The 57671-nt window shown below is 60.7% G+C and carries 53 protein-coding genes (2 of these 53 running past the window's edge); 13 read left to right on the top strand and 40 right to left on the bottom strand.

Annotated features, from left to right (window positions below):
- The 6 genes from nuoF to lrhA all read right to left on the bottom strand — a co-directional run.
- A protein-coding gene (gene nuoF / locus JK232_RS15285) for an NADH-quinone oxidoreductase subunit NuoF (RefSeq protein ID WP_072930536.1) crosses the window boundary here: on the bottom strand, window positions 1-20 show its 5' end (the start). 1351 nt of this gene lie to the left of the window's left edge; 20 of the gene's 1371 nt are visible here — the first part of the coding sequence; the start codon lies at window positions 18-20; its stop codon lies beyond the left edge, outside the window.
- Window positions 17-553 (bottom strand): NADH-quinone oxidoreductase subunit NuoE, encoded by a 537-nt coding sequence (gene nuoE, locus JK232_RS15290; protein ID WP_072930539.1) that lies wholly within the window; start codon window positions 551-553, stop codon window positions 17-19. The genes nuoF and nuoE overlap by 4 nt, the downstream gene beginning before the upstream one ends.
- Window positions 554-555: 2 nt before the next feature.
- Window positions 556-2355: an NADH-quinone oxidoreductase subunit C/D gene (nuoC, locus tag JK232_RS15295; protein ID WP_072930541.1), complete on the bottom strand. Its 1800-nt coding sequence runs from the start codon at window positions 2353-2355 to the stop codon at window positions 556-558.
- Window positions 2356-2506: 151 nt separating this feature from the next.
- Window positions 2507-3181, bottom strand: a complete 675-nt coding sequence (locus JK232_RS15300) for a NuoB/complex I 20 kDa subunit family protein (RefSeq protein ID WP_072930543.1) — start codon at window positions 3179-3181, stop codon at window positions 2507-2509.
- Between the two features lie 15 nt (window positions 3182-3196).
- Window positions 3197-3634: an NADH-quinone oxidoreductase subunit A gene (locus tag JK232_RS15305; protein ID WP_212589368.1), complete on the bottom strand. Its 438-nt coding sequence runs from the start codon at window positions 3632-3634 to the stop codon at window positions 3197-3199.
- A gap of 679 nt (window positions 3635-4313) precedes the next feature.
- Window positions 4314-5246: a transcriptional regulator LrhA gene (gene lrhA, locus JK232_RS15310; RefSeq protein WP_072930547.1), complete on the bottom strand. Its 933-nt coding sequence runs from the start codon at window positions 5244-5246 to the stop codon at window positions 4314-4316.
- 818 nt (window positions 5247-6064) lie between these two features.
- Here lrhA and JK232_RS15315 point away from each other — a divergent pair.
- From JK232_RS15315 to yfbR, 3 genes are all read left to right on the top strand, one after another.
- Entirely contained in the window at window positions 6065-7624 is a 1560-nt protein-coding gene (locus JK232_RS15315) for an MFS transporter (protein ID WP_072930549.1), read from the top strand.
- Window positions 7625-7906: 282 nt separating this feature from the next.
- Window positions 7907-9121: a pyridoxal phosphate-dependent aminotransferase gene (locus JK232_RS15320; RefSeq protein WP_072930551.1), complete on the top strand. Its 1215-nt coding sequence runs from the start codon at window positions 7907-7909 to the stop codon at window positions 9119-9121.
- Between the two features lie 117 nt (window positions 9122-9238).
- Window positions 9239-9838, top strand: a complete 600-nt coding sequence (gene yfbR / locus JK232_RS15325) for a 5'-deoxynucleotidase (RefSeq protein WP_072930554.1) — start codon at window positions 9239-9241, stop codon at window positions 9836-9838.
- 6 nt (window positions 9839-9844) lie between these two features.
- On the opposite strand, the gene JK232_RS15330 is transcribed toward yfbR, so the two are convergent.
- The 4 genes from JK232_RS15330 to yfbV all read right to left on the bottom strand — a co-directional run bounded on the left by JK232_RS15330 (window position 9845) and on the right by yfbV (window position 13531).
- Complete coding sequence (locus JK232_RS15330) at window positions 9845-11674, bottom strand: SLC13 family permease (RefSeq protein WP_101857520.1); 1830 nt, start codon at window positions 11672-11674, stop codon at window positions 9845-9847.
- 98 nt (window positions 11675-11772) lie between these two features.
- Window positions 11773-12429, bottom strand: coding sequence for a sugar phosphatase (locus JK232_RS15335; RefSeq protein ID WP_072930688.1), 657 nt, complete (start codon window positions 12427-12429; stop codon window positions 11773-11775).
- Between the two features lie 22 nt (window positions 12430-12451).
- The gene (locus JK232_RS15340; RefSeq protein ID WP_072930691.1) at window positions 12452-12946 is read right to left on the bottom strand and encodes a YfbU family protein; all 495 of its coding nucleotides are present in this window, start codon (window positions 12944-12946) and stop codon (window positions 12452-12454) included.
- Window positions 12947-13075: 129 nt separating this feature from the next.
- A complete protein-coding gene (gene yfbV, locus JK232_RS15345; protein WP_072930558.1) occupies window positions 13076-13531 on the bottom strand; it encodes a terminus macrodomain insulation protein YfbV in 456 nt (151 codons plus the stop codon).
- A 395-nt stretch (window positions 13532-13926) separates the two neighbouring features.
- On the opposite strand from yfbV, the gene ackA reads away from it, so the two are divergent.
- Window positions 13927-15129 (top strand): acetate kinase, encoded by a 1203-nt coding sequence (ackA, locus tag JK232_RS15350; protein ID WP_072930560.1) that lies wholly within the window; start codon window positions 13927-13929, stop codon window positions 15127-15129.
- Between the two features lie 85 nt (window positions 15130-15214).
- Window positions 15215-17371 carry a phosphate acetyltransferase gene (gene pta / locus JK232_RS15355; protein ID WP_175558170.1) on the top strand — a complete coding sequence of 719 codons (2157 nt, stop codon included), beginning with the start codon at window positions 15215-15217 and terminating at the stop codon, window positions 17369-17371.
- 101 nt (window positions 17372-17472) lie between these two features.
- Here pta and yfcD read toward each other — a convergent pair whose 3' ends face one another.
- The gene (yfcD, locus tag JK232_RS15360; protein WP_241522408.1) at window positions 17473-18117 is read right to left on the bottom strand and encodes an NUDIX hydrolase YfcD; all 645 of its coding nucleotides are present in this window, start codon (window positions 18115-18117) and stop codon (window positions 17473-17475) included.
- A 472-nt stretch (window positions 18118-18589) separates the two neighbouring features.
- Between yfcD and yfcG the strand changes: the two genes are divergently transcribed.
- Entirely contained in the window at window positions 18590-19213 is a 624-nt protein-coding gene (yfcG, locus tag JK232_RS15365) for a GSH-dependent disulfide bond oxidoreductase (RefSeq protein WP_072930564.1), read from the top strand.
- A 151-nt stretch (window positions 19214-19364) separates the two neighbouring features.
- The gene (locus JK232_RS15370) at window positions 19365-20264 is read left to right on the top strand and encodes a TIGR01777 family oxidoreductase (protein ID WP_212589369.1); all 900 of its coding nucleotides are present in this window, start codon (window positions 19365-19367) and stop codon (window positions 20262-20264) included.
- 3 nt (window positions 20265-20267) lie between these two features.
- Here the strand turns inward: JK232_RS15370 and JK232_RS15375 are convergent, their stop codons facing one another.
- On the bottom strand, window positions 20268-21830 hold the full coding sequence (locus tag JK232_RS15375) for an ABC transporter substrate-binding protein (RefSeq protein ID WP_394853993.1): 1563 nt from the start codon (window positions 21828-21830) through the stop codon (window positions 20268-20270).
- Between the two features lie 166 nt (window positions 21831-21996).
- On the opposite strand from JK232_RS15375, the gene pepT reads away from it, so the two are divergent.
- Window positions 21997-23229: a peptidase T gene (pepT, locus tag JK232_RS15380; protein ID WP_212589370.1), complete on the top strand. Its 1233-nt coding sequence runs from the start codon at window positions 21997-21999 to the stop codon at window positions 23227-23229.
- 27 nt (window positions 23230-23256) lie between these two features.
- Here the strand turns inward: pepT and hisP are convergent, their stop codons facing one another.
- The 15 genes from hisP to JK232_RS15455 form a co-directional block, all read right to left on the bottom strand.
- Window positions 23257-24030 (bottom strand): histidine ABC transporter ATP-binding protein HisP, encoded by a 774-nt coding sequence (hisP, locus tag JK232_RS15385; protein ID WP_072930570.1) that lies wholly within the window; start codon window positions 24028-24030, stop codon window positions 23257-23259.
- 28 nt (window positions 24031-24058) lie between these two features.
- Window positions 24059-24775: an ABC transporter permease gene (locus JK232_RS15390; RefSeq protein WP_072930572.1), complete on the bottom strand. Its 717-nt coding sequence runs from the start codon at window positions 24773-24775 to the stop codon at window positions 24059-24061.
- A complete protein-coding gene (locus tag JK232_RS15395; protein ID WP_101828563.1) occupies window positions 24772-25458 on the bottom strand; it encodes a histidine ABC transporter permease HisQ in 687 nt (228 codons plus the stop codon). Before JK232_RS15395 ends, JK232_RS15390 begins: the two co-directional genes overlap by 4 nt.
- A 64-nt stretch (window positions 25459-25522) precedes the next feature.
- The gene (gene hisJ, locus JK232_RS15400) at window positions 25523-26302 is read right to left on the bottom strand and encodes a histidine ABC transporter substrate-binding protein HisJ (protein ID WP_072930576.1); all 780 of its coding nucleotides are present in this window, start codon (window positions 26300-26302) and stop codon (window positions 25523-25525) included.
- A 292-nt stretch (window positions 26303-26594) separates the two neighbouring features.
- Complete coding sequence (locus JK232_RS15405; RefSeq protein ID WP_072930579.1) at window positions 26595-27167, bottom strand: UbiX family flavin prenyltransferase; 573 nt, start codon at window positions 27165-27167, stop codon at window positions 26595-26597.
- A 111-nt stretch (window positions 27168-27278) separates the two neighbouring features.
- Window positions 27279-28796: an amidophosphoribosyltransferase gene (gene purF / locus JK232_RS15410; protein WP_072930580.1), complete on the bottom strand. Its 1518-nt coding sequence runs from the start codon at window positions 28794-28796 to the stop codon at window positions 27279-27281.
- A 30-nt stretch (window positions 28797-28826) separates the two neighbouring features.
- Window positions 28827-29318, bottom strand: a complete 492-nt coding sequence (cvpA, locus tag JK232_RS15415; protein WP_072930581.1) for a colicin V production protein — start codon at window positions 29316-29318, stop codon at window positions 28827-28829.
- 217 nt (window positions 29319-29535) lie between these two features.
- Window positions 29536-30252, bottom strand: coding sequence for a cell division protein DedD (gene dedD, locus JK232_RS15420; protein ID WP_101828562.1), 717 nt, complete (start codon window positions 30250-30252; stop codon window positions 29536-29538).
- Complete coding sequence (folC, locus tag JK232_RS15425) at window positions 30242-31537, bottom strand: bifunctional tetrahydrofolate synthase/dihydrofolate synthase (RefSeq protein WP_212589371.1); 1296 nt, start codon at window positions 31535-31537, stop codon at window positions 30242-30244. The genes dedD and folC overlap by 11 nt, the downstream gene beginning before the upstream one ends.
- Window positions 31538-31681: 144 nt before the next feature.
- Window positions 31682-32599: an acetyl-CoA carboxylase, carboxyltransferase subunit beta gene (gene accD / locus JK232_RS15430; RefSeq protein ID WP_072930584.1), complete on the bottom strand. Its 918-nt coding sequence runs from the start codon at window positions 32597-32599 to the stop codon at window positions 31682-31684.
- Window positions 32600-32853: 254 nt separating this feature from the next.
- Complete coding sequence (locus JK232_RS15435; protein WP_072930585.1) at window positions 32854-33516, bottom strand: DedA family protein; 663 nt, start codon at window positions 33514-33516, stop codon at window positions 32854-32856.
- An 80-nt stretch (window positions 33517-33596) separates the two neighbouring features.
- Window positions 33597-34445 carry a tRNA pseudouridine(38-40) synthase TruA gene (truA, locus tag JK232_RS15440; RefSeq protein ID WP_072930586.1) on the bottom strand — a complete coding sequence of 283 codons (849 nt, stop codon included), beginning with the start codon at window positions 34443-34445 and terminating at the stop codon, window positions 33597-33599.
- On the bottom strand, window positions 34445-35455 hold the full coding sequence (locus JK232_RS15445) for an aspartate-semialdehyde dehydrogenase (RefSeq protein WP_072930595.1): 1011 nt from the start codon (window positions 35453-35455) through the stop codon (window positions 34445-34447). The genes truA and JK232_RS15445 overlap by 1 nt, the downstream gene beginning before the upstream one ends.
- Before the next feature lie 69 nt (window positions 35456-35524).
- Window positions 35525-36664, bottom strand: a complete 1140-nt coding sequence (pdxB, locus tag JK232_RS15450) for a 4-phosphoerythronate dehydrogenase PdxB (RefSeq protein ID WP_212589372.1) — start codon at window positions 36662-36664, stop codon at window positions 35525-35527.
- 88 nt (window positions 36665-36752) lie between these two features.
- Window positions 36753-37571: an AraC family transcriptional regulator gene (locus tag JK232_RS15455; protein ID WP_212589373.1), complete on the bottom strand. Its 819-nt coding sequence runs from the start codon at window positions 37569-37571 to the stop codon at window positions 36753-36755.
- Between the two features lie 99 nt (window positions 37572-37670).
- Here JK232_RS15455 and JK232_RS15460 point away from each other — a divergent pair, with 99 nt between their 5' ends.
- On the top strand, window positions 37671-38564 hold the full coding sequence (locus tag JK232_RS15460) for a DMT family transporter (protein WP_072930698.1): 894 nt from the start codon (window positions 37671-37673) through the stop codon (window positions 38562-38564).
- Here JK232_RS15460 and JK232_RS15465 read toward each other — a convergent pair.
- Complete coding sequence (locus JK232_RS15465; RefSeq protein WP_101857517.1) at window positions 38488-39567, bottom strand: DMT family transporter; 1080 nt, start codon at window positions 39565-39567, stop codon at window positions 38488-38490. The two genes, JK232_RS15460 and JK232_RS15465, sit on opposite strands and share 77 nt — an antisense overlap.
- Window positions 39568-39756: 189 nt before the next feature.
- On the opposite strand from JK232_RS15465, the gene pdxR reads away from it, so the two are divergent.
- Both pdxR and flk read left to right on the top strand, forming a co-directional pair.
- Entirely contained in the window at window positions 39757-41244 is a 1488-nt protein-coding gene (pdxR, locus tag JK232_RS15470; protein WP_072930599.1) for a MocR-like pyridoxine biosynthesis transcription factor PdxR, read from the top strand.
- 227 nt (window positions 41245-41471) lie between these two features.
- Window positions 41472-42506, top strand: a complete 1035-nt coding sequence (flk, locus tag JK232_RS15475) for a flagella biosynthesis regulator Flk (RefSeq protein WP_072930602.1) — start codon at window positions 41472-41474, stop codon at window positions 42504-42506.
- A gap of 2 nt (window positions 42507-42508) precedes the next feature.
- On the opposite strand, the gene JK232_RS15480 is transcribed toward flk, so the two are convergent.
- The 5 genes from JK232_RS15480 to fabB form a co-directional block, all read right to left on the bottom strand.
- Window positions 42509-43633, bottom strand: coding sequence for an SLC13 family permease (locus tag JK232_RS15480; protein WP_212589374.1), 1125 nt, complete (start codon window positions 43631-43633; stop codon window positions 42509-42511).
- Window positions 43634-43763: 130 nt separating this feature from the next.
- On the bottom strand, window positions 43764-45161 hold the full coding sequence (locus JK232_RS15485; RefSeq protein ID WP_072930613.1) for a glycoside hydrolase family 1 protein: 1398 nt from the start codon (window positions 45159-45161) through the stop codon (window positions 43764-43766).
- A gap of 17 nt (window positions 45162-45178) precedes the next feature.
- Window positions 45179-47065, bottom strand: a complete 1887-nt coding sequence (gene bglF / locus JK232_RS15490) for a PTS beta-glucoside transporter subunit IIABC (protein ID WP_212589375.1) — start codon at window positions 47063-47065, stop codon at window positions 45179-45181.
- Between the two features lie 147 nt (window positions 47066-47212).
- A complete protein-coding gene (gene licT / locus JK232_RS15495) occupies window positions 47213-48058 on the bottom strand; it encodes a BglG family transcription antiterminator LicT (protein ID WP_212589376.1) in 846 nt (281 codons plus the stop codon).
- A gap of 209 nt (window positions 48059-48267) precedes the next feature.
- Entirely contained in the window at window positions 48268-49482 is a 1215-nt protein-coding gene (gene fabB / locus JK232_RS15500; protein ID WP_072930619.1) for a beta-ketoacyl-ACP synthase I, read from the bottom strand.
- 166 nt (window positions 49483-49648) lie between these two features.
- On the opposite strand from fabB, the gene mnmC reads away from it, so the two are divergent.
- Window positions 49649-51667 (top strand): bifunctional tRNA (5-methylaminomethyl-2-thiouridine)(34)-methyltransferase MnmC2/FAD-dependent 5-carboxymethylaminomethyl-2-thiouridine(34) oxidoreductase MnmC1, encoded by a 2019-nt coding sequence (gene mnmC / locus JK232_RS15505; protein ID WP_101828554.1) that lies wholly within the window; start codon window positions 49649-49651, stop codon window positions 51665-51667.
- 77 nt (window positions 51668-51744) lie between these two features.
- On the opposite strand, the gene JK232_RS15510 is transcribed toward mnmC, so the two are convergent.
- The 6 genes from JK232_RS15510 to prmB form a co-directional block, all read right to left on the bottom strand.
- Window positions 51745-52026: a YfcL family protein gene (locus tag JK232_RS15510; protein WP_072930623.1), complete on the bottom strand. Its 282-nt coding sequence runs from the start codon at window positions 52024-52026 to the stop codon at window positions 51745-51747.
- Window positions 52027-52064: 38 nt separating this feature from the next.
- The gene (locus JK232_RS15515) at window positions 52065-52634 is read right to left on the bottom strand and encodes an elongation factor P hydroxylase (RefSeq protein WP_101828553.1); all 570 of its coding nucleotides are present in this window, start codon (window positions 52632-52634) and stop codon (window positions 52065-52067) included.
- Between the two features lie 113 nt (window positions 52635-52747).
- The gene (locus JK232_RS15520; protein ID WP_072930627.1) at window positions 52748-53551 is read right to left on the bottom strand and encodes a sulfite exporter TauE/SafE family protein; all 804 of its coding nucleotides are present in this window, start codon (window positions 53549-53551) and stop codon (window positions 52748-52750) included.
- Between the two features lie 2 nt (window positions 53552-53553).
- A complete protein-coding gene (mepA, locus tag JK232_RS15525; RefSeq protein WP_072930630.1) occupies window positions 53554-54393 on the bottom strand; it encodes a penicillin-insensitive murein endopeptidase in 840 nt (279 codons plus the stop codon).
- Window positions 54394-54397: 4 nt separating this feature from the next.
- Window positions 54398-55483, bottom strand: a complete 1086-nt coding sequence (gene aroC / locus JK232_RS15530) for a chorismate synthase (RefSeq protein ID WP_101854281.1) — start codon at window positions 55481-55483, stop codon at window positions 54398-54400.
- An 85-nt stretch (window positions 55484-55568) separates the two neighbouring features.
- Complete coding sequence (gene prmB, locus JK232_RS15535) at window positions 55569-56501, bottom strand: 50S ribosomal protein L3 N(5)-glutamine methyltransferase (protein WP_101828551.1); 933 nt, start codon at window positions 56499-56501, stop codon at window positions 55569-55571.
- Window positions 56502-56695: 194 nt separating this feature from the next.
- On the opposite strand from prmB, the gene smrB reads away from it, so the two are divergent.
- Window positions 56696-57226, top strand: a complete 531-nt coding sequence (gene smrB / locus JK232_RS15540) for an endonuclease SmrB (protein WP_072930647.1) — start codon at window positions 56696-56698, stop codon at window positions 57224-57226.
- Window positions 57227-57253: 27 nt separating this feature from the next.
- Here smrB and sixA read toward each other — a convergent pair whose 3' ends face one another.
- Window positions 57254-57671 carry the 3' portion of a phosphohistidine phosphatase SixA gene (gene sixA / locus JK232_RS15545; RefSeq protein WP_072930649.1) on the bottom strand. It continues 65 nt past the right edge of the window, so only the last 418 of its 483 coding nucleotides appear in the window; its start codon lies off the right edge, out of view; its stop codon occupies window positions 57254-57256.

Below are 57671 nucleotides of genomic sequence, written 5' to 3' on the forward strand. Positions count from 1 at the left end.
GTAAAGCCCGTGGTTGTCATTGATATTGCTCCAGTAGCCCGTCAATATCGTCCGGCTTCAGATGGCTGTGGGTATCTTCATCAATCATCATGGTCGGCCCTTTGTCACAGTTGCCCAGACAGCAGGTCGGCAGCAGGGTAAAACGCCCGTCAAAGGTGGTTTGCCCTGGTTTGATGTTCAATTTTTTCTCGATAGCCGCCTGAATGCCCTGATAACCGGTGATATGGCATACCACGCTGTCGCAGTAGCGGATCACGTGGCGGCCAACCGGCTGCCGGAAAATCTGGCTGTAGAAGGTCGCGACGCCTTCTACGTCACTGGCCGGAATGCCCAGCACCTCGGCAATGGCGTGGATAGCGCCGTCCGGCACCCAGCCACGCTGTTTCTGCACAATCTTCAGCGCTTCAATGGAGGCGGCGCGGGCATCTTCGTAATGGTGCTTTTCATGCTCAATCGCATCGCGTTCAGCCGCAGAGAGCACAAACGGCTCTGCAGCGGCCGGTGCGGCAGCGTTTACCGCCAGCGGTTGGGAGTCTTTATTGAAATCTGTCATCGTTAGCGGTCCACATCTGACATTACAAAATCGATACTGCCGAGGTACACGATCAAATCGGATACCAGGCTGCCACGGATCACCGACGGAATATGCTGCAAGTGCGGGAAGCTCGGCGTCCTGATGCGGGTGCGGTAGCTCATGGTGCTGCCGTCACTGGTCAGGTAGTAGCTGTTGATCCCTTTGGTCGCTTCAATCATTTGCGACGCCTCGTTGGCAGGCATAACCGGGCCCCACGACACTTGCAGGAAGTGCGTAATCAGGGTTTCGATATGTTGCAGCGTGCGCTCTTTCGGCGGCGGCGTGGTCAGCGGGTGATCGGCCTTGAACGGGCCTTCCGGCATGTTGTTCAGGCACTGCTCCAGGATGCGCAGGCTCTGGCGGATCTCTTCCACTTTCAGCATTACGCGGGTGTAGCAGTCACTGTTGCCGTCGCCCAGCGGCACCTCGAAATCGAAGTGTTCATAGCCGGAGTAAGGGCGGGCTTTACGCACGTCGAAGTCGATGCCGGTAGCGCGCAGGCCGGCCCCGGTCACGCCCCACTCCAGCGCCTCTTTGGCGTTATATGACGCCACGCCCTGAGAGCGGCCTTTCAGGATGGAGTTTTTCAGCGCCGCTTTCACATAGCTGTCAAGGCGGGCCGGCATCCAGTTCAGGAACTCGCGCAGCAGGCGGTCCCAGCCGCGCGGCAGGTCATGCGCGACGCCGCCGATGCGGAACCAGGCCGGGTGCATACGGAAGCCGGTAATCGCTTCAACCAGGTCGTAAATTTTCTGGCGGTCGGTAAAGGCAAAGAACACCGGGGTCATCGCCCCGACGTCCTGAATAAAGGTACTGACATACAACAGGTGGCTGTTGATGCGGAACAGCTCAGAGAGCATCACACGGATAACGTTGACGCGATCCGGCACCACAATCCCGGCCAGCTTTTCGACTGCCAGCACATACGGCATCTCATTGACGCAGCCGCCGAGGTATTCAACGCGGTCGGTGTAGGGAATGTAGCTGTGCCAGGACTGGCGCTCGCCCATCTTTTCCGCGCCGCGGTGGTGGTAGCCGATGTCCGGCACGCAGTCGACGATCTCTTCACCGTCCAGTTGCAGGATGATGCGGAACGCCCCGTGTGCGGAGGGGTGGTTCGGGCCGAGGTTGAGGAACATGAAGTCCTCATTTTCGGTGCCGCGTTTCATGCCCCACTCTTCCGGCTTGAAGGTCAGCGCTTCCATCTCCAGCGCTTCTTTCTGCTTGGTCAGCGTAAAGGGATCAAATTCGGTGGCGCGGGCCGGGTAGTCTTTGCGCAGCGGGTGCCCTTCCCAGGTCGGCGGCATCATGATGCGCGTCAGGTGCGGGTGGCCGTCAAAGGTGATGCCGAACATCTCCCAGGTTTCACGCTCATACCAGTTGGCATTCGGGAAGACCTTGGTGGCGGTCGGCACATGCAGATCGCTTTCAGACAGCGCGACCTTGAGCATGATGTCGGTGTTGCGCTCAATGGAAAGCAGGTGGTAGAACACCGAAAAGTCCGCCGCCGGCAGGCCGTGGCGATGGGTACGCAGCCGCTCATCCATGCCATGCAGGTCATACAGCATGACATAAGGCTTCGGCAGCTTACGTAAAAAGGTCATGATTTCCAGCAACTGCTCACGCTTGACCCACAATACCGGGATCCCGGTACGGGTTGCCTGCAAAGTAAAGGCATCCGGCCCAAAACGGTTACGCAGTTCGCCCACGACCGGATCATCCTGGTGATCGCGGGAGTGCCAGGCCGGCTGGGCGAGGTCGTGCGTCGTCAAATCTGTCATATTTTTTCACCACACAAAATGGTCAGGGCGTGCCGGGCGTCGCTGCGCTTATTGTCTTTCTGCTCTGTGCCCTGCACGGCGGCATCGTGTTGCCGGGCGCGCAGAGTGCGGGGTGCAGCAGCCAACGTAACGGACGAATCTGACCGTAGCGTTAAATCTCGTCAGGAGTACGCAGGTTTTTCACTGCAATACGCTCACCATGCTTACGCTCTCTTTCGGATTGCATGTTGGCGCGGTACACCCCCTGGTCACCCACCACCCACGAGAGCGGGCGGCGCTCTTTGCCGATCGACTCCTGCAACAGCATCAACGCCTGCATATAGGCTTCAGGGCGCGGCGGGCAGCCGGGAATATAGACGTCAACCGGCAGGAATTTGTCTACACCCTGCACCACGGAATAGATGTCATACATGCCGCCGGAGTTGGCACAGGCCCCCATAGAGATGACCCATTTCGGTTCCAGCATCTGGTCATAGAGGCGCTGGATAACCGGGGCCATTTTGGTGAACGGCGTACCGGCCACCACCATGAAGTCAGCCTGGCGCGGCGAGGCACGCAGTACTTCCGCCCCGAAACGGGCCACGTCATGCACGGCGGTAAATGACGACACCATTTCCACATAACAGCACGACAGGCCGAAGTTATACGGCCAAAGAGAGTTTTTGCGCCCCCAGTTCACCATGTCATGCAAGGCATGCTCGAGTTTGCCCATGTAGACGCTGCGGTGAACATGTTGCTCCAGGGGATCGGTGACAATCTCCTGTTTTTGGAGGGGGTAACGGTCGTTCTCACCGTCAGGTTCTACGCGGGTCAGCGTATAGTCCATCTTAATGCCTCGCTGTTACTGCGGATGACGTGGGGTGTTTTGAGTTATTGCCTCCGGCCGGCGCCCTTTCGAACGCACCGGTGCCCAGTCCAGCGCGCCGATACGCACCAGATACACCAGGCCTGCCAGCAACACTACAATGAAAATGGTGGCTTCGATGAAACCCGTCCAGCCGCTTTCACGGATGGAGGTTGACCATGCATAGAGATACAGGGCTTCCACATCGAAAATGACGAAAAACATGGCTACCAGATAGAATTTGGCCGAAAGCCGCATTCTTGCCGATCCTACCGGGTCTATGCCTGACTCAAACGGGATATTTTTTCCACGCGCCCGGGCTCTCCCACCCAAAAAATACGCGCCGAGAAGCATGAGCCCGCAAAGCCCGATAGCAACGATAAGGAATATGGCGAACGCCCAGTTATGAGCGATGACTTCAGTGGTTGTTGACATACTCTTAGCTTACTCATCAAAAGCGGCGACGTTTGTTCTGCTCTTTTAACCGGCAGCTGCTGCACCACATCGATTCAAGGGAAGGATTAATAACCACACCAAAACAGGGCCTGAAACACGCTTAAGGCGGTGTTTTACTGTGGGCTTTTTACCCCTTTCTATAACCTTTTGTCAACTTTAACAAAAGTAACTCTATATTATTTTACATGAGTATCATTTTATTAACATCACGTGCGTGTGTCTGTGCTAAATCGTGTCAGTTAAAAAATGAGCATTAACAGAAGGATGTCAAAAGGAGTAAGGAGTCGCGAACAACTATAGCACTCTGTTAAAAAGTTTCTGGGCTTCCTTGTAATAACTGGGGTTATTTTTTTGATCCAGAACACACTTTTAGCATGTTTGGTAAAAAAACAGACAAAATCAGTAATGGATTTACGCTTTTCATAAAAATAAAAACGCTATTTTAAATAATACGATGAGTGCATGAAGCTTTTTGGGTGAGAATGAAAACCATTCTTATTATTTGCAATAAACAGCAGGCTTTGGGCGAGGGAATCCAGCAAAAAAGTGCTAAAAGAAGGGAGTAGCAAAGCGGAGAGTAAAAAAACCGATAAAAAAACCAGTTAATGAAGATAACCCGTTCATCCTGAACAGGTTACCTGAATAGCGTTATGCGGTATCAATCATCATCGTCAAGCAGATATTCATTATCCGCACTGGTAGGTGCCTGCGTCGCGACATAAGGCTCATTGCCGTTCTCTACGGCACTGAAAATTGCCATCGCCAGTTCGCTTTCACACTCTGCATTTTTGTACAGACCGTATTGCGTGTCCGGCAGTTTCGGCAAGCCTTCAGCATCGCCCAGCACCCGCAGTTCCGGGCTCATCATTTCAATCGGCCGCGCTGTCACACCTAATCCGGCGCGAACGGCTGCGCGTATTGCGGATAATGTCGAGGCGACATAGGCAATACGCCAGGGAATTCCTGCCTGGTTAAGTAAGTTAATCGCCATACTGCGGTACGGGCTGGGTTCATCCAGCAGCACCAGCGGAACGGCATCGCCGGTCGGGAACTTATAGTCGGCGGCGCAGTACCACAAGGTTGGCGAAGTACGCAGGATGACGTGTGGGTGGTCGTTATCAACTACCGTGGTGACGGCCAGATCGATCTCGTTCTTCTCCAGCATCTCCATCATGAACGGGCTGCGTTTCACCCGTACATCAATCGCGAGTTTCGGATAGACCGATGTGACCCGGTTTAACAGGAAGGGCAAAATAGTGTCTGCCGTGTCATCGGACGCACCGATGGTCATAACGCCCTGGACATCGCTGTACATCAGCGAGGTACAGGCTTCATCATTGAACCGCAGAATCTTTCTCGCGTAACCAAGGAGTTGAATACCGTGTTCAGTCAGCAGCTTATTACGGCCGTGGCGGGCAAAAAGCTCTTTACCCACCAACTGCTCTAAACGCTGCATCTGCTGGCTGACCGCAGACTGTGTACGGCAAACCGCAGCAGCGGCTGCGGCAAAAGTATTCAAATCAGCAACAGCGACAAAGGTCCTGAGCAGATCAAGATCCAGATTAAGTATCGGACGAGTTGCATTTGTCATAGTGTTTTCTTCACTTTTTAGAATCTAATAACAAACTACCCTGGCATTGCGTGTGTAGTATTCACAGAATGCAGAATACCAGATAAGACACTCCCCCACTCAATTCTTAGGGGTAAAAAATCGTTATAATCCGCCAGAATTTTCCGATTCATTAGATTCAAAATAATCCTCCGACCTAAGAATGCGGATTTATTAGAATGAAAAAAACTCCCCTCGTCTGACGTGAGCCTGTCTTCCTTTTACAAGATGACCGGATCCTGTGCCGCCTTCCGCCACCTGCTGCTCTTTACAGTAAAGAGGTTACGAAAAATTGTTATAAACATGCAACAGCCCATTATCACGTAAATTATAAAAACCCTGTTCCAAATAGGCTGGACAAAGAAAATCGCCAGGGCGCTAATACAGGCGGTAACTGACTACAGCATTGATTAAGCACCTTCATTAACTTTATTAGTCATCGGATTAATCGCAACAGGATTTATGATAATTTCATCACATTAAAATGAAAATTTCACGATTTCACCTGATACTTCACTCAAATTTATAACAATAATTTTCAATTGTTTTACGCCAAACTAATTCATTGCCTGCGGGTTATCGTTTTATCCGGTAAGCAGACCTTTTTCTGTTGTTTATCTTTCCTGCAATAAATAACACCGGAACTGTGAAGCCGCACAGCCGGCCCTTTTGTCATTTGCCATCCGGAAAAAGTGTTTGGCAACGATAAAAAGGTTTCTTGTTGCACCTCATCTTAGCCTATTGACCACTGAATGTTCCCTGCAATGCCGGTTAATGCAGCCGGCTCCGAGGTGTCAATAATGAATACAAAACGGAAAATAGGATTACACCATTATCTTTCATATGGATCCGGTGATTTCCTGGGCGCCGGAACCACGGCGCTGACGGCTGCCTGGCTGCTCTATTTTTACACCACTTTTTGCGGCCTGACACCCATTGAAGCCACGTTTATTTTTGCGATGGCGCGGGTGCTGGATGCGGTGGTCAGCCCGCTGATGGGCTTTTTAACCGATAATTTCGGTGCCACCTGGCTGGGCAAACGCTTTGGCCGCCGTAAGTTCTTTATTCTGCTCGGCATCCCGATGGTGTTCAGTTACAGCCTGATGTGGGTAGGTGACATGGGCTACTGGTACTATCTGCTGACTTACCTGTTCTTTGATGTGGTGTACACCATGATCCTGGTGCCGTATGAAACGCTGGTGCCGGAAATGACCGATGACTTTAAACAGAAAACGAAGTTCTCCGGCGCGCGTATTGCCATGGCCCAGCTCTCCGCCATTCTGGCGGCGTTTTTGCCCGGCATCCTGCTCGGCATTTTCGGTAAAGACAATGCCATCTCCTTCTTCTATGCCAGCCTGGTCTTCTCCGTGATTTGCGCCATCGTCCTGACGCTGGTGTATTGCTTTACCTGGGAGCGCCCGCGTGAGGAGATGTCTGAGGCGCAGTTGCAGGCTGAACGTGCCAACCAGCAGCTGAGCCTGGGGCAGAGCTTGCGCCGCCTGCTTATCGAACTCTCTTCGACGTTCCGTATCCGGATTTTCCGCCAGCATCTCGGCATGTACCTGGGCGGCTATATCGCACAGGACGTCTTTAATGCCGTGTTCACTTATTATGTGGTGTTTGTGCTGATGCAGAGCGCCACCGTGGCGTCTAACCTGATGGGCACAATGGCCATTCTGCAATTCCTGGCCGTTATCGCCATGATCCCGCTCTGTATCCGCCTCGGGCCGGCGCCGTCTTACCGGATGGTCGTCACCCTGTTCGGGATGAGCGCGTTGTCTTATGCCGTGCTCTACTTCAGCAATATGCACGACAGCATGACCGCACTGCTGTTTATCTCCGCGGTGGCGGGCCTGGGCCGTGGCGGCATCAACTATGTGCCGTGGAACATCTACACCTATATTGCAGACGTCGATGAAGTGGTTACCGGGCAGCGCCGCGAAGGGATTTTTGCCGGTATCATGACCTTGACGCGCAAAGCCTCACAGGCCGGGGCTATCATGCTGGTTGGTGTGGCGATGCAGCTCGGCGGCTTTGTTTCCGGCCAGAGCGAGCAGGTGCCGGAAGTGCGCAATACCATCCTGCTGATCCTGAGCGTCGGCACCGTTCTGGTGCTGGCCTGCGGCTTCCTCATCTCGCTGCGCTTCAAACTCAATCTGCAGACCCACAACACCCTGCGGGAAGAGACGCTGAGAATAAAAGAGGCCGGTGGCCCGGTACCGGATCAGATTTCGCCGCAGGCGCGTGCCACGGTGGAGCTGCTGGCGGGTATGCCGTATGAAAAACTGTGGGGCAATAATGACATCGGTTACCAGAGCCGCCAGCGCGCCCGGCAAAACCTGAACCAACGCCCGGTCTGATCCTCTGCCCCCGCTGTAAAAAGGCGGGGGCGTGTTGGCGAGTTATCTTTACGCCGGAGGCAGATACGCGTTATTTAATTTTACCAACAGCACCTCTTTCCAAATAATCCTCTGGCCGAACCCGCTTTCAGGTTCGGCTTTGATTATCTGCACCCTTCCCGGCAACCAATTGCACCAAAGCGGAGCGCTACCCTTCAAAAGGCCCGGCGGTCGGAGTACATTGTGCAGATTGCAGTGTTCCACGGTAGGGACACGCTATTCCGGCAAAAGGCTCACTTGTTTATGTCCCCCATCGAAAAATCCAGCAAACTGGACAATGTCTGTTATGACATCCGCGGTCCGGTCCTCAAAGAAGCAAAACGTCTCGAAGAAGAAGGCAACAAAGTCCTGAAACTGAACATCGGCAACCCTGCCCCGTTCGGCTTTGAGGCCCCCGATGAGATCCTGGTGGATGTCATCCGCAATCTGCCGACAGCGCAGGGTTACTGTGATTCCAAGGGGCTGTTCTCGGCGCGTAAAGCGATCATGCAGCACTACCAGGCGCGCAATATGCGCGACATTACCGTGGAAGATATTTACATCGGTAATGGGGTATCAGAGCTTATTGTGCAATCGATGCAGGCGTTGCTGAACCTGGGTGATGAGATGCTGGTGCCCGCGCCGGATTACCCGCTCTGGACGGCGGCGGTGTCGCTCTCCAGCGGCAAGGCGGTGCACTACCTGTGTGACGAAAGCGCGGACTGGTTCCCGGATCTGGACGACATCCGCAGCAAAATTACCCCGCGCACCCGCGGCATTGTGATAATCAACCCGAACAACCCGACCGGGGCGGTCTACAGCAAAGAATTGCTGATGGAAATCGTTGAGCTGGCCCGCCAGCACAACCTGATCATTTTCGCCGACGAAATCTACGACAAGATTCTGTACGATGACGCCGAACACATCTCTATCGCCTCGCTGGCGCCGGACCTGTTAACCGTGACCTTTAACGGCCTCTCCAAAACCTACCGCGTGGCGGGCTTCCGCCAGGGCTGGATGGTGCTGAACGGGCCGAAAAAACACGCCAAAGGCTATATCGAAGGGCTGGAGATGCTGGCGTCGATGCGCCTGTGCGCCAACGTGCCGATGCAACATGCCATCCAGACCGCGCTGGGCGGTTACCAGAGCATCAGCGAGTTTATCCAGCCGGGTGGCCGCCTGGTGGAGCAGCGCAACCGGGCATGGGAACTGATTAATGACATCCCCGGCGTCTCCTGCGTGAAACCGCGCGGCGCGCTGTATATGTTCCCGCGCATTGATGCCAAACGCTTTAATATCCATGACGACCAGAAAATGGTGCTGGATCTGCTGTTGCAGGAAAAAGTGCTGCTGGTACAGGGAACGGCGTTTAACTGGCCGCATCCTGACCACGTGCGTATCGTGACCCTGCCGCGGGTGGATGACCTGGAGATGGCCGTCAACAAACTCGGCCGCTTCCTGGAGCATTACCGCCAGTAACCGCGCCTTTCCGCTTTCTCCTATCAGGGGCCGCCTGTTGCGGCCCCTGCGTATTTGCATCTTCCCCGGTGAATGCGCACAATGAGGCCCTCCCTAGCCGTTGTTGAGAGCGCCCCCATGAGCCAAAGCCATTTCTTTGCCCACCTTTCCCGCCTGAAACTGATCAACCGCTGGCCGCTGATGCGCAATGTGCGGACTGAAAACGTCTCTGAGCACAGCCTGCAGGTGGCGTTTGTGGCCCACGCCTTAGCGGTGATCAAGAACCGGAAATTCAACGGTAACCTCAGTGCGGAGCGCGTGGCCCTGCTGGCGATGTACCACGATGCCAGTGAGGTGATCACCGGTGACCTGCCGACGCCGGTCAAGTATTACAACCCACAGATTGCCCACGAATATAAAAAGATTGAGAAGATCGCTCAGCAAAAACTGCTGGAGATGCTGCCTGAGGAGTTGCAGAACGACTTCCGCCCGCTGCTGGATGAACAGTGCTACAGCGAAGAGGAGAAGCATGTGGTCAAACAGGCAGACGCGCTCTGCGCCTACCTGAAGTGCCTGGAGGAGCTGTCCGCCGGGAACAATGAGTTTACCCTGGCCAAGGCGCGGCTGGAGAAAACCCTGGCACTGCGCCACAGCCCGGAGATGGCCTATTTCATGAGCATTTTTGTGCCGAGCTTCAGCTTGTCGCTGGATGAAATCAGCCTGGATAATGCCCTGTAACGGGGTTTAAAACGGGAACAGCCAGGGGATTAAAAACAGGCTGACGCCCATCACCAGCAGGGTGAACGGCACGCCCACCCGCACAAAGTCGCCAAAGCGGTAGTTGCCCGGCACCATCACCAGCGTGTTCACCGGTGAGGAGACCGGCGTCATAAAGGCGGCAGAGGCGGCGATAGCAATCGCCAGGGTGAACGGATAAGGCGACACGCCCATCTCCCTGGCGGCCGCGATGGCAATCGGTGCCATCAGCACTGCCGTAGCAGTATTCGAGATAAACAACCCAATCAGCGCACACAGCACAAACAAACTGAGCAGCATCATCTGCGGCCCGGCGTCCCCGGTGAGCTCCATCAGCCCGCGCACGATCAGGTCAATGCCGCCGGTTTTTTGCAGCGCGACGGCAAAGGGCATCATCCCGACAATCAGGATCAGGCTCGGCCAGTGAATCGCCCGGTAGGCGCTTTCCATATCGATGCAGCGAAATTTGCCCATCAACAAGCAGGCCACCAGCGCCGCCACGGCATTCGGCACCTCATCCGTGACCATCAGGGCCACCATCAGCGCCAGGCAAAACAGCGCATGGGGTGCCTGGCTGACGGCCGGGGCCACCTCATCCACCTCTGCCGGCAGATTCAGCACGATGAAATCGCGGGTCTGTTGCTGAAGCTGGCGGATCAGTTTCCAGTCACCAATCACCAGCAGCACATCGCCCAGCATCAGCTCCTCATCCACCAGCACACCCGGCAGCGCCTCGCCCTGGCGGCGCAGGCCCACCACATTCAGGCCGTAGCGGCTGCGGAACGCGACGTCGCGCAGGCTCTTCCCCAGCAGTTCCGAATCCGGGATCAGCGACACCTCAGCCATGCCCACCGCGCGCGACTGCTCTGAAAAATAGTCACCGCGCAGAATCATCGGTTCAAGTTGCTGCTCACTGCAAAACGTCCGCACATCAATGTCCGGGTCAGCCATGTCCACCAGCAGCACATCCCGCGCCCGCAGTTCAGTGCTGCCGGTCGCGCTGACCATCACCCGGCGGAACTTCCGCCAGCGCTCAATCCCGACAATATTGGCGTGGTACGTTGCCCGCAGGTTGAGGTCATCCAGCGGCCGGCCAATCAGCGGGGAGCCTTCCCGCACCGCCAGACGCCGCGCCCGCCCGGCCAGCCGGTAATCCCGGATCAGGTCACGGAACGTGCGGCGCGCCCACGTCTCCTGCGGTGCCTGCGTGCCCCGCCCGAGCCAACGGCGTGCCACCAGCATGTAAAGGATCCCCAACACCAGCACCACGATCCCGACCGGGGTGACGTCAAAAAACCCAAACCCTTTTACCCCTTCCCGCAACAGCTCGCTGTTGACCACCATATTGGGCGGCGTGGCCACCAGCGTCATCATGCCGCTGATAAGCCCGGCAAAGCTCAGCGGCATCATCAGCCGCGCCGGGTCAGACTTCATACGCGCCGCCACGCTCAGCACCACCGGGATAAAAATGGCCACCACGCCGGTCGAGCTCATAAACGCCCCCAGCCCGGCCACGGTGACCATCAGCAGCACCATCATGCGGATTTCACTGCTGCCCGCCACCCGCACCAGCCAGTCGCCGAGCTGATAGGCCACGCCGGTGCGCACCAGCCCCTGCCCTATCACAAACAACGCGGCGATCAGGATGACGTTGGGATCGCTGAAGCCCGCCAGCGCCTCATTGACGGTCAGGGTGCCGCCCAGCACAAAGGCCACGATCACCAGTAAGGCGACCACATCCATCCGTAATTTATTGGTGGCAAACAGACAAACGGCAGTCAGCAGCAGGCAGGCTACCCAGAAAAGTTGGCCGGTCACGCGATATCTCCCTGGTCAGAAAAAGAGGGCCAGAGCATCGCATAAAAAAACCCCGCGGGTGCGGGGCTTAATCATGTTTACAGCAGATAACCGGGCACTCAGCGGGCAGTGCTGACGGTGATGCGTTCACCCTGTTTCTGCACCTGTAACGCTTCCAGCGTGGTCAGGATAATGTCGACCTGATCCAGTTTCGGTGTGTCAGACGGGGCGTTCACCGCCACCACCCGGCAACCGGCGGCCAGGCCGGAGTGCAACCCGGCCGGGGCATCCTCAACCACCACGCAGTCCTGCGGCGGCAACCCCAGCTTCTCTGCACCCAACAGGTAGGCGTCAGGCTCGGGCTTGCCGTGTTTGACCTGCTCCGCGGTGATAAAGACCTTCGGCGACGGCAGCCCGGCCGCGGCATGGCGCGCATGGGCCACCGGCACCGACCCGGAGGTCACAATCGCCCACGGAATGCCCAGCTCATCGAGCTGGCGCAGCAGGTGTACCGCACCGGGCAGCGCACGCACGCCCTCGGTATCAGAGGCTTCTGTCTGTTCCAGCGCCAGAAACTCCTGCTGGATCGCGGCTTCACTCTCTCCCGGCATAAAATGGCGCAGCGAGGTGATCGCCTGCTTGCCGTGGATAAACGCCAGCACCTCCTCCGGCGACACGCCGCGGCGGTTGGCCCAGTTCGTCCAGGCGCGCTCCACGGCCGGCAGCGAATCCACTAATGTTCCATCCAGATCAAACAAAAACCCTTTGCACTCCAAAGGCATACTCTCTCCCTATCGGTCAGGCATTAATAATTTGCGCGATCTCCACCGCACTCAGATGGTATTGACGCGGGCAGGCGCTCCAGGCGGCCAGCATACGTTGGTATTTGTCCCACATTTTGGTCTGGGCGTTAAAGCCGTGCGTGCCGGCATCGAACTGCACGTAGCGCCCTTCGGTGTGCACCAGAAAACGCACATAGCCGAGGTAACGCGCCTCGGTGGCGGCATCAAAGCCCAGGAAGGCCAGCCGCCGCGGGTCGACATCGCCTTTCTCTTTGAGCAATTCCCAGGAGACCTGGAGCGCGTGGTGCATCTCCATGATGGTGATGATGGTGCGGCATACCTCTTCCGGCAGTGCGCCGAACTCGTGGTCCAGCTCGCGCATCTGCAGGCCGTAGCCGCGCTCAATAATGGTTTGTAAACGGCGGTACCGTTCAGCCTGCTCAGGGTTGAGCATGGCCATCATCTGGTATTGGTTGGAGAGGATAAGGCGCTGGGCGTTGGTCATTTCCATCATGGACTCCTGGGTCGTGGCATCATAATGGCAGCAGCATGGCACACTGGCGCGGCCGGCGGCGAAATAGCCGGCGTTTGTTTGATGCAGGCAGGGTTTTTTCGCCCCTGCCCCGCCTCCTGCCGATCTTTACAGGTCGTCCAGGAAGGTTTTATCCAGTTGTTTAAAGGCGCGCTTGAGCACATCCGCCAGTGTCTGGTAGGTCGGCGTGCCTTCAACCGGTGCCAGCGCCTGGCCGGCTTCCGTCAGGCGCTGACGCACTTCATGGAACCAGTGCAACAGCGTTGGCGGCAGCGGTGTCACCGAGCGACGGCCCAACCACCACAGCCCCTGCATCGGCAGGCTGCAGGCAAACAGGGCGGTGGCAATCGCCGGCCCCAGCTGGCCGCCGAGGGCAATTTGCCAGGTCAGGGTAAACACAGCCAGCGGCGGCATAAACGTAATAGAGAAGCGGGTGGCACGGGCAACGCGGTTTTCAGGAAATACCGGCGCCAGCCGCTTGTCGGCGGGCCAGGTTTTCATATAGTGCTGCCCACGCTGGAAAATCTGAAACCAGCTGACAGAACCGGACGGCTTACTTGTCATACAGCACCTCAACTTCTTTAATAAAGATTAAAAAAAACTTGTAATGCACAAAATAAAATTTAGCACATTCAAATTTATTTTGTCTTTCCCTGGCCTGAACGTTATCCTACCCCGGCCTGTCGGCTGGGCGGCGCACGGGGGCAGTTTTTAGCTGCTTACCGGCGTGTCCTGCGGAGGCGGTTCACCGGGATTGAGTAATTGTTGTACGTTTCTGAACACATTTCGAGCAACATCAGCGATTTTTATTCATTGCGGCGAGAAACGACGGCTGCATGATGTTAATCATAATTGTCAGCGTCATTATGCGCTACGCTTGATGGCAGACTGATGATTTATTAACCACGTGTTTTGTTTCCGCCCCGTGGCGGACAACACGAACTAAAATAGGTACTTCCATGTCGAGTAAGCTAGTACTGGTTCTTAATTGTGGCAGCTCTTCGTTAAAATTTGCCATCATTGATGCGGCAAACGGTGAAGAACATATCTCTGGTTTGGCCGAATGTTTCCACCTGCCTGAAGCACGCATCAAATGGAAAATGGACGGCGGCAAACAAGAAGCGGCACTGGGTGCCGGCGCCGCACACAGCGAAGCCCTGACTTTCATCGTCAATACCATCCTTTCCCAGAAACCGGAACTCTCTGCAGAGCTTATTGCCATCGGTCACCGCATCGTGCACGGGGGTGAAAAATTCACCTCGTCGGCCGTTATCGATGACGCCGTGCTTCAGGGTATCAAAGATGCGGCCTCCTTTGCACCTTTGCATAACCCGGCGCACTTAATCGGCATTGAAGAAGCCCTGAAATCCTTCCCACAGCTGGCAGACAAAAACGTCGCCGTGTTTGATACCGCCTTCCACCAGACGATGCCGGAAGAGTCCTACCTCTATGCCCTGCCGTACCATCTGTACAAAGAGCACGGCATCCGCCGTTACGGCGCGCACGGCACCAGCCACTTCTATGTCACGCAGGAAGCGGCCAAAATGCTGAACAAACCGGTGGAAGAACTTAACGTCATTACCTGCCATCTGGGTAACGGCGGCTCCGTGACCGCCGTGCGCAACGGCCAGTGCATTGACACCTCCATGGGCCTGACCCCGCTGGAAGGCCTGGTGATGGGCACCCGCAGCGGTGACATCGACCCGGCGATCATCTTCCACCTGCATGACCGCCTCGGCATGAGCGTGGATGAAATCAACAAAATGCTGACCAAAGAGTCCGGCCTGCTGGGGCTGACCGAAGTCACCAGCGACTGCCGCTATGTTGAAGATAACTACGCCGAGAAAGCGGACGCCAAACGCGCGATGGATGTGTTCTGCCACCGCCTGGCCAAATACATCGGTGCTTATGCGGCGCTGATGGAAGGCCGTCTGGATGCCGTGGTCTTCACCGGCGGCATTGGCGAAAACGCCGCGATGGTGCGCGAGTTTGCAATGGCGAAACTCGGCCTGCTGGGCCTGGAAGTCGACCACGAACGCAACCTGGCCGCCCGGTTCGGCAAAGCGGGCTTTATCAACAAAGAGGGCACCCGCCCGGCCCTGGTGATCCCGACCAACGAAGAACTGGTCATTGCGCGGGATGCTGCGCGCCTCACCGCCTGATTGTTATCCACCGCCAGCCCATGCTGGCGGTGTTGTTTCCACTCTTGCATCATAAAAAAGAGGGTAAGCCGTGTCCCGTACAATTATGTTGATCCCCACCGGCACCAGCGTCGGCCTGACCAGCGTCAGTTTGGGTGTCATTCGCGCCATGGAACAGAAAGGCGTCAGCCTGAGCATCTTCAAACCGATTGCCCAGCCGCGCGCCGGGGGCGACGCACCAGACCAGACCACCACCATCATCCGTGCCAACTCCAGCGTGACTGCGGCAGAGCCGCTGCGCATGAGCCACGTCGAAGCGCTGCTCAGCTCCAATCAGCAGGATGTGCTGATGGAAGAGATCGTGGCCCGCTACCACGAAAACACCAAAGACGCTGACGTCGTGCTGGTGGAAGGGCTGGTGCCGACCCGCAAACACCAGTTTGCCAACGCCCTGAACTATGAAATTGCCAAAACCCTGAATGCCGAGATTGTGTTTGTGCTGGCCCTGGGCAATGACTCCCCGGCCCAGTTGAAAGAGCGCATTGAACTGGCGCGCTCCAGCTTCGGCGGCAGCAAAAACAAAAACATCACCGGCGTTATCATCAACAAACTCAACGCCCCGGTGGACGAACAGGGCCGCACCCGCCCGGATCTCTCCGAGATCTTTGATGACTCCACCAAAGCCAACGTGGCGAATATCGATCCGAAACTGCTGTTTGCCAACAGCCCGCTGCCGGTGCTCGGCTGCATCCCGTGGAGTTTCGACCTGATCGCCACCCGCGCCATCGACATGGCCAAGCACCTGAACGCCCGCATTATCAATGAAGGCGACATCAACACCCGCCGCGTGAAATCCGTGACGTTCTGCGCGCGCAGCATCCCGCACATGCTGGAGCACTTCCGCCCCGGCTCACTGCTGGTCACGTCAGCTGATCGCCCGGACGTGCTGGTGTCGGCCTGCCTGGCGGCGATGAACGGCGTGGAAATCGGCGCCCTGCTGCTGACCGGCGGCTATGAAATTGATGAACGCATCAACCGCCTGTGTGAGCGCGCCTTCCAGACCGGCCTGCCGGTGTTTATGGTGAATACCAACACCTGGCAGACCTCGCTGAGCCTGCAAAGCTTCAACCTGGAAGTGCCGGCCGATGACCACCAGCGGGTGGAAAAACTGCAAAACTATGTCGCCGGCCATATCAACAGCGACTGGATCGAATCCTTGACGGCGGCGTCCGAACGTTCGCGCCGCCTGTCACCTCCGGCCTTCCGCTATGAGCTGACTGAGCTGGCCCGCAAAGCCGGCAAACGCATCGTGCTGCCGGAAGGCGACGAACCGCGCACCGTCAAAGCGGCCGCCATCTGTGCGGAACGCGGCATCGCGGAATGTGTGCTGCTCGGCAACCCGGATGAGATCCAGCGTGTCGCGGCGGTTCAGGGCGTGGAGCTCGGCAAGGGCGTCACCATCGTCAACCCGGAAGAGGTGCGTGAAAACTACGTGCCGCGCCTGGTGGAATTGCGTAAAAGCAAAGGCATGACCGAAGTGGTGGCGCGCGAGCAACTGGAAGACAACGTGGTGCTCGGCACGCTGATGCTGGAACAGGGCGAAGTCGATGGCCTGGTCTCCGGTGCGGTGCACACCACCGCCAACACCATCCGCCCGCCGTTGCAGCTGATCAAAACCGCGCCGGGCAGCTCGCTGGTGTCGTCAGTGTTCTTCATGCTGCTGCCGGATCAGGTGCTGGTGTATGGCGACTGCGCCATCAACCCGGACCCGACCGCAGAACAGCTCTCTGAGATCGCCATCCAGTCAGCGGATTCTGCGGCGGCCTTCGGCATTGAGCCGCGCGTCGCGATGATCTCCTACTCCACCGGCACCTCCGGTGCAGGCAGTGACGTGGAAAAAGTGCGTGAAGCCACCCGGCTGGCGCAGGAGAAACGCCCGGATCTGATCATCGACGGCCCGCTGCAATATGATGCCGCGATCATGGCGGATGTGGCGCTCTCCAAAGCCCCGAACTCCCCGGTCGCCGGGAAAGCCACGGTCTTTATCTTCCCGGATCTGAACACCGGTAACACCACCTATAAAGCGGTACAGCGTTCTGCGGATCTGGTGTCGATTGGGCCGATGTTGCAGGGGATGCGCAAGCCGGTGAATGACCTTTCACGTGGCGCGCTGGTGGATGACATTGTCTACACCGTGGCGCTGACGGCGATTCAGTCCGCACAGGCTGAAACCCAGACGGCCGCGCTGGCGGAAAAAGAGTAACCGCCCGCCATAACAAAAACGCCGGCAACGATGCCGGCGTTTTTTTGCCTGTTATCACGCGCTGTCTCGCAGAGGCGGAACGCGCGGTCAGACGATAATGGTCAGGCAGCGGGCGTGCCGTTGCCGCCTTCAGGTTGCGGTTCGCCCTGCTCCGGCGTCGCCCCCAACATTCCTTTCTCTGCGGCGACCGGCTGCGGCTTCTGTTCGCGCACCAGCGGCTTGCCGTAATCCTGCTGGTTATTGCGGCTCAGCCAGAGCGACAGGGCTTTCAGCGAATCCGGGGTAAACTCATCACAGCGGGCAGTGATCTCTTCCGGCAGCATCCAGCTCACTTCCGCCACTTCCTCTTCCTGCAAAGCAAACGGCCCGTGGGAGACGCAGCTGAACAACCCGCCCCAGACCCGGCAATGCTCCTCTTCGAAATAGAACAGCCCATGCTCGGCAAACGGCACTCCGGCAATGCCCAGTTCTTCCTCGGCTTCACGGCGGGCAGATTCCAGCACATTTTCGCCGCTCTGCACCACGCCCCCGGCAGTGGCATCCAGCCAGCCCGGATAGTAATCCTTGCTGTCGGTGCGGCGCTGAACCAGGATTTTACCCATGCCGTCATGTACCACGATATAGGTGGCGCGGTGGCGCAGCCGTTGTGCACGCATCTGCTGACGACTGGACTGAGCAATCACTTCGTTCTGCTCGTCAACAATGTCCACCCACTCTTCAGTGTACGCAGTCTGACCTTGATCCATCCTCTGAAACCTTCTTTCTGGGCGCGGGACCCCGCGCGATTAGGGTTGTAACGGCTGATAATCTGTTGTTATCGCAATGGCTGTATTTTTCGCAATGATTGCCGCCATCGCTGTTTTATAGCAATCGCGGTGTGATAGCAAAAGCATCGCGTGCGGGCGGCGTCCGCGCGCCGTAGCAGGAAGGGAGTCATGACCATAAATCAACAGCGCCTCCCCATGCAAGCGGGCCATGCAGCAGGATGATAAAGGTGACCGGGGGGCAAAAACAATGGCGGCGGTGCAGTCCGTGCCGGTAGCGGCCCCCACCGTGACGCACGCCGCGTTTTGTGTCCCAAACCGGACAGTGTCAGCATCAGACTATTCCCGCATTGCCTGCTATTCTTAGCTGTTATCCTAGCCAGGTTGTTTTGGATGACGGGCCAGCACGCCCGCCCGTGTAATGACTTACAGATCACCTAACGCAGGAGGCATTATGATTGACCTGTATTACGCACCGACCCCGAACGGACATAAAATCACCCTTTTCCTTGAGGAATCGGGCTTGCCTTACCGCCTTCACCCGATCGACATCAGCGCCGGTGACCAATTTAAACCGGAGTTCCTGGCCATTTCACCGAATAATAAAATCCCGGCGATTGTGGATACCCAGCCGATTGACGGCGGCGCGCCGGTCAGCATTTTTGAATCGGGGGCCATCTTGCTCTACCTGGCGGAAAAAACCGGCAAACTGCTGAGCCAGGAGCTGCGTGAGCGGGCGTCGACCCTGCAATGGCTGTTCTGGCAGGTGGGCGGGTTCGGGCCGATGCTCGGCCAAAACCACTACTTCACCCACTCTGCGCCGCAGCCGGTGCCTTACGCGATTGAACGTTACCAGACTGAAACCAAACGCCTGTATGGCGTGCTGAACACCCAGCTGGAGAAGAAACCCTACCTGGCCGGGGATCAGTACAGCATTGCGGACATTGCCACCTACCCCTGGGTGGTGTCCCATGAGCGCCAGCGCATCGATCTGGCGGAGTTCCCGGCCGTCCGCAACTGGTTCGAACGCATCCGGGTGCGCCCGGCGACAGTAAAAGCCTACCAACTGGCCGGCTGACGCCGTACGCCCGCCGCCTCCCGGTGTCGGGAAGCGGCCCTTCCTGGCCCCACTTCGTTGATTCAGGTGAAAATAACGCTGCCGTCGCATGACGGCGGCAACGTATCGCCTATGCTAAGAAGAGTCTCTGTTGCCTTAACGGGAAACCATTATGCAAGTGCTGATAACCGGCGCAACCGGCCTGATTGGCCGCCACCTGGTGGCGCAACTTCAGGCCCATCATCAGGTCACGGTGCTGACGCGCAATGCCGCGCGGGCACGGGCCATTCTGGGGGAGGATGTCACCTGCTGGACGTCGCTCAGCGGGCAGAGCACGCTGGACGGCATCCATGCGGTTATCAACCTGGCCGGAGAGCCGATTGCCGACCGCCGCTGGAGCCGTGAGCAGAAGCGCCGGTTGTGCGACAGCCGCTGGCAACTCACCGGGCAACTGGCCGCGCTGATCCGGGCCAGCACCGTGCCGCCTGCCGTGTTTATCTCCGGGTCGGCCACCGGCTATTACGGCGATCAGGGCGAGGCGGTGGTCACCGAAGAAGAGGTGCCGCACGACGAATTTACCCACCAGCTCTGCGCCCGCTGGGAAGAACTGGCGCTGACGGCAGAAAGCCCGCACACCCGCGTCTGCCTGTTGCGTACCGGCATGGTGCTGGCCCCGCATGGCGGTGCGCTGGCGAAAATGGTGCCGCCGTTCCGGCTGGGGCTGGGCGGGCCGTTTGGTGACGGCCGCCAGTACCTGCCGTGGATCCATCTCGATGATATGGTGGCGGCGATCCTCTACCTGCTGGATCATGCTGAGCTGCGCGGCGCCTTCAACATGGTCGCGCCCTACCCGGTTCACAACGACAAATTTGCCGCCACGCTGGCAGAGGTATTGAACCGCCCGGCCTTTTTGCGCGTCCCGGCCTTCGCGGTGCGGCTGCTGATGGGCGAGGCGGCGGTGCTGGTGCTCACCGGCCAGCGCGCCATCCCGAAACGGCTGGAGGCGGCCGGTTTCCATTTCCGCTTTTCTGAACTGGAAGAGGCGCTCAGCAACGTGCTGGCGCGCCGCTAAGCCCTACTCCTTCAGCGAGACATAACGGAAAATGTGCTTGCCGAACGGATCGATCTGGTAATTCACCACCTCCTTGCGCACCGGCTCGAAAATGGTCGAGTGCGCAATCATCAATGCCGGCACCTGTTCATGCATCATCACCTGCGCCTGCTGGTACATCGCCGTGCGCTGGTTCTGGTCAAGGGTGGCGCGTGCCGCGGTAATTAACTTGTCAAACGGCGGGTAGCACCACTGGGAGGAGTTAGAGCCGCCGTTGGCCGACGCGCAACTGTAGAGCGGGCCGAAGAAGTTGTCCGGGTCACCGTTGGCCGTCGTCCAGCCCATCAGCGCCGTCTGGTGCTCCCCACGTTTCACCCGTTGCAGGTATTCGCCCCACTCATAGGTGACAATCGTCGCTTTTACGCCGATTTTTGCCCAGTCCGCCTGAATCATCTCCGCCATCCGCCGGGCGTTCGGGTTATAGGGGCGCTGCACCGGCATGGCCCACAGGTCAATCGCGAAGCCCTGCCCCAGCCCGGCGTCCGCCAGCAGTTTTTTCGCCTGGGCCGGATCGTAAGGGTAATCCTGCACCGCCGTATTGGCGCTCCAGACGCCGGGCGGCAGCAGATTTTTCGCCTGCTGGCCGGTGCCGTTGAACACGGCCTCCATAATCGCCGGTTTATTCACCGCCAGCGCCAGTGCCTGCCGCACTTTCAGGTTATCCAGCGGCGGTTTTTTCACGTTAAACGCCAGGAAACCAATGTTCAGCCCCGGTTTCTGCATCAGCGTGAGATCCGGGTTGTTGCGCATCCGCGGCAGGTCAGCCGGGTTGGGGAACGGCATCACCTGGCACTCATTCTTCTCCAGTTTGGCATAGCGCACCGCCGCATCCGGGGTGATGGTAAACACCAGCCGGTCGAGCTTCGGCTTGCCTTCCCAATAGTGGTCAAACGCCTTGTAGAGGATGCGCGAATCTTTCTGGTACTGCACCAGCTGGAACGGCCCGGTACCGACCGGCTGGGTATCGACGCGCTCCGGCGTGCCCGCCTTCAGCATCTGGTCAGCATACTCTTTGGACAGAATCGACGCGAAATACATGCCGAGATCCGCCAGGAACGGCGCCTCCGCGTGCGCCAGCGTGAACCGCACCGTCGCGTCATCCAGCTTGTCGATGGCGGTAATCAGCGTGCCCAGCGCCATGCTGTCAAAATTGGCATAAACCCCGCCGGAAACGTTATGGTAAGGGTTGGCCGGATCTTTTTGCCGCATAAATGAAAAGATCACATCGTCAGCATTGAAATTGCGGGTAGGCGTGAAGGTTTTGGTGGTATGGAATTTCACATCTTTACGCAAATGGAAGGTGTACACTTTGCCGTCAGGGCTGATCTCCCACCGCTCGGCGAGGCTTGGCTCCAGGGTAGTGGTGCCGACACTGAACTCCACCAGGCGGTTATAGAGCGTCACGGAGGTGGCATCGACCGTGGTGCCGGAGGTGGTGAGTTGCGGGTTAAAGCTTTCCGGCGCGCCTTCTGAGCAGAACACCAGCGTCTGTGCCGGGGCGTTAGCCACCAGCCCGGCTGTCAGCATCGCGGCCACTAACCCTATTCTGTTTTTCTTCATTGGTTTTCCTTGCCTGAGGTAAAGGAGACATGAGATAGAACGCAGAACCAACACAGATTACCATTCCTGCGATGTTTGGTAACAAATTGTTATATATGAAAAACGTATGAACGTGGACACCCGGGGAATCACCATGCATAACGCGCTTGCCGACCAGCTTACAGAACGTTTTTTCCGCTATCTGGCCATTACTACCCAGAGTGACGCGGCTGCCACCACCTTACCCAGCACGCCCGGCCAGCATGACCTGGCGGCGCTGCTGGCAGACGAATTGCGCCGGCTTGGCCTGCAACAGGTGGTGGTGGATGAACACGCCACCGTCACCGCCGTGAAACCGGGTAACCAGCCGGGCGCGCCGCGCATCGGCTTTATCACCCATCTCGACACCGTGGATGTCGGCTTGTCGCCGGACATTCACCCGCAAATCCTGACGTTTGAGGGTGACGACCTCTGCCTGAACGCGGAAAAAGATATCTGGCTGCGGGTCAACGATCACCCGGAAATCACCGCCTATCAGGGCCAGCCGATCATTTTCAGTGACGGCACCAGCGTGCTGGGCGCGGACAACAAAGCGGCCGTCACGGTGGTGATGACGTTGCTGGCCAACCTGACGCCGGACACGCCGCACGGTGACATCGTGGTGGCGTTTGTGCCGGACGAGGAGATCGGCCTGCGCGGGGCGAAAGCGCTGGATCTGGCGCGCTTTGATGTCGATTTCGCCTACACCATCGACTGCTGCGAACAGGGCGAAGTGGTGTATGAAAACTTCAATGCTGCCGGCGTCGAGCTGAGTTTCACCGGCATCCCGGCACACCCGATGTCCGCCAAGGATGTGCTGATCAACCCACTGCTGATGGCCCATGATTTCATCAGCCATTTCGACCGCAACGAAACCCCGGAGCACACCGAGGGGCGCGAAGGCTACACCTGGTTCCAGGAGATGAGCGCCAACGTCAACGTTGCGCACCTGAAAGCGGCGATCCGTGATTTTGATGCCGACAGCTTCCTGCGGCGCAAACAGCGGATTGGTGACGTGGCCGAGATCATCGCCCGCCGCTACCCGCGCGCCAAAGTAGAGTTCAAAATCAGCGACGTCTACAGCAACATTGCCAACGCGATCGGCGAGGATCGCCGGGCGATCGACCTGATCTTCGCCGCGATGGACCAGATCGGTATTGAGCCGAAAGTGATCCCGATGCGCGGCGGCACTGACGGCGCGGCGCTGTCAGCCAAAGGCCTGCTGACGCCGAACTACTTCACCGGGGCACACAATTTCCATTCGCGCTTTGAGTTCCTGCCGGTAAGCGCGTTTGTGAAATCGTATGAGATGACGCTGGCGCTCTGCCAACTGGCCGCCCGGCAGTAACGGTTGCCCTGCCGCAGCGGCGGCAGGCTATTTCAGCGCGCCTGACAGGAACTGCCGCAGGCGCGTGCTTTTCGGGTTGCCGAATACCTCGGTCGGTGGCCCCTGCTCCTCAATCACCCCCTGGTGCAAAAAGATCACCTGGCTTGAGACATGGCGGGCGAACTCCATCTCATGCGTCACCACCACCATGGTTTTCCCCTCCTCCGCCAGTTTCTGCATAATGCGCAGCACTTCGCCCACCAGCTCCGGGTCCAGCGCGGAGGTCGGTTCGTCAAACAGCAGCACTTCCGGCTCCATCGCCAGTGCCCGCGCAATGGACACCCGCTGCTGCTGGCCGCCGGAGAGGTTCACCGGGTATTTGGCGCGCGCCCGCTCATCAATCCCGACTTTGTCGAGGTAACGGATCGCCCGCTCGCGTGCCTCCGTTTTGCTTAAGCCCAGCACCTGGATCGGCGCTTCCATCACGTTCTCCAGCACCGTCATATGGCTCCAGAGGTTAAAGTGCTGGAACACCATGGTGAGTTTGGTGCGCAGTAACTGAAGCTGTTTCTTATCAAACACTTTCAGCTGGCCGTCTTTATCCCGCACCATACGGATGTCCTGATTGTTGACGCTGATCGACCCTTCACTCGGTTTTTCCAGGAAGTTGATGCAGCGCAGGAAGGTACTCTTGCCGGAGCCGGAGGAGCCGATGATGGTGATGACGTCACCGGCATCGGCATACAGCGAGACCCCTTTCAGCACCTCATGGTCGCCGTAGCGCTTGTGCAGTTCGGTTACCGCCAGTTTGTTGTCAGCCATAGTCAGAATTCCGCAAAAAAGTTGTCGGTCAGTGCGCGCGTTGCGGCCGGACATGGGCCAGCCAGCGCCGCTCCGCCTGCCGGAACAGGCCGATCAGCACAAAAGAGATCGCCAGGTAGAGCACCGCCGCAATACCGAAGGCGTAAAACGGCTGGTAGGTGGCGGAGTTGATGTCTCGGGCAATCTTCAGGATATCCGGCACGGTGGCGGTAAAAGCCAGTGCCGTGGAGTGCAGCATCAGAATCACCTCATTGCTGTAGGCGGGCAGCGCAGTACGCAGCGCCGACGGCAGAATGATGCAGCGGTAGAGTTTGAACCGGGAAAAGCCGTAGGCGTTGGCGGCTTCAATCTCACCGTGCGGCACGGCGCGGATCGCCCCGGCAAAAATTTCCGTGGTATAGGCGCAGGTGTTGAGCGTCAGCGCCAGGATGGTGCAGTTCAGCCCGCTGCGGAAAAAGGTGTTGAGAAACTCGGTACCGCGCACGATGTCGAGGCTGTACATCCCGGAGTAAAACACCAGCAGTTGCACATACAGCGGCGTACCGCGAAACACATAGGTATAAAACCAAATCGGCAGGCTGACCCAGCGCAGCGGTGACACCCGCCCCACCGCCATCGGGATGGCCAGCAGGCCGCCCACCACCACCGATGAAATCAGCAGCCACAGGGTCACGGCCAGCCCGGTAAGGCGGTAGCCGTCGCTCCAGAGCAGCGCCATGCCGTACTGTTGCAGAATCTCGATCATAGCTCGCCCCTCTTCACGCCCAGCGAGTAACGCCGTGCCAGCCACCACAGCACCCCGTTGGAGAGCGTGGTGAAAATCAAATATACCGCCCCGGCCACCATGGCGAAAAAGAACGGCTGGTAGGTGCCTTTCCCCGCCAGTTGCGTCGCTTTGACGACGTCATTCAGCCCCAGCAGCGACACCAGCGCGGTGGCTTTCAGGATCACCTGCCAGTTATTGCCGATACCCGGCAGCGCAAAGCGCATCATCGCCGGGAACAGGATGCGGCGGAAAATCTGCGCGCCGCTGAAACCATACGCCGTGGCCGCCTCAATCTGCCCGCGCGGCACCGCCATAAACGCGCCGCGGAAGGTTTCCGTGAAGTACGCGCCGTAAATAAAGCCCAGGGTAATGACGCCCGCCGTCAGCGGGTCGATGTTGATCTGCGCCATCCCGGCCAGTTCCGTCAGGCTGTTCAGGGCGATTTGCAGGCCGTAGAAAATCAGCAGCATCAGCACCAGGTCAGGCACGCCGCGAATCAGCGTGGTGTAGGCGTTAAAAAAACCGCGCAGCAACCGGTGGTGGGAAAGTTTGCCGCCCGCGCCCGCCAGCCCAATCACCACAGCCAGCAGCACGGACGAGAGCGCCAGTTCAAGCGTGACCAGCGCACCCTGTAAAATCAGTTGGGAATACCCGTCAAGCATGGCGGTTTCTCTGTATTACGGAAGCAACGCAGGGGCGGGCGCCCCTGCGGAAACGGTGCGGGCATCAGCCGCCGTAGACGTCAAAATCAAAATACTGTTTGGCGAACTTGTCGTAGGTGCCGTCCTGACGCATCTCAGCAAAGGCTTTGTTCAGCGCCTCTCTCAGTTCAGTGTCATCTTTGCGCAGCCCCATGCCGGTGCCGACGCCGAAGAAGGCGTCATCTTTCACTGACTCGCCGGCGAACGCGTAATTTTTGCCGACCGGCTGTTTCAGGAAGCCTTCGCTGCCCGCCACTTCATCCTGGAAGGCGGCATCGATGCGCCCTGAGTCGAGGTCAGCATAAATTAAGTCCTGGTTCTGGTAGGCCACCACGTCGATGCCTTTCGGCTGCCACATCGCATTGGCATAGGCTTCCTGGGTGGAGCCTTGCAGCACACCGACCCGTTTGCCGCGCAGGGCGTCCAGCGTCGGCAGGATTGGCGAGCCTTTTTTGGCGATCAGGCGCGCATTGGCGGCGTAGAGTTTGTCGGTGAAGGCGATCTCTTTCTGACGTTTCTCCGTGATAGACAGCGACGAGATAATGGCGTCAATTTTCTTGGCTTTCAGGGAGGGGATCAGCGCGTCGAAGTCGCTTTCCACAAAGGTGCATTTCGCCTCAATGCGTTTGCACAGCTCCTTGGCCAGATCGATATCAAACCCCACCACCTGACCACTGGCATTTTTTGACTCAAACGGGGCATAGGTAGGATCAGTGCCGATACGGATATCTTTCGGCACGGCGGCAAAACTGTGTGCTGCCGCGAACGCCAATACCAGGGGAAGGACTTTGACCAGCTTATTCATAGCGTACCCTCAAATTATTTTCCGATGCCAAACCCAGCATTTCCTCTCGGTTTATGCAGTTTCCATGCCGTTTATGCAGGCGCGGCCGGTGTGCAGGAAAAGCGCCGCCGCGTGTGCCGGAACTGCGGCCGCACGCACGCCTTAAGCGCAATTTGCAGGACAAACAGGGTGAGGTTATCGCCTCCCCCGGCAGGACGCCGGCGGAGGTGCACCTTAATTGACCATGCCGGGATCAATTATGGTGCACTGGGGAAATCGTGATCAGTTATGGGGCAATCTATGTCACAAATCTTTAACGTGAACCCTGCCAGCGGGTAAACAGATCGTCAGGCAATTCAATGCCGAACTGATCCAGCACGCGGTTTACCGTCTGGTCAACGATCTCCTGCACGGTTTCAGGTCGGTGATAGAAGGCGGGCACCGGCGGCATGATCACCGCGCCGAGTTCTGCTGCCTGGGTCATCAGGCGCAGGTGGCCCAGGTGCAGCGGTGTTTCACGCACGCAGAGCACCAGCGGGCGGCGCTCTTTCAGCACCACATCGGCCGCGCGGGTCACCAGGCTGTCGGTGAAGCTGTTCACAATGCCGGACAGGGTTTTGATCGAGCACGGTAAAATCACCATCCCGGCGGTTTTGAACGAGCCGGAAGAGATGCTGGCCGCGATATCACGCGCATCGTGTACCACGTCAGCCAGCGCCTGCACGTCGCGCAGGGCGTAATCGGTCTCGAGGGCCAGCGTCTGGCGGGCAGCATTGCTCATCACCAGATGGGTTTCAATCCCTTCAACCTCACGCAGAACCTGTAACAGGCGCACGCCATAAATCGCGCCGCTGGCACCAGAGATGCCAATGATGAGACGTTTCATGTTCTTACCTCGGAAGTGATCGCGCCGGGCAACCGTCCGCCGCACAAAAAAACAGGGCCAGGCAAGCCTGGCCCTCTCAGCAGGGTATGGTAACGAAAGCGGCGGGAATTATCAGCCCTCGTTATGCATTTCCAGGTTTTCCACTTCCTGCTGGCCGCGCAGTGCTTTGGCATCGTCATTGCGCAGCGCTTCCAGATGCTCCAGGTAGCCCTGATCCACATCTTTGGTGACATAGATGCCGTCAAACACCGAGCACTCAAACTGCTCAATGTCCGGGTTATCTTCACGCACCGCGTCGATAAGATCCTGCAAATCCTGGAAGATCAGCGCATCTGCGCCGATAAGCTGGTTGATTTCACTCACTTCGCGGCCGTGGGCAATCAGCTCATTCACGCTCGGCATGTCGATGCCGTAGACGTTCGGGAAGCGGATTTCCGGGGCGGCGGAGGCCAGGTAAACCCGTTTGGCCCCGGCGTCACGCGCCATCTCGACGATCTGCTCCGAGGTGGTGCCGCGCACGATGGAGTCATCCACCAGCAGCACGTTCTTGTCACGGAACTCGGCGCGGTTGGCGTTCAGCTTGCGGCGTACCGACTGGCGGCGCGCCTGCTGGCCCGGCATGATGAACGTGCGGCCAACATAACGGTTCTTCACAAAGCCCTGGCGGTAAGGCTTGTTCAGGATGCGGGCAATCTCCAGCGCGATGTCGTTGGAGGTTTCCGGAATGGGGATAACCACATCGATATCGAGGTCTTCCCACTCACGGGCGATCTTGTTGCCCAGCTTCTCACCCATGCGCACCCGGGCGCTGTAGACGGAAATCTTGTCGATAAACGAGTCCGGGCGCGCAAAGTAGACGTATTCGAACAGGCACGGGTTATAGGACGGGTTGTCTGCACACTGGCGGGTAAAGAGCTGCCCTTTGGTGGTGATGTAGACGGCTTCACCCGGTGCCACGTCACGCAGGAACTCAAAGCCCAGCGTGTCCAGCGCCACGCTTTCAGAGGCAACCATGTACTCGTTGCGGCCATCGGGCAGCGTACGCTTGCCGATGACCAGCGGGCGGATACCGTTCGGGTCACGGAACGCCACCAGCCCGTGGCCGATGATCATCGCCACGCAGGCGTAAGCGCCGCGGATCTGCCGGTTCATCGCCGCAATCGCAGAGAAGATGTTTTCGGCTTCCAGCGGGTAGTGCTGGAAACGGTCCAGTTCGCTGGCAAAGATATTCAGCAGAATTTCGGAGTCAGAGGTGGTGTTCACGTGGCGACGCGCCCCTTCGAACAGCTTGCTGCGCAGTTCGTGGGCGTTGGTCAGGTTACCGTTGTGCGCCAGGGTAATGCCGAACGGGGAGTTGACGTAAAAAGGCTGCGCTTCAGACGCACTGGAACTGCCGGCAGTGGGGTAGCGGACATGGCCGATGCCCATGTTACCCTGCAGGCGTTGCATATGCCGGGCTTCAAATACATCTTTCACCAGGCCGTTTGCCTTACGCAGACGGAAGCCGTTGTTGGCATCAATGGTGATGATGCCTGCGGCATCCTGCCCACGGTGCTGGAGCACCGTTAACGCGTCATAAATCGACTGGTTGACCGGCATAAAACCGGCGATCCCGACAATACCGCACATGTTGTCTTTTCCTCATCAGCGCTGCCGCAGTTAGAGATGCTGCGGCAAGAAACTCGACGTGCTCTGCAGGTAGCTGAAAAACCACCTGATGATATAGCTGAACTGCGGAATCAGCTGAGACTGTTGCCAGTCAGCACTCTGTGAAAAGCCGGTGAAGGTATCCAGAAAAAACAGGATAGCGGCAACAATCAGTACACCGCGCAGCGCGCCGAAACACACGCCCAGCACCCGGTCTGTTCCTGACAGCCCGGTGCGCTCCACCAGCGAGCCAATCACATAGTTAACAACGGCACCTACGAGCAACGTCGCGATAAATAAGATGCCGATTGCGATTCCGTTCCGGACCAGTTCCTCTTGAAAACGGGTGAAATAGATAGCGAGGTAGGGATAGTAATGACTGGCCACAAAGAACGCGCATCCCCAGGTAACCAGTGACAACGCTTCGCGGACAAATCCCCGGATCAGGCTGACCAGAGCCGAAAATCCAATAACTGCAATGATGACGAAATCGATCCAGACCATGGTTATTCCAATGATGATCCGCCCCGCATCCAATTCGCGGCGAATTCTAACAGAAAAAGAAAACGTTTGCGTAGGGGAAATCCGGCCCTGTCGCAAATAATTAACACTGTTTATAAAAACATCAATACAGGCAGAAACATAGCGTGCTGTGCCGGTCTTCCCCCTCCCTGAAAGTGGAAACGGGGCACCTGGCGGCACCCCGTTTCACCGGCCGGGCTTAGCGCCCGGCGCTGTACGCGCGGACTTGCCCGCTCAACCCGCTTATCTGGTTCATCTCCGGCAAGGCGGACTGAAGCTTCTGCTTCGAGGCATCCGGCCCGACAAAGATGCGGGTGATCTGACCCTGTACCGGCGTGGACGGCACGGTATAGGCGCGATAGCCCGACAGGCGCAGGCTGGCCACAATCTCATTCACCTTGGCGGCGTTTTTCAGTGCGCCAAGCTGGACGATATACGCCTGACCGGCCGGGGCCGCCTCACCCGGTTGTGGTTTGATTTCCGGTTTCGGCTGCGGCTTCGGCTCAGGTTTTGGCTCAGGCTTCGGCTTCTCCACCGGTTTCACCGGCTGCGGCTTCGGCTCCACCGGCTTCGGCGCGACCTTTTCCGGCTCTGGGTGGGTCACCGTCACCGGCGGTGCCGTGACCGGGGCGTGCTGCTCTGCGGCCTCCGGCGCACTGCCCTGCGCGGCCGGTGGCTGGCTGGCGGCCCCGACGGCCTGCCCGGCCCCTTCCGGCGGCTGGGCAGGCAGTGACTGGGTCACCGGCGGTACCGCGTCATTCTCCTGGCTGTCACCGGCTTTCGGTACCAGCGGAATGGCCGCGAACTCATCCTCATAATGCTTCTTTTTGCCGTCAAGCAGGCCCGGCAACACAATCACCCCCACGGCCACCAGGATGATGGTGCCGACCAGGCGGTTCTGAAACTTACTTGCCACTGCTGCTCCCTACCTCTAATGCCGCCATGACATGCGCCACGGTATGAAATGACCCGCAGACAATCACAATGTCATGATCATCAGCATCCTGCATCGCCTGTCGCCAGGCGGTTTCGACATCCGCAAACTGCCGGGGTTCCGTCAGGTGTTCCGCCAGCTGTGCGGCGGTGGCCCCGCGCGGCCCTTCCAGCGGCGCGCAGTACCAGTCATCCACCTGCGGCACCAGGCAGGCCAGCGTCCCGCCGATGTCCTTGTCCGACAGCATCCCCACCACCGCCCGCACCCGGCCGCCCTGGGCCGGCAACGCGGCCAGCCGCTCTGCCAGGTAGGCGGCGGCGTGCGGGTTGTGTGCCACGTCCAGAATCAGCCGCGGCGATTCACTGACGGTCTGGAAGCGCCCCGGCAGCATCGCCTGTTGCAGCCCCAGGCGAATGGCCTGTTCATCGACGGTGCGCGCCGGCACCGCTGCGGCCAGCGCAGAGTGTGCATAGTGCAGCGCAGCCAGCGCGGTGGCGGCGTTGTCGAGCGGCACCTGCGGCAGCGGCAGATCGGCCAGTACCCGGCCGGCCGCCTGCCACTGCCAGCTGGTGGCCTGCACGCTGAAGTGCCAGTCCGTGCCGCGCGCATGGAGCGACGCGCCGAGGTCGCGCGCCACCTCAGCAATGGTGTGCGGCATTGCCGGCTCCCCGACCACTGCCGGGCGGCCCGGCCGGAAGATGCCCGCCTTCTCGCGGCCGATGCTTTCGCGGTCCGGCCCCAGCCAGTCAGTGTGGTCCAGCGCGATGCTGGTGATCACCGCGGTATCGGCATCCACCATGTTGGTGGCGTCCAGCCGCCCGCCCAGCCCGACTTCCAGGATCACCACATCCAGCGCCGCCTGCTGAAACAGTTGCAGCGCGGACAGGGTACCGTACTCGAAATAGGTCAGGGAGATGTCGCCGCGCCCGGCCTCAAGCCGGGCAAACGAGGCGCAGTGCGCCGCTTCCGGCAGCTCCTGCCCCTGAATGCGCACCCGCTCGGTGTAACGCACCAGATGCGGCGAACTGTACACGCCCACCCGGTAACCGGCAGCCATCAGGATCGCTTCCAGCGTGCGGCAGGTGGTGCCTTTGCCGTTCGTCCCGGCGACGGTAAACACAAAGGGGGCGGGTTTGAGCAGGGAGAGGCGTTCCGCGACGCGTTTGACGCGGTCCAGGCCAAGGTCAATCGCCTGGGAGTGGAGGTGTTCGAGGTAATGAAGCCACGCGGCCAGGGGCGACGTGGCGTGGGGAATCTGAGTTTGCATGTGTCCCGTTCGCTTGCTTACGCTGCGTGTGGCGCAACGGTATTGGACAATGCACCACCCACGACGTCGGCGCAGGTGGTGCCCCTTGTCAGGTGGCGGGTGACTGCCGCAGCAGCCACCCGTTGCCGGTTGTCACCGGGCTGGTCAGGCGTCCTGCTGGTTGTCGCTGACGACGTCGTCGCTGTCAACCACGTGAACCACCACGTTCGGTTCCGGGTGGTGGGTCAGCTTGGAGAGGATGCTGGCCAGTTTGCCGCGCATCTCCGGGCGGCGGATGATCATGTCAATCGCGCCTTTCTGGATCAGGAACTCACTGGTCTGGAAGTCCGGCGGCAGTTTCTCACGCACGGTCTGCTCGATCACGCGGCGACCGGCAAAGCCGATACGCGCTTTCGGTTCCGCCACGTTCAGATCACCCAGCATCGCCAGGCTGGCAGACACGCCGCCCATGGTCGGGTCAGTGAGCACGGAGATGTACGGCAGGCCGCGCTCCTGCAGTTTGGCCAGCGCCGCACTGGTTTTCGCCATCTGCATCAGCGACATCAGCGCTTCCTGCATACGGGCGCCGCCGCTGGAGGAGAAGCAGACCAGCGGGCAGTTGTCTTCCAGTGCCTGCTCAACCGCACGCACAAAGCGCGCACCCACCACGGACGCCATTGACCCGCCCATAAAGGCGAACTCAAAGGAGGCGACCACAACCGGCATCCCGTGCAGCGTCCCTTTCATGACGATCAACGCATCTTTCTCGTTGGTCTCTTTCTGGGCCGCGCTCAGGCGATCTTTATACTTTTTGGAATCCTTAAACTTCAGCACATCTTTCGGCTCAAGCTCACTGCCCAGCTCAACATCGCTGCCTTCATCCAGGAAGGTATGCAGGCGCATACGCGCGGCAATCGGCATGTGATGGTCGCACTTAGGGCACACCATCAGGTTGCGCTCCAGCTCAGCGCGGTAGAGAACCTGACCGCAGCTGTCACATTTGGTCCAGACCCCTTCAGGAATGTTCGCCTTACGGGTTTGGGTGATTGTGCTCTTATTTAGAATTCGTTCAATCCAGCTCATTGATGACCTTTCTGTTTGAACCCGGCCATTGCCGGTCCACTGTTCTTGTCCGCCGTAAACCGACCCATAAAAAAATGCCCGAGATACGCGCCGCAACGGCGCCACTAAGGCACTGACATCAGGGTGTCCGCAGGGACAGACCATAAATGCCGCTCATTAAACCATAACGGTTCGACACTGTGGATAAAAAACTGGTCGAACCGTTAGGTTTATGTCGTCAAAACTTAACAATAATGTGACGGCGCCACGCTGTTTTACTGTTTTTGCGCCCGCGCAGCGGCGCGGCGGTGACGCCAGACTTCAATAACGCCCGGCAGAATTGAAACAAGGATAATGCCGACAATCAAGAGCTTCAGGTTCTCCTGCACCACCGGCAGATCACCAAACAGGTAACCGGCATAGGTGAACAGCAGCACCCACAGCAGCGCGCCAATCACGTTATAGGCGGCGAAATGGCGGTAGGACATATGCCCCATCCCGGCCACAAACGGCGCAAATGTCCGCACAATCGGCACAAAACGCGCCAGGATAATGGTTTTACCGCCGTGCTTGTCATAAAACTGGTGTGTTTTGGTCAGGTAGCTCTGGCGGAAAATTTTGGAGTCCGGGTTACTGAACAGCCGGTTACCAAACAGGCGGCCGATGGTGTAGTTCACCGCGTCACCCAGAATCGCCGCACAGACCATCAAAAACGCCATCAGGTGCACATCCAGGCTGTTGGACGGCAACGCCGCCAGCGCCCCCGCCACAAACAGCAGCGAATCGCCCGGCAGGAACGGGGTGACCACCAGCCCGGTTTCACAAAACAGGATAAGGAAGAGAATGCCGTAAATCCACACGCCATACTGCGCGACCAGTTCTGCCAGATGAACATCAATATGCAGAATAAAATCAATAACGAAATGGATAAAGTCCATAGGGCCCATCTTCTGTGATGCAGGTAACAACCCCGCAGGTTTAAACGTATACCCGGCGGACCGGGTCCCTGTGTTGCCTGTCAGTGTGCCGGGACAAGATCGTCCGGCAGGAACAACGGCCCCAGCGGCGGTGCCGGCAAATCAAAGCGCGCCGGGTAATCCACGGCCACCAGATAAAGCCCTTCCGCGCGGGCGGTGGCCGCGGCCTGCGTGCGATCTTTCAGCGCCAGCAGCTCGGCCATCCACGTCTCCGGCTGGTTGCCGCAACCAATCTCCATCAGGCTGCCGACAATGTTGCGAACCATATGGTGAACGAAGGCGTTGGCCTTGATATCTACCACAATATAGTGACCCAGGCGTGTAATATTTACATGCTTTACATTGCGCATCGGGGTGCGCGACTGGCACTGCACCGCCCGGAAGGAAGTGAAATCATTCTCCCCCAGCAGGCTCTGCGCCGCGCGCTGCATCCGGTGCTCATCCAGCGGCTGGTGATAGTGCGTCACCCCCTGCTGGAGGATCGCCGGGCGGTAGCGGTGGTTGTAAATCACATACCGGTAGCGGCGGGCAGTGGCGCTGAAACGGGCATGGAAATCCTCGTCCACGGTTTTTACCCAGCGCACGGCGATGTCACGCGGCAGATGGGTATTCACCCCCATCGTCCACGCCGCATCTTTGCGCACCGCATCAGTGGTGAAGTGCACCACCTGCCCGGTGGCATGCACCCCGGCGTCGGTGCGCCCGGCGCAGAACACGCTGACCGGGTGGGCGGCCACTTTGCTGAGCGCCTCCTCAAGGCAGCCCTGCACACTGGCGACTTCCTGCTGCCGCTGCCAGCCGAAATAGCGGCTGCCGTCATACTCAATACCCAGCGCGATTTTTAACTGGCCTGCCGCCGGCTCCGGCGGCAGGGTCACAACGTCAGACATCAGTACATGTACTCCTGCACCAGCTTCTCAGCAGTTTCCACGGCCATGCGCGCGCCGCCGAAGCGGATATTGTCCGCCACCGACCAGAATTGCAGGATCTCCGGGATGCCGTAATCATTGCGTACGCAGCCGATGCTCAGTGCATCGTTGCCGGAGGCATCCGTCACCTGTGTCGGGAAGTCCTGCTCATCACTGAGCTGGATCTCTTCCACGCTCAGGAACGCCTCGCGCGCCTCGTCAGCCGCCATCGGGCGCAGGGCTTCCAGGTTCACCACCTGTGCCTGGCCATAAAATACCGGCGACTGGATGCAGCTCACTGACACCGGCAACCCTTCATCCTGCAACACTTTGCGCACCTGATCCACCAGGCGGCGCTCCTGGCGCACACTGCCCTCTTCATCGGCCAGCAGCGGCAACAGGTTGAACGCCAGTTGTTTGCTGAACAGGCTCTGCTCTACCGGCAGGCCGTTGAGCAGGCGGGCGCTCTGCCCGGCCAGATCGTCCACCGCCGCCTTGCCGTGCGCCGACGCAGAGATAAGGCTGGTGACGTGCAGGCGGGACAGCCCGGCCTGTTCGGTCAGCGGTTTGATGGCGGTCAGCAGCTGGCTGGTCAGGCTGTCGGCCAGCGCCACGATATTGCGGTTACGGTAATCCGCCAGCACCTGCGGGTTCACGCCCGGCACCACCAGCGGCACATCCGGCTCCAGCGCGAACAGGCCGCTGCTGTCAATCACCAGGCAGCCGGCGTTGGCGGCTTCGTCCGCGTAGCGTGCGGTGGCGTCAGTGCCGGCGACAAAAAACGCCAGCTGCGCCTGCGACCAGTCAAACTGGGCGGCGTCTTGTACCATCACCGATTTCCCGTTGAAACGCAGGGTCTCACCGGCGCTGCGATCGCTGGCCAGCGGGAAAAGCTCGCCCACCGGGAACTGACGTTCCTCCAGCAATTCCAGCAAGGCGTTGCCTACCGCGCCTGTGGCCCCCAACAGGGCAATGTTCCAGCCGTCAGACATAGTGGTTTCTCCAGAAAAACAAAAACAAAGGGCGGTCACTGCCGCCCATGAAAAGAGGGGGTGACGCGCTTAGCGCAGCCGGGCGGTAAAGCCGAGCCGGGTCAGCAACGTGGCCGTGGCCTCGTCGTCACACTGTATGCAGAGCGACGACCATTCGCGCCGCTCCTGATAAAACTTCCGCAATTTGTCGAATTCACCGGGCGTCCCCGCCACCCGGCGCAGCGGGGCATCATCGCGGCGCACATCATACACCAGGTGCATCAGGCGCAGCAGGGTTCCCTCATCAGGGTGTGCCGCCAGATTGCCGTTCAGCGTCACCTCACTGACATCCGGCACCGGCAGCAGGCTCTCCAGCGGCACCGCCTGCGGCTGCCCCAGGAAGCGGCTGTACGCCTCAAACACCTGCGTGGTGCCGCGCGCCTTGCCTTCCAGACTGTAACCGGCGATGTGCGCGGTGCCGATATCCACCGCATTCAGCAGCGGCAGGGAGAGTTCCGGTTCCGGCTCCCACACATCCAGCACCGTGCTGAGCGCCTTGCCGCCGTTGAGCGCCGCCAGCAGCGCGGCGTTATCCACCACTTCACCGCGGCAGGCGTTGATCAGCACGCGGTTATCCGGCAAGGCGGCCAGCATCTCTGCATCCACCAGATGCTGGGTGCGGTAAGGGCCGTCTTTATACAACGGCGTGTGGAAGGTGAGGATATCCGCCTCGGCCACCAGCTTCTCCAGCGGCCAGAACGGGCCGGCGTCACCGCGTGCGGCGCGCGGCGGATCGCACAGCAGGGTTTTAACGCCCAGCGCCTCAAGGCGCGCCTGAAGGCGCGAGCCGACGTTACCGACGCCCACGATCCCCACGGTTTTCTCCCGCAGCTGCCAGCCGTCGCGCTGGGCAAGGATCATCAGCGCGGAGAAGACATACTCCACCACCGCAATGGCATTGCAGCCCGGTGCGGCGGAAAAGCCGATGCCCTGCGCTGCCAGCCAGGCGTCATCCACATGGTCGGTGCCCGCGGTGGCGGTGCCGACAAATTTCACCCCGGTGCCGGTCAGCAGGTCGGTATTGACTTTCGTGACGGAGCGCACCATCAGCGCGTCGGCACCCAGCAACGCCTCACGCGGGATCGGGCGGCCGGGCACCGCCTGAACGTCACCCAGGCGGCTGAACAGGGTCTGGGCATACGGCATATTTTCATCAACCAGGATTTTCACGTCACACTCCGGCAGCTTAGCGGTAAAGAAGGGCAAATATTTTGCCACCGAATGGCGCAGAATCCCATTACTTCAGGCGAAACCCAGACTATTGCGCACGGCGGAAGCGTTCCGGCGTGGTGCCGGCTATCTGCCGGAACATGGCGATAAAGGCGCTGGACGCGCTGTACCCCAGCTCCAGCGCCACCTGCTGGACGCTTTTTCCCTGCTCAAGCAGTGAAATCGCATGCAGGAACCGCAGGCGCTGCCGCCACTCGCTGAACGCCATGCCCAGATCCTGGCGGCAGCGGCGCGACAGGGTGCGCTCGGTGGTGTAGACCCGCTGCGCCCAGACGGCGAGCGGCGTGTTATCAGCCGGGTTGCGCTCCAGTTCACGCAGCACCGGCGCGAGCAGCTTGTCCTGCGAGGTCGGCAGATAGGTACGCTGGAGCGACGAGCGCCGCAGCTGGTCGATCAGCACCCGGCAGAGCCGCAGGTCACTGCGCGTGGCCGGTTCCGCCAGGTGGCGGGCGAAGCAGTCATCCACAATCGCGGTAAAAATCGCGCTGACGCCGAGCAGACAGGGGGATTCCGGCAAACCGTGGCAGAGCGACGGCGCAATATTGATGGAGCGGAACCGGGTGGCGCGGCGGCTGGAGCTGCTGTGCTCATGGTGCGGCGGCAACCAGACGGCGAACTCCGGCGGGGCCAGAAAGCGCTGGCCGCCCACATTCAGCGCCACCACCCCGCTTTTCACATAGATCACCTGGCCCCAGGGGTGCGTATGGGGCAGGAAATCGGTGTAGGGGTCATGGTGCTCTTCGCGGAAAAAGAGATGCCGCGGCAGCGCCGCGCGGTTGCCGGGGGCGTTCGCCGGCAGCGGGCCGTACTGGGCCGGTGGCGCAAAGGTGGTGTGAGGGCGTGGCATGTTGTCCTGTTATGCGCATGGGATGTCTGGTTATCGCTATCTCTATGAAACCAGACAATCGTACACTAGCGCCTTTTAGAGAATAAAACGGGTTTCATGATGAATGCGCTTTTTCCGCTGCTGGCGGTACTGATTTGGTCGCTGAATGCGGTGGTCAGCAAAATCGCCGCCGGGGCCATTGACCCGGCAGCCATCTCTTTTTACCGCTGGCTGCTGGCCCTGCTGGTGCTGACGCCCTTTGTGCTGCCCGGCCTGTGGCGCCACCGGCAGACGCTGCGCCCGCACCTGGGAAAACTGCTGGTGCTCGGGCTGCTCGGCATGGTGCTCTACCAGAGCCTGGCCTATTACGCCGCACACAGCGTCAGCGCGCTGTTTATGGGCATTCTCAGCTCGCTTATCCCGCTGCTGACCATCCTGTTCAGCATCGTGCTGCTCGGCATCGCGCCGACGCGCGGCATGGCGCTCGGCGGTGTGCTCTCCTTCGGCGGCCTGCTGTGGCTGGTCAGCGCCGGCCACCCGGAACAACTGCTGACACACGGCATCGGCAGCGGCGAGCTGATGATGTTTGCCGCGTCGGCCTCGTACGCCTGTTACGGCGTGCTGACCCGGCGCTGGGCGATCCCGCTGCCGAACTGGCAAGCGCTGTATGTGCAGATCCTGTTCGGGGTACTGCTGTTGCTGCCCAATTTCCTGCTGGCGCCGGATGTCACCCTGACGCCGCAGAATATCCCGCTGGTGCTGTTCGCCGGCATCCCGGCCTCACTGATTGCGCCGTTCCTGTGGATTCAGGGCGTCATGCGGCTGGGGGCCAACACGACGTCGATCTTTATGAACCTGACGCCGCTGTTTACGGCGGTGATCGCGGTGCTGTTCCTGCATGAGCAACTGCACAGCTATCACCTGATTGGCGGCGGCATCACGTTGTTGGGGGTGTTCCTGGCACAGCGGATGCGCACGCCGTTGCTGCGTCCGGTGAAGCGCGCGGATCCCTGACGCCCTCCCCTTTCGCCTTCCGGGTGCGGCGGCGCATCAACCCGACGCCGGCCAGCATCAGGGCGCTGCCCAGCAGTTGCCACGGCGTCAGGGTTTCGCCCAGTAACACAAAGGCGATGGCGGCGGTAAACACCAGTTCCAGCGACAGGATCAGGTTCGCCACCGCCAGCGGCAGGGTTTTCAGGCTGAGGTTATACAGGCCGAAGCCCAGCAGGGTCGGCCCTGCCGCCAGCAACAGCAACAGCCCCCAGCCGTGCCATTGGATGCCCGCATCACCCTGTGACAAGAACCAGACGCTGCCGGTGAGGCTGCCATCCGGCACCGGCAGGTGCCCGGCCAGCGCATTGAACAGCAACTGGTAGAGCGCGGCGAAGGCGAACACATACAGAATGGTATTCCACTCCGGGTAGCCGCGGCGGCTCGCCAGCCGCCCGCACAGCGCATACAGCGTGGAACCGACGCCGGTCAGCACGCCAATCAGCAGGCCGAACAGGCCGGTGTGCGCCGTCTCTGTGTCGCCGCCCAGGCTGACCAGCGCGCAGCCTACCAGGCTGATGCCGATCACCGCCAGTTGCCGGGCGTCCAGGCGCTCACCAAAACAGACCCAGCCGAGAAACACCGTAAAGCCCACCGAGAAATAGCTGAGGATGGTCGCCACTGACGCGCCGTTCAGCATGATGGAGAACGTCCAGAGCGCGTTGAACAGCGCCAGCACCAGCCCGAACAGCGCATAGAAGCGCAGCCGCGCCCAGCCCAGCCGCAGCCACTGCGGCCGCACACAGAGCAGCACCGGAAACAGCACCGCCGCCACCAGCGCCGCCCGCCAGAACGCCAGCACCAGTGCCGGCAGCCGGTACTGTTCCGTCAGCACACGGATGATGATGGCGGTAAATGCCAGCAGAAAGGCGCTCAGCACCGCCAGGGAAAACCCGTGCCCGGTACGGGCAGGCAGGCCACCCGCTGAGGCAGCCGCGGTGGCCGCCGCTCCGGTAGAGATCGGCATAACATCCTCTCAGATAACAGAAAAAAACCTTATCCTGAATTTTACGCCGCTGCCCCTTTCCGGCCAGAGCCACTTACTATTAATCTTAAGCAGGCCACTTTCAGTTTATCCAGGCCACGTTATGCTTATCCAGGCCACGTTACGCGTAAGCCGGCCATGTTGCCTTTTTCTCTGCCGCCCAGGAGTGCTATGCATATCCCTCTCGATCGCCACAGTGTCATCCCGCTCTACCTGCAAATCGAAGAGACGCTGCGCTGCGCCATTCTGGACGGCAGCCTGAAAGAGGGGGACAAACTGCCCTCTACCCGGATGCTGGCGGCTGAACTGGCCGTCAGCCGCCTGACGGTGGAAAACGCCTATGGCGAACTGGCGGCCAAAGGTTTTTTACAGGCGCGGCGCGGCAGCGGTGCCTATGTATGCCACCCGTATGCGCCACCCGCCCCGCCTGCCGCAGAGCAGACGGCCCTCTTCCCGGTTGACCCTTTTACCACCGGTGCCTCGCGGCTGGATGGCCAGGCCGACAGCCCATTGCCGCCGGACGTGATCAATTTCGCCGCCGGGGTCGGCAACCCGCGCATCTTCCCGCAGGAGGCGTTCCGCAAAGTGATGCACTCGGTGCTGCGCCGCCATGCGGAAGAGGCGTTCCACTATGGCGACTACTGCGGCTACTATCCGCTGCGCGATACGCTGGCGCGCATCCTCTCGTTGCAGGGTATCCCGGCGCGGCCGGAACAGATTCTGATCACCAACGGTTCGCAACAGGCGCTGAGCCTGGTCAGCCACACCCTGCTGCGCCCCGGCGATACAGTGCTGGTGGAGGAGCCGACCTACGCCGAGGCCCTGACGCTGTTTGAGCTTCAGGGCGTCCGTACCGTGCCGATCCCCTGTGATGCCGACGGCCTGTGCGTGGACGCCCTGCCCGCCCTGCTGGCCGCGCACCGCCCGGCGCTGATCTACACCATCCCCAATTTCCATAACCCTACCGGGCGCTGCCTGAGTGAACCCCGGCGGCGGCAACTGGTGAAGCTGGCTGAAGCCGCCGGGGTGACACTGCTGGAGGATGATTTCGTCGGTGACCTGCGCTACCAGGGCGCGGCGCTGCCCTCGCTGCGTTCCCTGGCGGCCGGCGGCGGCGTGATCTACGTCGGCACCTTCTCCAAGATGCTGATGCCGAGCATCCGTATCGGGTACCTGGTGGCCGACGCCGCCCTTTACCCCCGGCTGGCGCAGCGTAAACATCTCGACAGCTTCACCACGTCCAGCCTGTTGCAGCGCTCGCTGGACGCCTTTGTGACCGTGGGCAGTTACCAGCGCCAGTTGCAGCGCGCCTGCCGCCTTTACCGCCAGTTGCGGGATGTCGCCGCCGATGCGCTGGCCCGCCACCTGCCGCCGGGGTGCCGCGTGGAGCTGCCGGAGGGCGGCCTGTTCCTCTGGGTGCAACTGCCGCCGGATATCCCGGTGTCACGGCTGATGCCGCTGGCGTGGCAACAGAACGTCACCTTTGCGCGCGGCGCGTGTTTCTACCGGAACAACCCACAGGCCGAGTTCACCCTGCGCCTCAATTTCAGCGCCCAGACGCCCGAGCGCACCGTGATCGGTATCGAACGCCTGGCGCGGGCCATGACGTTATGCCGGGCGCAAACCGCAGGACGGGCGACGCTCATCAATCCGGAGTAACCAGCCGGGCCGCCGCCCGCACGCAGGCACACCCGCGGGGTGCCCTCATGCCGAAAATGCAGACAGAGTGACCAAACAGCCCCCGCCGATGATTTAAGCGACATTCATCACTATCCGTGATGGGTACAGGTTGGTATCATTTACCCACACTGCCGCCCCCGGCGATTCCTCTGCGCGGCATCCGGCTGATACCTGTTACCACCCTGTACATTAAGGATTCCAACGTTATGCAACCATTGAGCGGCCCCGGCACTCCCCCGGTCAGTGACCGGCCTTTGCCGTCAGCCAAAACCGGGCCGACCCCGCCCGGCGAGAACCAGCCGCTCACCCCTGCCCAGCGCACCACGTTGGAGAAACTGGTGGTGAAAATCATGGCGCTGACGCCGATGAAAGCCGCCGAACTGTGGGCCAGCCTGCGCCACGACCTGCACGTGCCGAACGAGGGGGAGATCAGCGCCGGGCAGTTCCCGCAGGCTGAGCAGAATTTGCAGAACCGCCTGAGCAGCGCGCAGGAGAGCCACGCCACCCGCCAGTTGCTGCAACAGCTCACCGAATTGCTGCCGCTCGGCAATAACCGGCAGGCGGTCAGCGATTTCATCCGGCAGAATTTCGGCCACACGGTACTCAGCCAGCTGAGCCATGAGCAGCTGCATCAGGTGCTGGCGCTGATCCAGACCGGCGGGCTGACCATTCCCCCGCCGCAGCAGACCCCGGTGATGGACCGCCCGGTGCTGCCCGCCGAACAGCGCAGCCTGCAACAGCAGGTGGCGCGGCTCAGCGCCGCCACCGGCGAGAAGCCGGCCAAGCTGTGGCAGGAGCTGTTCAATCTGGTCGGGGTTTCCACCAACGACCCGATGCCGGCGCGGCATTTCCAGGTGATCACCCAATACCTGCAGGCGCGCCATACCCTGAGCCAGCAGACCAGCCCGACGCTGCACAGCCTGCACGGCGCGCTGAAGCACCCGGCCAGCCCGGAGGAGCAGCAACAGCTGACGGAGTATGCCCAGACGCAGTTCAACGCCGGGCCGCTCACGCCGCTGACCGCCGCGCAACTGCATGACCTGCTGGGGATGCTGTTCAGCCGCCGCGTCGATCGCAGCGTGACCTCCGCGTCAATGGTGCAGTCGGCTGCCGCCGCGCCGCAGCCGCTGGTGAACCCGCTGATCGCCCTGCTGCCGCCGCAACTGCAAGGGTTGGGCGGCGCGCCGCTGCTGTTTGCCGCGCTGCTGGTGGTGCTGATTCTGCTCTGGCTGGTTTTCTGATCTCAGCCGGTCAACGCCAGCAACCCCCAGCCCGCCAGGGTGCTGACCAGCAAAAACGGCAGTGAATAGAGGTGGAAACGCAGCCAGATGCGCCGGTCACCGGCCATCCTGAGCGCGATCAGGTTGGCCAGCGAACCGATGGCCAGGCCGAAGCCGCCGATATTGACGGCATAGGCCACCAGCGCCGTGGAGGGCACGGCGTTCATCAGCAGGATGGTGGCCGGGACATTGCTGATAAGCTGCGACAGCCCGATACCGAGCAGGTAAAGCCCGCTTTCCGGCAGGTGGGCCAGCTGGGCAATCAGCGGCCGCAGCGGGGGCAGGTCCACCAGCAGGCGGATGTCGATAAACATCGCGATAAACACCAGGATCAGCCCCCAGTCGATCTGCACCAGCACCCGCCGCGCCAGCAGCAGCAACCCCACCAGCACCGCCAGCAGGCCATAACCGGTCGCGCCCAGCTCCACCGACACCAGGAACACCCCATACAGCACGGCACAGGTCATCAGCAACGGTTTGCGGCAGGCGACGCCCTCCGGCAACTGAACCGCCTTGATCGGCCGCGCCCGGAAGCTGAACCACGTCAGGGCCAGCAGCAGCGCCATGCTGACCGCCATCAGCGGCAGCATCTGGCCGGTAAAGGCCGCAAACGACACCCCGGCGCGGTTCCACAGCAGGATATTTTGTGGGTTGCCGATGGGCGTCAGCAGCGACCCGGCGTTGACCGCCAGCGCCTCGAAAATGATCAGCCTTGTTACCGGCAGTGCGGAGAGTTTTTTCAATGTGATGGTCAGCGGCACCACGATAAACAGCGCCACGTCGTTGGTCATAAAGGTCGAGAGCAGCGCCGCGGCAGCCACCAGAAACAGCGCAAGCGGCCGCTCGCGGTGCAGGCGGCGGATCATCGCCCGCCCCAGCAGGTCAAAGAACCCGCTGCTCTCCACCCCTTTGGTCAGCAGCAGCAAACCCAGCAGGGTCATGATGGTCGGCCAGTCAACGGCCGCCGGGAAGGTGCGTACGGCAGCCGGGTGCAACGCGGTGAGCACCACGCCCACCAGCAGCAGCGCCTGTAACAGGCGGTCATGGAACAGGCCGCGAAGCACGCGGTAAAACAACGTCTTGACCATACAAAACAGCTCTCAGGAAACGGGAGAGAGAAGGTAACGCGGCGTGCGGGATTATGCCAGTGCGGTGCGTGATTCTGGAAAGCGTCCCGCAAACTTCGGGTTGCGGGACACGACGGGCGGGGAAATGCGATCAGCGCGCCAGGCTTTTGCCGTTGCTGCGGATAACGTCCTGATACCAGGTGAAACTCTTCTTACGGCGGCGTTCCAGCGTGCCTTCGCCGTTGTCATCGCGGTCTACATAGATAAAGCCGTAGCGCTTCGACAGCTCGGCCTTAGAGGCGCTGACCAGGTCAATCGGCCCCCATGCGGTGTAGCCCATCACTTCCACGCCATCCTCAATTGCCTCGCCCACCTGCACCAGGTGGTCATTGAGGTATTGGATGCGGTAATCATCCCGGATGGTGCCGTCCGCCTCGATCTTGTCTTTCGCCCCGAGGCCGTTCTCTACAATGAACAGCGGTTTCTGGTAGCGATCCCACAGCAGGTTGAGCAGGATGCGCAGCCCCACCGGGTCAATCTGCCAGCCCCAGTCTGAGCTGGCGAGGTGCGGGTTCGGCACCATATTGAGGATGTTGCCGCGCGCTTTCTGGTTCTGCGCCTCATCGGTGGTGACACAGCCGCTCATGTAGTAGCTGAAGGAGATGAAATCGATGGTCTCTTTCAGCGTCTCGCGATCCTCGTCGGTGATGTCGATCTGAATGTTGTTCTCGCGGAAATAGCGGTTCATGTAAGCCGGGTAGTAGCCGCGCGCCTGCACGTCGCCAAAGAACAACCAGTCGCGGTTCTGGCGCTGGGTTTCCAGCACATCCTCCGGTTTGCAGGTGAGCGGATAGAGCAGCCCGCCCAGCAGCATATTGCCGATTTTGCCGTCCGGGATAATCTCATGCAGCGCCTTCACCGCCGCGGCACTGGCCACCAGCTGGTGGTGAATCGCCTGGTAGATCTCGCTTTTGCTGCTCGCTTCCGGCAGGCCGACGCCGGTGAACGGCGCATGGAGCGACATGTTGATCTCATTGAAGGTCAGCCAGTGTTTGACCTTCGCGCCATAGCGCCGGAACACGGTGCGCGCATAGCGGGTAAAGAAACCGATGGTGTCGCGGCTGCCCCAGCCGCCGTGGTTTTTCACCAGCCCGTACGGCATTTCATAATGGGACAGCGTCACCAGCGGCGTGATGTTGTGTTTTGCCATCTCATCGAACACCCGGTCGTAGAAGGCCAGCCCGGCTTCGTTCGGCTGTTCTTCATCGCCCTGCGGGAAGATGCGCGTCCAGGCGATGGAGATCCGCAGGCAGGTGAAGCCCATCTCCGCGAACAGCGCGATGTCTTCCGGGTAACGGTGGTAGAAGTCGATCGCCAGATCTTTGATGCCGCTGTCCCCTTCACGGCGCTCGGTAATCTCACCAAAAATGCCGTGGGGTTGCAGGTCAGAGGTGGACAGCCCTTTACCGTCCGTCAGGTAGGCGCCCTCGACCTGGTTGGCGGCAATCGCGCCGCCCCAGAGGAAATCTGCCGGAAATGGTTGTGTCATGGTTCTCTCCTTGTTGATTAATGAATCACGGTCAGCAGGGGGGTCTGCCCCAGGGTGCGGGCACCCGGCGCGCAGAGCACATCGGTGAAATCGTCGCTGTTACTGACCAGCATGGGGGTGGTGAGGTCATAGCCGGCGGCTGTAATCGCCTGGCGATCAAAGGTTAACAGCAGGTCACCGGCGGCTACCCGGTCGCCCGCCTTAACATGGGCGGTGAAATAGTGACCGTCAAGTTTTACCGTGTCGATGCCGACATGGATCAGGATCTCACTGCCGCCTGCGGAGGCGATGCCGATGGCGTGGCGGGTGGCGAACACTGAGGCGATTTCGCCGTCCACCGGCGAGGTGACGCGCCCCTCCTCCGGCACAATGGCCACGCCCTTCCCCAGCAGGCCGCTGGCGAAGGTTTTGTCCGGCACCTGCTCCAGCGCTACCAGCGCCCCGCTCATCGGGCTGAGCAGCGTCTCACCGCTTGCCGGGGTGCCCGCCGGGGCAGCGGGCGATGCCTCTGCCGGCACGGGCGCGTCAGCGGCGGTGCGCGGCACCCCGAACAGCCGGGTCATCACGGCGGCGAACAGCAGCGCCAGCAGGGAACCGCCCACCCCGGCCCACACGGTGCGGTCGATGCCGCCGGGCGGGATAATCTGTGCGAAGGTGAAGATGCTCGCAAAGCCGAAGGAGAAGGCGTTGGTCTGGTAGAAGCCCATCACGGCACTGCCCAGCGCCCCGCCCAGGCAGCCGAAAATAAACGGCCGCCGGGCGGGCAGTGTCACGCCGTAGACCGCCGGCTCCGTAATGCCGAACAGCGCGGCAGTGAAAGCGGAGCCGGACAGCGCCCGCATTCTGGGTTCACGGCTGAGCAGGAACATGCCGAGTGCCGCCCCCGCCTGCCCCAGCACCGCCGGCACCACCAGCGGCATCAGGGTGTCGTGCCCCAGCACGCTGAGGTTGTTCATCATCAGCGGCACCAGCCCCCAGTGCAGGCCGAAAATCACGCAGACCTGCCAGAGCGCCCCCATCACCGCCCCGGCCAGCCACGGTGCGAAGATGTAGATCGCCTGGAAGCCGTGCGCCAGTTGCTGGCTCAGCCAGGTGGCCGCCGGGCCAATCAGCAGGAAGGTCAGCGGCACGGTGATCATCAGGCAGAGCAGCGGCGTGCCGAAGTTGCGGATGCTGCTGTGCAGCCGGGGATAGAGCCTTTTTTCCAGCCAACAGCTCACCCAGGCCGCAAACAGGATCGGGATCACCGAGCCACTGTAGTTGATCAGCGTCACCGGCAGGCCAAGGAAGGTGAACGGGGCCGCATCACCGCTGCTCTCTGCCTGAAAGGCAGCCAGCATCAGCGGGTGCATCAGCGCGCCGCCGATCGCCATCGTGACAAACGGGCTGCCGCCGAACTTTTTCCCGGCGGTATAGCCTAAAATCAATGGCAGGAAGGTGAACATCGCGTCCCCGGCGGCGAAGAGGATCTGGTAGGTGCCGCTGCTCTCCTCCAGCATCCCGCAGACCAGCGCCAGCGCCAGCAACCCCTTCAGGATGCCGGAGGCGGCCATCAGGCCGATCACCGGCGTGAAGATACCGGAGATCACATCGATAAAGCGGCTGAACAGGTTTTGCTGCGCGGCCCCCTCGTCCGGTGGGGCCGCGCTGTTCTCGCCCAGCCCCGCCTGCTGCACCAGCGCCTGATAGACGTCGCCCACGTGGTTGCCGATAACCACCTGGAACTGGCCGCCGCTCTCCACCACCATAATCACGCCGGGGTGCTGTTTCAACGCCTCTGCATCCGCCTTTTCGCGCGCCCGCAGCCTGAAGCGCAGCCGGGTGGCGCAATGCATCACGCTGAGGATATTCTCGCGGCCGCCGACCCGGTTGAGGATGTCGCGTGCCGTCTGCTGGTTATCCATTGCCTCTTCTCCTGATAGGGTGACAGGCCGCCGGGGGCAAAAAAAAACCTGAATGCCCCAGGCCGCCTGCCGGCAACCGGGAACATTCAGGTTTTGCCCGCCTGGCGGCGGTAACAATCCTGTGTGCTGAAGGCCGTATGGCCCGGCTCAGCCGGGCAGCAACCGCCCCTCCTTCCGCACCCGCTCAATGTGGATGGTCAGGAACATCAGTTCTTCTTTGGTCAGCGCCTGCTGGTACTGGCCGGCCATATGCTGCTGGATCTTGCCCGCGCAGCGGTACGCCGCCGGATACGTGGTTTTGACGGCGTCATGCAGCGAGAGATCGTCACTCTCCACCACGGTGCGGGCGTGCATCCGCTGGGCAAAAAACTTCAGGTGCGTCACAAAGCGGTGGTAGCTCAGCGATGCTTCGTCATAGTCCAGCGCAAGCTGGTATTTGACGATCTGCAAAATCTCCTGCATCACCTGGGTCACGTGCATCACTTCCGGCATATGGCCGTTGAGCTGGGCATTCACCAGGTGCAGGGCGATGAACCCGGCCTCGTCATCCGGCAACTGCACCTGGAGCCGCCGGGCGATCAACGCCACCGCCTCCCGGCCCAGTGCGAACTCTTTCGGGTAGAGCCGGGCGATTTCCCACAGCAGGCCGTTGCGCAGCGGCGTGCCGAGTTTTTGCCGCTCAATGGCGTGGTAACAGTGGTCGGCCAGTGAGATGCAGAGGCTCTCATGCAGCGTGCCGAGCTTCGCCGCCGCCTGATGGATAATGCAGTCACAGGTGGTCATCACTTCCAGCGGGATATGGCTGAGCAGCTCGCCCAGCCGCGCCGTGAGATCATTGCCCTTGAGGGCGAAAATCTTCTCCACCGCCGCCTGGCGGATAGCCTCGCCCACCTGTTTCTGGAAACCGATGCCGCGCCCCATCACCACCTGCTCCTGCCCGTGGCCGTCCAGCACCACCACCACATTGTTATTGAGTATCTTGGCGATCTGCATTGTCATACCCTGAAAACAAAAAAACCCGACCGCCCGGCGTAAGCCGTTCGATCAGGTCTTGCCTGCGGTTGCAGTCACAATCCTACTGCGGTCAACGTATCATATTGATGAATGGCATCAATATGATGAATACAAAAACGTGATGTATCTCTCCCGGCAGCCATAAAAAAACCCGCCGGAGCGGGTTTTTTATCAGCAGCCTTCGAGACTTACTGGGCGAACTTGCGCATCACCAGTGTGGCGTTGGTGCCGCCGAAGCCGAAGCTGTTGGACATGACGGTGTTCAGCGCGCGCTGGGTCGGCTGGGTGATGATGTCCATGCCTGCCGCTTTCTCGTCCAGCTGCTCAATGTTGATGCTTGGGGCGATGAAGCCGTGCTCCAGCATCAGCAGGCTGTAGATCGCTTCCTGCACGCCTGCGGCGCCCAGCGAGTGGCCGGTCATCGCTTTGGTGGCAGAGAGGGCCGGGGTGGTGTCACCGAACACTTCACGGATCGCACCCAGCTCTTTCACGTCACCCACCGGGGTGGAGGTGCCGTGGACGTTGATGTAGTCAACCGGGGTATCCAGGCCCTGCATCGCCATCTTCATGCAGCGCACCGCGCCTTCACCGGACGGGGCGACCATGTCTGCGCCGTCAGAGGTTGCGCCGTAGCCAACGATCTCTGCGTAGATGTGCGCGCCGCGTGCCAGAGCGTGTTCCAGCTCCTCAACCACCACCATGCCGCCGCCGCCGGCGATAACGAAGCCGTCACGCGCCTGGTCATAGGTACGGGAGGCTTTTTCCGGGCAGTCGTTGTAGCTGGTGGAGAGTGCGCCCATGGCGTCGAACTCACAGGCCATTTCCCAGCACAGCTCTTCGCCGCCGCCGGCAAACACCACGTCCTGTTTGCCGAGCTGGATCATCTCTACCGCATTGCCGATGCAGTGTGCGGAGGTGGCACAGGCAGAGCTGATGGAGTAGTTCACGCCGCGGATTTTGAACGGGGTGGCGAGGCAGGCAGAGACGCCGGATGCCATCGCTTTGGTCACCATGTACGGGCCAACGCCGCGCAGCCCTTTGGCGCGCATACCGTCAGAACCGGCCACCTGGTTACGCGGGGAGCCGCCGCCGGAACCGGCAATCAGGCCGGTACGTTCGTTGGAAACCATTTCATCCGTCAGGCCGGAATCCTTGATAGCCTCCTGCATGGACAGGTAAGCGTAGACAGAGGCATCACTCATAAAACGCATGATCTTGCGGTCAATCAGGCCGGTGGTATCCAGTTTCACATCGCCCCATACGTGGCTGCGCATACCGGAATCTTTCAGTTCCTGTGAGAAAGTGATTCCTGAACGCCCTTCCTGCAGGGAGGCCAGAACTTCCTGTTTGTTATTACCAATACTTGAGACAATCCCCAGGCCAGTAATCACTGCACGTTTCATGTAATACCTCTTCCACTTTTAAGTCGGGATTTTGCCACGCACTCTAGCGTACAGTTGTACGCCGAACAAGTCCGATCAGCAACAGTCTGCTTATTATATGCAAATTTGCACCGGCGTGATCGCACCGTTAAACTCCCCCGCAACCCTTGAGCCATGAGTATCGCGCGTGAATCATCCCCCAATCCAACCGGCCAGCCTGAGCTGGAATGAACAGGGTACACCTGTTTCGCAACAGTTCGATGACGTCTACTTTTCCAACCAGGACGGGCTGGCGGAAACACGCCATGTTTTTCTGCACAGCAACGGTTTTCCGGCCCGCTTTGCTGACCACCCGCGCCGCCGCTGCATTGTGGCGGAGACCGGTTTCGGCACCGGCCTGAACTTCCTGACGCTGTGGCAGGCCTTTGACCAGTTCCGTCGGGAGAAGCCGGACGCCGCGCTGCAACAGCTGCATTTCATCAGCGTGGAGAAGTTCCCGCTGTCGGCAGAGGATCTGGCGGCTGCCCACGCCCGCTGGCCGGAGCTGGCTGAGTACGCGCAGGCGCTGCGTGCGCAGTGGCCGCTGCCGTTCGCCGGTTGCCACCGGCTGCTGCTGGCCGACGGCGCGGTGACGCTGGATCTCTGGTTCGGGGATGCCAACCAGTGGTTTGCGCAGGCAGACCCGAGCCTGGAAAATCAGGTGGATGCCTGGTTCCTCGATGGGTTCGCGCCCGCCAAAAACCCGGATATGTGGTCAGAGACACTGTTTGGCGCAATGGCACGGCTGGCGCGCCCCGGCGGCACCTTTGCCACCTTTACGGCGGCAGGCTTTGTGCGGCGCGGCCTGCAACAGGCCGGGTTTGCGGTGCAGAAAATCAAAGGGTTCGGCCAGAAGCGCGAAATGCTCGCGGGCGTGATGGGGGAGCAGCCTGCCGCCCCGGCAGCCGCGCCCTGGTATGCCCGCCGGGCGGCAGATAACCCGGCCGACGTGGCGATCATCGGCGGCGGTGTGGCGAGCGCCATGCTGGCGTTGGCGCTGTGGCAGCGCGGCAGCCGCGTCACGCTCTATTGCGCCGAAAGCGAGGCGGCGCACGGGGCATCCGGCAACCGCCAGGGCGCGGTTTACCCGGCGCTGAACGGCTGCCAGGATGCCTTCGAGCAGTTTTTCGCGGCAGCCTTCACCTTCGCCCGCCGCCACTATCAGCAACTGGCGGCGCAGGGCGTGGTATTTGACGCCGGGTGGAGCGGCGTCGGCCAGCTGGCCTATGACGACAAAAGCACCCGCAAAATCGCCGCGCTGCTGGCAGGCGGCTGGCCGGAAGAGCTGGCGCAGCCGCAGGATGTGGAAGAGATGGCGCGCCACAGCGGTGTCGAGACCGGCTGCGGCGGCGTGCGCTACCCGCTCGGCGGCTGGCTCTGCCCGGCACAGCTGACCCGCTCGCTGCTGCGCTGGCTGGGTGAGCGCGGCGTGACGCTGGCGTTCAGCCACCGCTTGCAAAGCCTGACGCCACAGGGCAGTGGCTGGCAGGTGCAGTTCGCCAACGGCCACACGGCGCAGCACGCCACGCTGGTGCTGGCCAACGGCCACCAGCTGACCGACTTTGTGCCGCTGCCCGCCTACCCGGTGCGCGGCCAGGTGTCACATATCCCGACCACCCCGGCGCTCAGCCAATTGCAGCAGGTGCTCTGCTATAACGGCTACCTGACCCCGGCTGACGCCGAAGGCCGGCACTGCATCGGCGCGAGCTATCAGCGCGGCGACACCGACACCGGCTACCGCAGTGAGGAGCAGCAGCAGAACCGCCAGCGGCTGATCGATTGCCTGCCGGAGAGCGACTGGCCGCGCGAGGTGGATGTCTCTGCCGGTGACGCGCGCAGCGGCGTGCGCTGCGCCACCCGCGACCATCTGCCGGTTATCGGGCAGGCACCCGATTTTGAGGCGACGCTGGCCGCCTATGCCGGTTTACCGCGCCAGCTGGCCGCCGGTGCGCCGGTGGCGGACGCGCCGGGCTACGCCAACCTTTACCTGCTCGGTGCACTGGGCGCACGCGGCCTGAGCACCGCCCCGCTGGCCGCCGAAATCCTGGCAGCGCAGATCCACGGCGAGCCGTTGCCCTGCCCGGCGGAGATTCTGGCGGCGCTCAACCCGAACCGGTTCTGGGTCAGGAAGCTGCTGAAGGGCCGCCCGGTGACGGAAGCGGGCTGATCCGGCACCGGGCCTTTGCGCCATGAAAAAGGGCCTCATCATGAGGCCCTTTTCCGTTGCGGACGCGGTTCACCCTGTCAGGATTCGATCTTTGCCTGCTGGTAAAGGTTGTCCCACATCGCCTGCACCAGCACCTGATCGCGCGGGGCGAGTTCCCCGGCGTGGATCGCCTTGTTCAGACTGATTTCAACGCGCTGCTTCAGCGCCTGCGGCGTATGTTCGCCGTTCTCTTCGGCTTCCGCCACCGCCAGGGTCAGATGACCGCGCAGGTAACCGCCCGCAAACAGTTCATCGTCACTGGCGCGGTCCACCATGTCATCAATCAGCGCCAGAATACGCGCTTCAAATTCAGCGATCATCACTCTTCCTCATTCATCAATCGGGGCGAATGCTGCGCTCAGAGATCTTCCGGGTAGGGGAAATCGTCGGCGGTCAGCGTTGGCGTATTGTAAAACGAATGTAACGCGTTAATAAAGCGTGCCGGTCGCGCCGGGATGCCTTCCGCCAGCAGATGCAGTACCCGCTCACGCACTTTGCGCTGGAACGCGATGCGATCCGGCTCCACATCGCCGCTCAGATTGTCACAACTGACGTTAAACGGGAAGCCTGCCGCCACGCAGAACATCCACTCCAGCGCCTGCGGCTTGATCTCGACCTGCTCAAATTCAGACTGGGTCTGGGCATCGCGGCCGTCCGGGCAGTACCAGTAACCGAAATCGACCTGCTGGCGGCGCGCCTCCCCGGCGATACACCAGTGGGAGATCTCATGCAGCGCGCTGGCATAGTAGCCGTGGGCAAACTCAATGCGGTGGTAAGGGATCTGATCGTCGGCGGGCAGGTAAATCGGCTCGCCCTCGCCGCGCACCAGCCGGGTGTTGAACTCGTCGCTGAAGCAGTGGTTAAAGATCTCGATCAGCTGTGGGTAGTGGTGGGTGATTTCTGCCTGGGTGGTTTTCATCATGGTCATGTCGTAAAAAGTAAGGGGCCGGCAAAGGCGCTAACCCTACCGGCCGGGTGGAAAAAGGCAAGCCGCACTTTTTCTGAATCTATCAACGCCTGAATCCCTCAGGCGCCGGGGCATTATGCCAGGTGCAGCGCCAGCCAGTGCTGGATTTCCGGGCCGTGATTGTCATACAGCAATTTGCCGCTCATCACCAGCGACACCAGCACAATCATCGGGCGGATCAGCTTCTGACCGCGGGTCAGCACCATGTGCGCGCCGAGCCGTGCGCCGAGCACCTGCCCCACCAGCATCACCAGCCCGATGCCCCAGATGACTTTGCCGCCGAGGATAAACAGCAGCAGGCCACCGGCGTTGGAGGTGAAGTTCAGCACTTTGGCGTGGGCGGTGGCTTTCGCCAGCGTAAAGCCGGAGAGCGTCACGTAGGCCAGCGCATAAAATGACCCGGCCCCCGGCCCGAAGAAGCCGTCATAAAAGCCGACGCAGCCCCCGGCCACCAGCCCGAACGCCAGCCCGGTCAGGCGCTGCGCCCGCTCCTCCTCGCCGAGGCGCGGCGTCAGCAGGAAGTAGAGGCCGATGCCCACCACCAGCAGCGGCAAAATCTGCCGCAGCACGTCGGCACGCATATGCTGCACCATGATCGCCCCGGTCATCGCGCCGATAAAGGTCAGCAGGATGGTGAGCTTCTGCTCGCCCAGGTTCACCGCCCCGCGGCGCACAAAGTAGAGGCTGGCGGAGAACGACCCGCCCACCGACTGCAACTTATTGGTGGCCAGCGCCTGCGCGGGCGGCACGCCCACTGCCAGCAACGCCGGGACGGTCAGCAACCCGCCGCCGCCGGCGATCGAATCAATAAACCCTGCCAGCAGCGCCACGGCAAACAGGATGCCGAGCATCTCCGGCCCGAGAAGAATGCCTTCCATGATTACTCTCCGAAGTGGTTATCCAGCAGCGCCTGACAAGAGGGCGGCAACGGTGGCGGCACGGCTTTGCCCGGCTTGCCGGTGGACGGTTTCGGCGGCAGGAACCAGCTTTCCAGCTCGGCGCCGCAGCCGTCACCCGGCGGTGGCGGGGCCTGGTCCTGGCATTCGAGGCTGTCCGGCGGGCAGTAAAGCCGCACGTGCATATGGGCGCGGTGGGCAAACCACGGGCGCACCTTGTTCAGCCAGGCGCGGTCACTGCCTGCGTCGGCGCACAACTGTTTTTTGATGGCGGCGTTGACGAAAATGCGCGCCACCTGATTATCTTCCGCCGCCATCTTGATCAGCTGCGCAACCTGCGGCTGCCAGTGGCGGCGTACCACCTGCTTGCCGTCCACGGCGACCAGATCGATCGGCTGCGGTTTCAGCAACTGTTGCGGCGTCCAGCGTTGGGTGGGCAGTTGCAGCCAGATATCAACGTCCAGCCCTGACTGGTGGCTGGCATGGCCGCTGCTGAACCGGCCACCGGCCGCCATGCCCATGTCGCCAATCAGCACCGTGCCCAGCCCGCGCCGGTGCGCCTGGTTGCTCAGGCGGCCGATGAAGTCCAGCAGGTGCGGGTGGCCGAAGTAGCGGCGCTGGTCCGGGCGCATCACCTGATAATCGGGTGACTGCAACGGCAGCGGCCTCGCGCCGACGATACAGCCGTTGGCATAACTGCCGATCGACTGCGGCGATCCGGCCACCGGGTGGGTCAGTTGCTGCCACGGCGTCAACGCCGCAGCAGGCAGCGCCGTGACCAGCGCCAGGCCGCCGAGTAGTGCGGCAAGAAGGGGCTTGCTCATCGTGTTACCAACGTGGGACAGAAGTCGTGACATCCGCGCACTGCGCACGCTGGCGCAGCAGGTGGTCCATCAGCACAATCGCCATCATCGCCTCGGCGATCGGCACCGCCCGGATGCCGACGCACGGATCGTGGCGGCCGCGGGTCACCATCTCCACCGCCTCGCCCTGCCGGTTAATGGTGCGGCCCGGCACCATGATGCTGGAGGTCGGTTTCAGCGCCAGGTGCGCAATCACCGGCTGGCCGCTGCTGATGCCGCCCAGCACGCCGCCGGCGTGGTTGCTCTGGAAGCCGTCCGGGGTGATCTCGTCACGGTTTTCGCTGCCGCGTTTGGTCACCACCTCAAAGCCGTCGCCAATCTCCACGCCTTTGACCGCGTTGATGCTCATCAGCGCGTGCGCCAGGTCGGCATCAATCCGGTCGAACACCGGCTCGCCCAGCCCGGCCGGGACGTTCTCCGCCACCACCGTGACTTTGGCCCCGATGGAGTCGCCCTCTTTTTTCAGCGCGCGCATCAGCTCATCCAGCGCCTCCAGCTTGGCTGGGTCGGGGCAGAAGAACGGGTTCTGCTCTACCTGATCCCATTCCTTCAGCTCACAGCAGATGTCGCCCATCTGCGCCAGATAGCCGCGCACCTGCACGCCGTGCTTCATCTGCAGGTATTTTTTGGCGATCGCCCCGGCCGCCACGCGCATGGCGGTTTCCCGCGCCGAAGAGCGGCCGCCGCCGCGGTAGTCGCGCTGGCCATATTTCTGTTCGTAGGTGTAATCAGCATGGCCGGGACGGAACACGTCTTTGATCGCGCTGTAGTCCTGCGAGCGCTGGTCGGTATTTTCGATCAGCAGGCCGATGCTGGTGCCGGTGGTCACGCCCTCGAACACGCCGGAGAGGATTTTGACCTGATCCGGCTCGCGGCGCTGGGTGGTGTAGCGGGAGGTGCCGGGGCGGCGGCGGTCCAGATCGTGCTGGAGGTCGGCCTCGGTGAGAGGAATGCCGGGCGGCACCCCGTCGATAATGCAGCCCAGCGCGAGGCCGTGGGATTCACCAAAGGTGGTGACGCGGAAAAATTGCCCAATACTGTTCCCTGCCATCACGGCTCCTTACCGTTGTCTTGGTTATCTGAATGCTTGAAAGTGGCCGCGCCGGGTAAAGGTGCCCGGCGCGGCAGGCCCGTGGTTACGAGCGGTACATGGCGAAGTGCGCGTGGCAATCCAGCAGTTGCTGGCGGGTCAGCATAAAGACGCCGTCGCCGCCGTTGTCAAACTCCAGCCAGGTGAACGGGATATCCGGGTACTGATCCATCAGGTGCACCATGCTGTTGCCGACTTCGCAAATCAGCACGCCCTGCTCGCTCAGGTAGTCCGGCGCGCAGGCCAGGATGCGGCGCACCAGCTTCAGGCCGTCACTGCCCGCGGCCAGGCCAAGCTCCGGCTCAAAGCGGAATTCGTCCGGCAGGTCGGCCATGTCCTCTTCATCCACATACGGCGGGTTGGTGACGATCAGGTCATACTGCAGCGCCGGCAGGGCGCGGAACAGGTCAGAGCGGATCGGCGTCACCTGGTTCTCCACGCCGTGCTCCTGGATGTTGCGCTCCGTCACTGCCAGCACGTCTTCGGAGATGTCCACCGCGTCCACTTCCGCCTCCGGGAAGGCGTAGCCGCAGGCGATGGCGATGCAGCCGCTGCCGGTGCACATGTCGAGGATATGGCGCGGGGAGTCGGTAATCAGGCCACTGAAACGGTTGTCGATAAGCTCGCCAATCGGCGAACGCGGCACCAGTACCCGCTCATCCACATAGAATTCCAGGCCGCAGAACCAGGCTTTGTTGGTGAGGTAAGCTACCGGCACGCGCTCATTCACGCGGCGGATCACCCGCTCAACAATGCGCTGGCGCTCGCTGGAAGTCAGGCGCGCGGTGTGCATGTCCGCCGGGATGTCCATCGGCAGGTAGAGGCTCGGCAGCACCAGCTGCACTGCTTCATCCCAGGCGTTATCGGTGCCGTGGCCGTAGTAAATGTTAGCCGCGTTGAAGCGGCTGACGGCCCAGCGCAGCATATCCTGAATGGTATGCAGCTCACTGACGGCTTCGTCGACGAAAATCTTGTCCAAGGTGTTCTCCCACGCTGCGGCGGGCGTGTGCCGCCGCCTTACAAAATGCCGTCTAGTGTGCCATGAAGCCGGCGACAAATCAGCAGCTATAGTCACAGTGGCGGGAGAGCGAAGCGGCAGGCCGGACTTTTTATGCCGGAATAGGTAAACTAGGGTTAACTTTTTTATCACACTCTTTCGCGACGACCACCCGCATGAAAAAACGATATCCGCTCAGCAGTGAGGAGCAGCAGCTGTTCCGTGAGTCCCTGGCGGGCACCAAACGGCTGCACCATGACACCAAAGTGCACCCGAAACCCCGCCCGAAAGTGAAGGCCATCGCCCCGAAGCGGCTGATGCAGGAGCAGATCGACGCGACCTACTATTTCTCAGATGAGTTCCAGCCATTGCTGGAGAGTGACGGCCCGATGCGTTATGTGCGGCCGGGGGTTGACCATTTTGAGGCGAAGAAATTACGGCGCGGCGACTATTCCCCGGAGCTGTTCCTTGACCTGCACGGGTTGACGCAGCATGAGGCGAAGCAGGAGCTGGGGGCATTGATTGCCGCCTGCCGGCGGGAGCATGTGCACTGCGCCTGCGTGATGCATGGGCACGGCAAACATATCCTGAAACAGCAGACGCCGCTGTGGCTGGCACAGCACCCGGATGTGCTGGCCTTCCATCAGGCACCGAAAGCGTTCGGCGGCGATGCGGCGTTGCTGGTGTTGGTAGAGCTGGCGGAGTAACCGCGGCCGGGCGAACCGGCCGGGAAATCAGGCTTTGGCCAGCACCTGCGCGGGGCTGAGCTGCCAGTCAAAGGTGCCTTTGCCGCTGGCGGCGTCCAGCGTGATGCCTGCAATGGCCGAGGTGGCAAACATCGGCGGGCATTCGCCGGGGCAGAGCTCTGCCACCAGGTAGCCGACCAGCGGCAGGTGGGAGACCACCAGCACCGCAGAGACGCCCTCTTTCGCCAGCGCCTGTAAATAGCAGGCCACCAGCGCCGCATCACCGCCCGGCGTCAGTTCGGGCAGCACTTCTTCCCCGTCCGGCAGCCGCAGTGCGCTGCGCAACGTCGCCAGCGTCTGCTCAGCACGCAGATAGGGGCTGACCAGCACCCGGTCAATGTCCAGTGGTTTGGCATTGAGCCACACCGCCATCTGATGGGACTCATCACGGCCACACTGGGTAAGC

The organism is Nissabacter archeti (assembly GCF_018257325.1).
GTDB classification, from domain to species: domain Bacteria; phylum Pseudomonadota; class Gammaproteobacteria; order Enterobacterales; family Enterobacteriaceae; genus Chimaeribacter; species Chimaeribacter arupi.

Excerpts from the sequence above, each read along its gene's own strand:
- nuoE (WP_072930539.1), bottom strand. The coding sequence starts at position 553 with ATGACAGATTTCAATAAAGACTCCCAACCGCTGGCGGTAAACGCTGCC.
- nuoC (WP_072930541.1), bottom strand. The coding sequence starts at position 2,355 with ATGACAGATTTGACGACGCACGACCTCGCCCAGCCGGCCTGGCACTCC.
- JK232_RS15300 (WP_072930543.1), bottom strand. The coding sequence starts at position 3,181 with ATGGACTATACGCTGACCCGCGTAGAACCTGACGGTGAGAACGACCGT.
- JK232_RS15305 (WP_212589368.1), bottom strand. The coding sequence starts at position 3,634 with ATGTCAACAACCACTGAAGTCATCGCTCATAACTGGGCGTTCGCCATA.
- lrhA (WP_072930547.1), bottom strand. The coding sequence starts at position 5,246 with ATGACAAATGCAACTCGTCCGATACTTAATCTGGATCTTGATCTGCTC.
- JK232_RS15315 (WP_072930549.1), top strand. The coding sequence starts at position 6,065 with ATGAATACAAAACGGAAAATAGGATTACACCATTATCTTTCATATGGA.
- JK232_RS15320 (WP_072930551.1), top strand. The coding sequence starts at position 7,907 with ATGTCCCCCATCGAAAAATCCAGCAAACTGGACAATGTCTGTTATGAC.
- yfbR (WP_072930554.1), top strand. The coding sequence starts at position 9,239 with ATGAGCCAAAGCCATTTCTTTGCCCACCTTTCCCGCCTGAAACTGATC.
- JK232_RS15340 (WP_072930691.1), bottom strand. The coding sequence starts at position 12,946 with ATGGAAATGACCAACGCCCAGCGCCTTATCCTCTCCAACCAATACCAG.
- yfbV (WP_072930558.1), bottom strand. The coding sequence starts at position 13,531 with ATGACAAGTAAGCCGTCCGGTTCTGTCAGCTGGTTTCAGATTTTCCAG.
- ackA (WP_072930560.1), top strand. The coding sequence starts at position 13,927 with ATGTCGAGTAAGCTAGTACTGGTTCTTAATTGTGGCAGCTCTTCGTTA.
- pta (WP_175558170.1), top strand. The coding sequence starts at position 15,215 with ATGTTGATCCCCACCGGCACCAGCGTCGGCCTGACCAGCGTCAGTTTG.
- yfcD (WP_241522408.1), bottom strand. The coding sequence starts at position 18,117 with ATGGATCAAGGTCAGACTGCGTACACTGAAGAGTGGGTGGACATTGTT.
- yfcG (WP_072930564.1), top strand. The coding sequence starts at position 18,590 with ATGATTGACCTGTATTACGCACCGACCCCGAACGGACATAAAATCACC.
- JK232_RS15370 (WP_212589369.1), top strand. The coding sequence starts at position 19,365 with ATGCAAGTGCTGATAACCGGCGCAACCGGCCTGATTGGCCGCCACCTG.
- JK232_RS15375 (WP_394853993.1), bottom strand. The coding sequence starts at position 21,830 with ATGCTGACAGCCGGGCTGGTGGCTAACGCCCCGGCACAGACGCTGGTG.
- pepT (WP_212589370.1), top strand. The coding sequence starts at position 21,997 with ATGCATAACGCGCTTGCCGACCAGCTTACAGAACGTTTTTTCCGCTAT.
- hisP (WP_072930570.1), bottom strand. The coding sequence starts at position 24,030 with ATGGCTGACAACAAACTGGCGGTAACCGAACTGCACAAGCGCTACGGC.
- JK232_RS15390 (WP_072930572.1), bottom strand. The coding sequence starts at position 24,775 with ATGATCGAGATTCTGCAACAGTACGGCATGGCGCTGCTCTGGAGCGAC.
- JK232_RS15395 (WP_101828563.1), bottom strand. The coding sequence starts at position 25,458 with ATGCTTGACGGGTATTCCCAACTGATTTTACAGGGTGCGCTGGTCACG.
- hisJ (WP_072930576.1), bottom strand. The coding sequence starts at position 26,302 with ATGAATAAGCTGGTCAAAGTCCTTCCCCTGGTATTGGCGTTCGCGGCA.
- JK232_RS15405 (WP_072930579.1), bottom strand. The coding sequence starts at position 27,167 with ATGAAACGTCTCATCATTGGCATCTCTGGTGCCAGCGGCGCGATTTAT.
- purF (WP_072930580.1), bottom strand. The coding sequence starts at position 28,796 with ATGTGCGGTATTGTCGGGATCGCCGGTTTTATGCCGGTCAACCAGTCG.
- cvpA (WP_072930581.1), bottom strand. The coding sequence starts at position 29,318 with ATGGTCTGGATCGATTTCGTCATCATTGCAGTTATTGGATTTTCGGCT.
- folC (WP_212589371.1), bottom strand. The coding sequence starts at position 31,537 with ATGCAAACTCAGATTCCCCACGCCACGTCGCCCCTGGCCGCGTGGCTT.
- accD (WP_072930584.1), bottom strand. The coding sequence starts at position 32,599 with ATGAGCTGGATTGAACGAATTCTAAATAAGAGCACAATCACCCAAACC.
- JK232_RS15435 (WP_072930585.1), bottom strand. The coding sequence starts at position 33,516 with ATGGACTTTATCCATTTCGTTATTGATTTTATTCTGCATATTGATGTT.
- truA (WP_072930586.1), bottom strand. The coding sequence starts at position 34,445 with ATGTCTGACGTTGTGACCCTGCCGCCGGAGCCGGCGGCAGGCCAGTTA.
- JK232_RS15445 (WP_072930595.1), bottom strand. The coding sequence starts at position 35,455 with ATGTCTGACGGCTGGAACATTGCCCTGTTGGGGGCCACAGGCGCGGTA.
- JK232_RS15455 (WP_212589373.1), bottom strand. The coding sequence starts at position 37,571 with ATGCCACGCCCTCACACCACCTTTGCGCCACCGGCCCAGTACGGCCCG.
- JK232_RS15460 (WP_072930698.1), top strand. The coding sequence starts at position 37,671 with ATGAATGCGCTTTTTCCGCTGCTGGCGGTACTGATTTGGTCGCTGAAT.
- JK232_RS15465 (WP_101857517.1), bottom strand. The coding sequence starts at position 39,567 with ATGCCGATCTCTACCGGAGCGGCGGCCACCGCGGCTGCCTCAGCGGGT.
- pdxR (WP_072930599.1), top strand. The coding sequence starts at position 39,757 with ATGCATATCCCTCTCGATCGCCACAGTGTCATCCCGCTCTACCTGCAA.
- flk (WP_072930602.1), top strand. The coding sequence starts at position 41,472 with ATGCAACCATTGAGCGGCCCCGGCACTCCCCCGGTCAGTGACCGGCCT.
- JK232_RS15480 (WP_212589374.1), bottom strand. The coding sequence starts at position 43,633 with ATGGTCAAGACGTTGTTTTACCGCGTGCTTCGCGGCCTGTTCCATGAC.
- JK232_RS15485 (WP_072930613.1), bottom strand. The coding sequence starts at position 45,161 with ATGACACAACCATTTCCGGCAGATTTCCTCTGGGGCGGCGCGATTGCC.
- bglF (WP_212589375.1), bottom strand. The coding sequence starts at position 47,065 with ATGGATAACCAGCAGACGGCACGCGACATCCTCAACCGGGTCGGCGGC.
- licT (WP_212589376.1), bottom strand. The coding sequence starts at position 48,058 with ATGCAGATCGCCAAGATACTCAATAACAATGTGGTGGTGGTGCTGGAC.
- fabB (WP_072930619.1), bottom strand. The coding sequence starts at position 49,482 with ATGAAACGTGCAGTGATTACTGGCCTGGGGATTGTCTCAAGTATTGGT.
- JK232_RS15510 (WP_072930623.1), bottom strand. The coding sequence starts at position 52,026 with ATGATCGCTGAATTTGAAGCGCGTATTCTGGCGCTGATTGATGACATG.
- JK232_RS15515 (WP_101828553.1), bottom strand. The coding sequence starts at position 52,634 with ATGACCATGATGAAAACCACCCAGGCAGAAATCACCCACCACTACCCA.
- JK232_RS15520 (WP_072930627.1), bottom strand. The coding sequence starts at position 53,551 with ATGGAAGGCATTCTTCTCGGGCCGGAGATGCTCGGCATCCTGTTTGCC.
- mepA (WP_072930630.1), bottom strand. The coding sequence starts at position 54,393 with ATGAGCAAGCCCCTTCTTGCCGCACTACTCGGCGGCCTGGCGCTGGTC.
- aroC (WP_101854281.1), bottom strand. The coding sequence starts at position 55,483 with ATGGCAGGGAACAGTATTGGGCAATTTTTCCGCGTCACCACCTTTGGT.
- smrB (WP_072930647.1), top strand. The coding sequence starts at position 56,696 with ATGAAAAAACGATATCCGCTCAGCAGTGAGGAGCAGCAGCTGTTCCGT.